Below are 56,096 nucleotides of genomic sequence, written 5' to 3'. Positions count from 1 at the left end.
CAGCACGTCCACCTCGCGCGGGGTCAGCGCCACGGCCGGCTGATCGGCCTGCACGCCGGCCGCCGAAAGCCTCGTGCACACCGAGAGGATCGTCTCGCGCAGCGCCGGGTCCCCGATGAGCGGGGCGAGCGCGCGCAGTTCGCCGTGCGCCTCGCGCACCTTCTCCCACGAGACGGAGTCCACGTCCGGCTCCCGCACCTTCGTCAGCAACTGTCGCACCTCGTCCCGGACCACCAACGCCTGCTCCACGTCGCGCGCCGCGGCCACCGCCGCGTCGAAGATCCGGTCACCGAGCGGGACCGGCTGCCGCATCGCGCCGTACAGCACCCCGCGCACCCGCCGGCGCACGACGACGGGCACCGCCAGCACCGAGCAGAGCCCCTCCGCCGTCACGGCCGCGTCGTACTCGTGGCTGATGTGGCGCGCCTTGCGGTAGTCCGTCACGCCGCAGGGCCGGGAGAGCGCGATGGACTTCCCGCCCAAGCCGTTGCCAGCCGAGATGCCGAGGCCCTGGAGGGCGCTCGTACGCGCCCCGCTGACCTGCGCGATGCGCAATCGATGGGGGTCGTGCAGCAATCCGCCGAACACCACGGACACTCCGGTGTTCCTGCGCAGCCGCACCAGCGCCGCCTGCATCTCCGCCACCTCGGCCGAATCGGACATGGCCCTGCTTTCCTCGTGGCTCGTCCCTGCCCGACCACCCCCGATCGGGGGTGGTGAGACCTACATCACTGATTACACGATGCTACTGAGTGGTGCGGCAAGGAGGAGGTCACATGGTGACAAGCGGCGTGACACAGGAGTTCCGGGAGGCCCGGGACTTCCTGCTGCGGCACCGGGACGACTACCAGAGCGCGTACGACGGCTTCGCCTGGCCGCGTCCCGCGCACTTCAACTGGGCGCTGGACTGGTTCGACCAGATCGCGGCGGGCAACGACCGGCCCGCCCTCCACATCGTCGACGAGGACGGCACCGACACGCTGCTGACCTTTGCCGAACTGTCGCAGCGCTCGAACCGGGTGGCGAACTGGCTGCGTGCGAAGGGCGTGCGCGCCGGCGACCGCATGGTCGTGATGTTGGGAAATCAGTACGAGTTGTGGGAGACGGCGCTCGCGGCGATGAAGTTGCGCGCCGTCGTCATCCCCGCCACGCCACTGCTCGGCCCCGTCGACCTGCGGGACCGCGTCGAGCGGGGTCGGGCTACGCATGTCCTCGTACGCTCCGTGGACGCCCCCAAGTTCGCTGACGTACCCGGCGACTACACCAGGATCGCGGTCGGCGAGCCGGTCGAGGGCTGGCTCCCGTACGGCGCGGCGGACGCCGAGGGCGCGTCGGAGTTCCAACCGGACGGTCCTACCCGTTCGGACGACCCCCTGATGCTCTACTTCACCTCCGGCACCACCGCTCACCCCAAACTCGTGGAGCACACCCACACCTCGTACCCCGTCGGCCATTTGGCGACGATGTACTGGATCGGGCTCAAGCCCGGGGACGTCCATCTGAACATCTCCTCGCCGGGGTGGGCCAAGCACGCCTGGTCGAACCTCTTCGCGCCGTGGAACGCCGAGGCGACCGTCTTCGTCCACAACTACGCCCGCTTCGACGCGGTCCGGCTGATGGCCGAGATGGACCGCGCCGGCGTCACCAGCTTCTGCGCACCGCCCACGGTGTGGCGGATGCTGATCCAAGCCGACCTCGGCCTGTTGCAGAGCCCGCCGCGCGAGGCCGTCGCCGCCGGCGAGCCGCTGAACCCCGAGGTCATCGAGACGGTGCGGCGCGAGTGGGGCGTCACCATCCGCGACGGCTTCGGCCAGACCGAGACCGCGGTCCAGGTCTCCAACAGCCCCGAACAGCTCCTGAAGGCGGGCTCGATGGGCCGCCCCAGCCCGGGGTACGTGGTGGAGCTGCTGGACCCGGTGACGGGCCGCCCCGGTGCGCGGGAGGGCGAGATCGCGCTGGACCTCTCCACCCGTCCGGTGGGCCTGATGGCCGGCTACCACGGCGAGGAGGAGCGCACCGCAGCGGTGATGGCCGGCGGCTACTACCGCACCGGCGACATCGGCACCCGCGACGTCGACGGTTACATCACCTACATCGGCCGCTCCGACGACGTCTTCAAGGCGTCCGACTACAAGATCTCGCCGTTCGAGCTGGAGAGCGCGCTGCTGGAGCACCGGGCCGTCGCCGAAGCCGCCGTCGTCCCCGCCCCGGACCCGGTGCGCCTCGCCGTGCCGAAGGCGTACGTCGTGCTCGCCGACGGCTGGGAGGCCGGCCCGGACACCGCGAAGCTGCTCTTCGACCACTCGCGCTCGGTCCTCTCCCCGTACAAGCGCATCCGGCGCATCGAGTTCGGGGAGCTGCCCAAGACCGTCTCCGGCAAGATCCGCCGGATCGAACTGCGCGAACGCACCGCGAACGGCACCGGCAGCACCGAGTACGACGAGGGGGACCTGCGATGACCACCGCGACGACCGTGACGACGACCGCGACCGCACCCGCCCGCTCCGCCTCCTACGAGCACGGCACCGGCACCCGCGGCCTCCTCGGCGACACCATCGGCGAGAACCTGGCCCGGGTCGTCGCCGCCCACCCCGACCGGGAGGCGCTGGTCGACGCGGAGTCCGGCGCGCGCTGGACGTACGCCGAGTTCGCCGCCGACGTCGAGCGACTGGCGCGCGCCTTCCTCGGCGTCGGCGTCGCCAAGGGCGACCGCGTCGGCATCTGGGCCGTCAACTGCCCCGAGTGGGTCCTGGTGCAGTACGCCACCGCCCGCATAGGCGCCGTCATGGTCAACATCAACCCCGCCTACCGCGCGCACGAGGTGGAGTACGTGCTGCGCAAGTCCGGCACCACCGTGCTGTGCGCCACCGAGCGGCACAAGTCCAGCGACTACCGCGCCATGGTCGAGCAGGTCCGCCCCGCCTGCCCGGAGCTGCGCCGGGTCTGCTACTTCGAACACGGCTCGTGGGACGAGTTGCTGGCCGCCGCCGACGGGGTGCCCGCCGCCGCGGTGGCGGCCCGCGAGCAGGAGCTGTCCTGCGACGACCCCGTCAACATCCAGTACACCTCCGGCACCACCGGCTTCCCCAAGGGCGCCACACTCTCCCACCACAACATCCTGAACAACGGCTACTTCGTGGGGGAGACCATCAACTACACGGAGCGGGACCGGATATGCATACCGGTGCCGTTCTACCACTGCTTCGGGATGGTGATGGGCAATCTCGCCGCCACCTCCCACGGGGCCTGCATGGTCATCCCGGCCCGCTCCTTCGACCCCGAGGCCACCCTGCGCGCCGTCGCCGAGGAGCGCTGCACCTCCCTGTACGGCGTGCCGACGATGTTCATCGCCGAGCTGAACCACCCCCGCTTCGCCTCGTACGACCTCTCCTCGCTGCGCACCGGCATCATGGCCGGCTCGCCCTGTCCGGTGGAGGTGATGCGCCGGGTGGTCACCGAGATGCACATGGCCGAGGTCTCCATCTGCTACGGCATGACCGAGACCTCGCCCGTCTCCACCCAGACCCGCCGCGAGGACGACCTGGAGCTGCGCACCGGCACGGTGGGCCGGGTCCTGCCGCACGTCGAGGTGAAGGTCACCGACCCGGTCAGCGGCGTGACGCTGCCCCGCGGCCAGGCCGGCGAACTGTGCACCCGCGGCTACAGCGTGATGCTGGGGTACTGGGGCGAACCGGAGCGGACGGCCGAAGTCATCGACCCCGGGCGGTGGATGCACACCGGCGACCTCGCGGTGATGCGCTCCGACGGCTGCGTGCAGATCGTGGGCCGGATCAAGGACGTGATCATCAGGGGCGGCGAGAACGTCTACCCGCGGGAGGTCGAGGAGTTCCTCTACGGACACCCCAAGATCGCGGACGTGCAGGTCGTCGGGGTGCCCGACGCGCGGTACGGCGAAGAGATCCTGGCCTGCGTCATACCCCGCGACCCCGCCGACCCGCCCACCCTCGACTCCGTCACCTCCTACTGCCGGGAACGGCTCGCGCACTACAAGATCCCGCGCCGGCTGGAGATCCTGGCCGACTTCCCGATGACGGTCAGCGGCAAGGTCCGCAAGGTGGAACTGCGCGAGCGCTACGCCCCCGGCTGAGCCGGGTCAGCTCGTGTCCGCGGGCGCACCCGCTGCCACCAGGCCCGCCGCCGCTTCGTTCACCGGCTGGGGCGTGCCCGTCAGATCGAGTACGAACAGCGGGATGCCCAGCCGGTCGGCGCGGGCGCGGGCTTCGTCGGTGTACCCCGCGAGGGAGAAGTACACCGTGGTCACGGCGGAGCTGAGGCCGTTCAGCCACAGGCACTCCACCTCGCGCAGCGTCGCCCGCCGGACGGACGGCTCGACCTGTGCGAAGACGCCCGGGCCCCGCAGGTCGACGCCGGACGAGCCCGGGCCGTCGCGGTGGCCGCGGGCGTCCGGCCGGTGGACCACCTGCTGCACCACGTCGCGGAAGCCGAGCCACGTCAGATACAGGGCGGCGGCGTTCACCGCGTCCCGCGCCGTGCGGATGGTCAGCGGACGGAACCCGGGCCGCGGCGTCGCAGCGGTCCGCGGCAGCGGGACGTGCCCGGCCGGCCGGACGGCGGGTGGCGCGTCGGGCGGGACGTCGGACGGCGCATCGGGCGGGGCCGCGGGCCAGTCCGGCGGCGGACCGTCCGGCTCCGGCGCCCGGTCCGGCTCCTCCTCGGCGTCCAGGGCCCGTACCGGCATGCGCAACAACGCGCCGCAGGGGCAACCCAGCTCGGGCTGGGGCCAGTCGTCCACCCGGGCGCACTCCGGACAGCGCACGCTCACCCAGTCCTCCCGCCAGGTCCGCCGCAGCAGCGGGGCGGGCGGTACGGTGCGCGCCAGCGGCGGCGACACGGGCGCGCCGCAGGGGCACGGGAACACGGGCGCCGCGTACCGGTGCTCCCGCAGACAGGACGGACAGCGCACGGTCACCGCGTCGGCCATCGAACTCTCCTGTCACGCTCCGTCGTGTCCAGCCGAGGACATGGTTGCGCACTTCCTCCCTCCGCGGGAGGGCGTGGCGGCGCGTGATGGCGCACGACGCGGTGGCCGTGCCTCGACGGCGTCGGTGACAGCGGTGGCGTGCCGCCGCCCCGGTCCTTCCCAGCAGGCGTGGGGACCGCGGCGCTCCCGAATCGGTCACCTCGTCGTGCACCTGCGGGGCGGGAGGGTTGAGGGGCGCGGGGGACTGCGCGACGAGCCGCAGACGGCCCGCAGGGCCAACGCACCGGTGGGGATGCGGTGGTCGCGTCAATGGGGTCGGGGACTTGGCAAGCCCACGCCCCTCCGCGGCTCGCCCCGCGTTAAGTTGGGCCCGTGCGATTGAGAGTGGAGTTCACGACCGAGCCGTTCGACCTCGACGAGGCGCCGGCGCACGCCGTCGTCGCGCGGGAAGTGATCCAGGCCGCCGACCTGGACGCCGTGGACGTGGGGCCCTTCGGCAACACCGCGGAGGGCCGCGCCGACGCCGTGCTCGCCGCCGTCGACGCGCTGCTGCGCGACTCGCTCGGCGCCGGGGCGACGCGGATCTCGCTCCAGGTCAACGTGGTCGCGGAGGGCGACAGGTGACCGCGCCGCCCGAAGGGGACGCGCATCCGCTCGCCCGCGCCGTCCGGCCGCTGGTGGACGCGATGGGCGCGGAGATCCTCCGCCCCGACCGCGCCGGCCCGGACGATGTCGTCCTCGCCTGGGAGGGGCGGGACGTCCTCGCCGTACGGCTGCCGCAGCTCTCGGATTCGCTGGACCGCATCCTCGCCGCGCTGGAGCGCAGCCACGGCAGACCGCTGGCCGAGTTGGACCGCAGGACGAAGCAGTCGGTGGTGCGGAACCTGGAAGCGCGGGGCGCCTTCTCCGTGCGGCACGGGGTGGAGACCGTCGCCAGCGCCCTCGGCGTCAGCCGCTTCACCGTCTACAACTACCTGAACAGGGAGAACGCCACGAAGGGCGAGTGAGGGCGAGCAAGCCGGCTGCCGATTTTTCAACAAAGTGTTGACGGCGCTGTCGTGCGGGGCGTTAGCTATGCGCAGCCCGTTTCGACGCACCGCGAAAGCAGCCACGGAGGTTCCCGTGACGCCGAGTTCACCGCGCCTTCCGGGAGTACCGGGTGTACGGGGAGATCCCGTCGAGCCGTCCACCGCCCCCGCAGTCCCCTCCACCCCCACCGCCCTCGCCCGCTTCAACGCCCTGCCGGAGCCGACTGCGAGCGCCGAGCTGCGCGAGGTCTGCGCCAGCGCCGCCTGGGGCGCCCGACTCCTCGCCCGCCGGCCGTACGCCACCGCCGAAGCCCTCCTCGCCGCCAGTGACTCGGCCGTCGCCGAGCTGACCGCCGGCGACCTCGCCGAGGCGCTGGCGGGTCACCCCCCGATCGGCCGGCCGAAGGCCGGGGACCGGGTGTCCGCCCGCGAACAGAGCGGGATGTCCGAAGCGTCCGACGCACTCAAGAGGGACGTGCTGGAGCTGAACCTCGCGTACCAGGAGCGGTTTGGGCACGTCTTCCTCATCTGCGCGACCGGTCGGACCGGGGAGCAGATGCGTGACGCGATCCGGGCCCGGCTCGGCAACGCGCCGGAGCAGGAGCGCACGATCGTCCGCACCGAGCTGGGCAAGATCAACCGCATTCGGCTGGCCCGGCTCGTACCGTCCGCACGCCGGGCGTGACCCCGCAGTTCCGGGTCAGCGCAGACCAATGCAGGTCAACGCAGGAGAAGTCACGCGCATGAGCACGCAATCCACCGCGTCGGTGACCACGCACGTCCTCGACACCAGTACCGGCCGCCCCGCCGCCGGCATCCCCGTCCACCTCTCGGCCCGCACCGGGCCCGCGGGCACGTGGACGGCGCTCGGCGGCTCCACGACCGACGCCGACGGGCGCTGCAAGGACCTCCCGACCCCACCGCGGGGCACCACCCACGTACGCCTCGACTTCCGGACCGAGGAGTACCTCCCGACCCGAGGAACCGGCGCCGCCGAAGCGTTCTTCCCCGAGGTGGCGGTCACCTTCGCCGTCGCCGCCGGCGAGCACTTCCACGTACCCCTGCTGCTCAACCCGTTCGGCTACTCCGTATACCGAGGGAGCTAGCGAAGCATGCCCACGATTCTCGGCCAGAACCAGTACGGAAAAGCAGAGAACCGCGTGGTGCGGATCGTCCGGGACGGCGCGACGCACCACATCAAGGACCTCAACGTCTCCGTCTCGCTCAGCGGCGACCTGGACGAAGTCCACTACTCGGGCTCCAACGCCAACGTCCTGCCCACCGACACCACCAAGAACACGGTGTTCGCCTTCGCCAAGGAACACGGCATCGACTCCGCCGAGCAGTTCGGCATCCACCTCGCCCGGCACTTCGTGACCTCGCAGGAGGCGATCCGCCGCGCCCGCATCAGGATCGAAGAGTACGCCTGGGAGCGCATCGACGGCAGCGCCGCCGACGGCTCGCGCCGGACCGCCGCCGACGCCAAGCACTCGTTCGTCCGCAAGGGCCAGGAGACCCGGCTCAGTCAGGTCAGCTACGACGGCGAGCGCTGGCAGGTGATCTCCGGGCTCAAGGACCTCACCGTGCTGAACTCGACGGACTCCGAGTTCTGGGGGTACGTCAAGGACGGGTACACCACCTTGAAGGAGGCGTACGACCGGATACTGGCGACCGACGTCTCCGCCCGCTGGCGCTTCAACTGGACCGACGACGGGCAGCCCGCACCGTTCTGGGAGGAGTCCTACGAACAGGTGCGCGCCCGAATGCTGCACGCCTTCGCCGCGACGTACTCGCTCTCCCTGCAACAGACCCTGTACCAGATGGGGTCCAGCGTCATCGACGGCCGCAGCGAGATCGACGAGATCCGCTTCTCGCTGCCGAACAACCACCACTTCCTGGTCGACCTCGAACCCTTCGGCCTCAAGAACGACAACGAGGTGTACTTCGCGGCCGACCGGCCCTACGGCCTGATCGAGGCCACGGTCCTCAGGGACGGGGCGCAGCCGCAGATCCCCGTCGACCTCACCAACCTCTGAAGCCGCTGAGGTCTCCGAAGCCTCTGAACCGGCCGGCACCAGCACGAAGGCACCGCACCACGACGCAGCGACCCGCGAAGAATCGAGGAACCGCCATGGCGCCTTCGCGCACCGTCATCGAAAACTGCGCCATCGCAACGGTGGACGCCCACGACACCGAACACGCCTCGGGGCACCTGGTCGTCGCCGGCGACCGGATCGAATCCGTCGGTGCGGGACCGGCGCCCGAAGGACTCGCCGACGTCGTCCGGCGGATCGACGCCACCGGCCACCTCGCCACCCCCGGCCTGGTCAACACCCACCACCACTTCTACCAGTGGCTCACCCGCGGACTCGCCACCGACCACAACCTCTTCGACTGGCTCGTCGCGCTCTACCCCACCTGGGCGCGGATCGACGAACCCATGGTGCGCGCCGCCGCTCAGGGCTCCCTCGCGATGATGGCGCGCGGCGGCGTCACCACCGCGATGGACCACCACTACGTCTACCCCAGCGGCTGCGGCGACCTGACCGGGGCCATCGTGGGCGCGGCCCGGGAGACCGGCGTCCGCTTCACCCTGGCCCGCGGGTCCATGGACCGCGGGCAGTCCGCCGGCGGACTGCCGCCGGACTTCGCCGTGGAGGCGCTGGACGACGCGCTCGCCGCCACCGAAGCGGCCGTCGACGCCCACCACGACGCGTCCTTCGCCGCCATGACGCAGATCGCGGTGGCGCCCTGCTCGCCCTTCTCCGTCTCCACCGAACTGCTGACGCAGGGCGCCGAACTCGCCCGCCGCAAGGGCGTGCGGCTGCACACCCACGGCTCGGAGACGGTGGAGGAGGAGCAGTTCTGCAAGGAGCGCTTCGGCCTCGGCCCCACCGACTACCTCGCCTCCACCGGCTGGCTCGGCGACGACGTGTGGATGGCCCACTGCGTCCACATGAACGACGCGGACATCGCCACCTTCGCCCGCACCGGGACCGGCGTCGCCCACTGCCCCTCCTCCAACGCCCGGCTCGCCGCCGGCATCGCACGCGTCCCCGACCTGCTCGCCGCCGGCGTCCCGGTCGGCCTCGGCGTGGACGGCACCGCGTCCAACGAGTCCGGCGAACTCCACACCGAACTGCGCAACGCCCTGCTCGTCAACCGCCTCGGCGCACACCGCGAGGCCGCCTTGACGGCCCGTCAGGCGCTGCGGCTCGGCACGTACGGCGGGGCCCAAGTGCTCGGCCGACAGACGCAGATCGGGTCCCTGGAGGTCGGCAAGCTCGCCGACCTGGTGCTGTGGCGGATGGACACCCTCGCCCACTCCACCATCGCAGACCCGGTGGCCGCACTGGTCCTCGGCGCACCCGCGCCCGTCACCCTCTCGCTCGTCGGCGGCACCGCGGTCGTCGAGGACGGGCGGCTGACCACCGTCGACGAGGACGCCGTCGCCCGCAGCGCGCGGGTCGAGGCCCGGCGCCTCGCCGCGGCCGCTCGCCCCTGACACGGCCTGCGCCCGACCGCTCCGGGACCGCAGCCGCTGCCGTCGACAGGGCGCGCGCTCCACCCGTAGGTGCCGCGGGTGAGGTGCGCCCCCTGAGGCAGCCGCGTACGGACCCCTACGAACCCGCCCCGCAAGTCGGACCCTCCTACGGCACCGCACCGCAGCGCCGCACCACCTCCCTGACACCCACGTCTCCGCCGACGTGCAACCGACCGGAGGAACCGCCGTGGCCGCCGATCCCACGTCGCACAGCGACAGCAGTGACACCGACGACCCTTCAGAGTTGCCGACCCGCACCGTCGGTGCTTCGGGCAAGCACCCCGTCGACCAGACGCTCCCGCCCGTCAAGCTCCTCACCAGCGGACTCCAGCACGTCGCCGCGATGTACGCGGGCGTGGTCGCCCCGCCGATGATCGTGGGGCCCGCCGTCGGCCTCAGCGCCCAGGACACCGCCTTCCTCATGGGCGCGAGCCTGTTCACCGCGGGCATCGCCACCCTCCTCCAGACCCTCGGCATCTGGAAGATCGGCGCCCGACTGCCGTTCGTCAACGGCGTCTCCTTCGCCGGGGTCACCCCCATGATCGCCATCGGCAAGGACCGCGGCAGCGAGGGCATCGCCGTCATCTTCGGCGCGATCGTCGTCGCCGGCCTCGTCGGCTTCCTGCTCACCCCGTACTTCTGCAGGCTGGTGCGTTTCTTCCCGCCCGTCGTCACCGGCACCGTGATCACCCTGATAGGGCTCTCCCTGCTGCCCGTCGCCTTCCGCTGGGCCCAGGGCGGCGACGTCGCGGCCGACGACTACGGCTCGATGCGCAACGTCGGCCTGGCCGCACTGACGCTCGGCGTCGTGCTGGCGCTGCGCAAACTGCTGCGCGGCTTCCTGCAACAGATCGCCGTCCTGCTCGGCCTGGTCGTCGGCACCCTCGTCGCCGTCCCCCTCGGCATGACCGACTTCGGCGCCATCCAGGACGCGGACGTCGTCGGCTTCCCCGCGCCGTTCCACTTCGGCGCGCCCCAGTTCGAGATCGCCGCGATCATCTCCATGTGCATCGTGATGCTGGTCTGCATGACCGAGTCCACGGCCGACATGCTCGCCCTCGGCAAGATCGTGGACAAGCCGGCCGACGAGCGCACCATCGAGGGCGGGCTGCGCGCCGACACCCTGGGCAGCGCCCTGAGCCCCCTCTTCAACGGCTTCATGGCCAGTGCCTTCGCCCAGAACGTCGGACTGGTGGCGATGACGAAGGTCCGCAGCCGCTTCGTGGTCGCCGCCGCCGGCGGCATCCTCGTCCTGCTCGGCCTCTTCCCCGTCGCCGCGTCCGTGATCGCCCTCGTGCCGTTGCCGGTGCTCGGCGGCGCGGGCGTCGTGCTGTTCGGCACGGTCGCCGCCAGCGGCATCCAGACCCTGGCCGCCGCGGCGCTGGAGAAGGGCGAGAACGCGCTGATCGTGGCCGCGGCGGTGGGCATCGGCACGATCCCCATCGCCGCGCCCGACTTCTACCGCGCCTTCCCCGACGACCTGTTGGTCGTGTTGGACTCCGGCATCTCGACCGGCTGCGTCGTGGCGATCGTGCTCAACCTCGCCTTCAACCACTGGGGGCGTCGGCCCGTCGCGCCGGAGCCCCCGGCGGGCGAACAGGCGCCGACCGCGCCCGTTCCCCGTCCGGCGCCGACCGCCTGACGAAGCCCGCGCCCGTGCCCACCCGGGTGCCCAACGGCCGTCACACCGGCTTCGTCCAGGTCAGCGAGTAGCGGCGGAGCAGGTGTCGGCGGTAGCGCACCCCGGGCAGCAGCCGGCGGGCCTCCGCCCGCACCTGCCCGTAGCCCAACTGCGCATCGGTCGCCGGCATCCCCTCCGGGTCGCAGGCGCGACGCACCAGCTTGGTGACCCTGACGACGGGCGCGGCGGCGAGGAACGCGGCCCACTCCGTCGGATTCGTCTCCCGGGCCAGGCCGACCACCACCAACGTGCCACCCGGCCGGAGGAGTTCGCGCAGGCGCACCAGCGCCGCGGTGAAGTCCATGTGGTGGACCGCGGACACCGAGCAGACGAAGTCGTATCCGCCGACGGGCAGGTCCGCGGTGAGGACGTCCCCGGCGAGGAACGTCAGGTCCGTGCGGTCCGACCAGAGCCCGCGGGCGCGGTCGACCATGGCCGGTGCCGCGTCGATCCCGGTGACCCGCCTGGACCGCGCGGTCAGCTTCCGCGCCAGCAGTCCGTCCCCGCAGCCGACGTCCAGCGCCTGCGCACAGCCGGGCGGGACCGCGCGGAGGATGCCCGGATGGCGGGCGACGTTGGTGTTCCAGTACGGCTTCAACTCGTCGCGCTGAGGCATCGGGCCATCTTAGGAGGGCCGTTCGGACCGTTCGGCGGGGACGGTCCGCGGGGGTCGGTGTCAGACCCTCGTGGCATGCTCCGGGTATGGATCTTGACGGGGTTTTCGCGGAGCTGGACGGCGTGTGCTGGGGGGATCTGGAGCACGCCTACGGGGAAGCGGACGACGTGCCCGCGATGCTGCGCGGCCTCGTGGGGGACGAGGGCGAGGCGTCCGAGGCGCTCGGGGAGCTCTGGGGGAGCATCGTCCATCAGGGGACGGTGTACGAGGCGACCGCGGCCGCGGTGCCGTTCCTCGCGCGGCTCGCCGCGGGCGGGGTGCGCACCGCCGATCTGCTCGTGCTGCTCGGGGGCATAGCCGAGAGCACCGACGAGTACGGCGTGCCGCAGCCCGGGGCGTGCCGGGGCGCCGTGGCGGCGCAGTTGCCGCTGGTGCTGCCGCTGTGCGAGGCGGTCGACGAGGAGGTGCGCCGGGCCGCGGTGTGGGCCGCGGGGCGGACGCGGGACGCCGCGGCGCTGGCGGTGCTGCGCGAGCGGTGGGCGCTGGAGAAGGAGGCGGGGGTGCGGGCCGAAGTGCTGGCGGCCCTGGCGCACGTGGACCCGGCCGGCTCGACGGCGCTGGCGCGCGGTGCGCTGGCGGTGGACGTGCCGGGCGAGGTGCGGCTGGCGGCCGTGATGGCGTGCGTGGACGCGGGGCTGCCGTGGGAAGCGGCGCACCAGGACACCCTGCTGTCGCTGCTGCCCGCCGATCCGCTGGTCTCCGGCCGCTTCGACGAGGGCCGCAGCGAGCCGCTCCACTACGTCGTCGACGCGCTCCTGCTGCGGGACTCGCCCGCCGACCGGGAGGCCGCGTACGGGCTGGTGGAGGCGGCGCTCGCGCTGTCCGACGCCGAGGCGCGGGCGGAGGCGCTGTGGGCCGCCGAGCACGCGTGCCTGATCTCCCGCGGCGCGCCCCCGCGGCTCGCCCCGGTGGTGGTCCCCCTGCTCACGGACCCCGCCTTCCCGCACACCGCTTCCGTGCTGCCCGTCCTGGAGAAGATGGGCGACCACGCCGCAGCGGGCGCGCCCGCGCTGGGCGTGCTGGCCGACGGCGGCGGCGAGTTGGCGGACCGGGCGCTGGAGATCCTGGCCCGGCTCGCGCCCGAGCAGGCCGCCCGGCTCCTCGCGCGGGACCTGGGCGGCAGGTCCGGGGCGGTCGGCGCCATCGCCCAGGGCGTCCCCCTGCCGTACGCCCCCGAGTTGCTGAACGCGATCCGGATCGAGCTGACCGCGACCGCGGAGACGCTGGGAGCGTCCGGCGAGGCCCGGGCCGAGGAGCTGCGGCGGCGCAGGCTCACCGGGCTGCTGACGGCCTGGGGCCCGCAGGCGTCCGCTGCCCTGCCCGAGTTGACGGTCCTCTTCCGCCGGGCGCCGGCGCAGTTCGCCGGGGCGCTCGCCGCCGTCTGCCCGCCCGAGCAGCGGACGGAGACGGCCGAGTTGCTGCGCATCGCCGCCGGCGCCGGCCCGGTGGACGACCGGTACGCGGCCGCCGAGGCGCTGTACGGGCTCACCGGTGAGAGCGCGTTGTTGGTCGCCGCGCTCCGGGACGCGCTGGCCGTCGGCGCGCAGCCGCGCGAGTTGGCCGTCGTCGAGACCGCGGGCCGCCTCGGCGGTGCCGGCGCCGACCTCGTGCCGTACCTCCGGTCCGCCCTGACCCCCGCCGGTACGCACCGCGTCGCGCACGAGTTGGACGTGGACGTCGCGGTGGCGCTCGCCCTGTGGCGGCTGACGGGCCAGCCGCAGGAGCCGCTGACCGTCCTGGGCGGGGTCCTCGCGGAGGCCCGGGACCGGGAGTTCATGGTCGCATCCGTACGCCGCTGCGCCCGGGCGGCAGCCGAACTGGGCGCGGCGGCAAGCCCGTTGGCGCCGGCCCTGACGTCCTGCCTCACCGAGCCGCAGTACGCCCCCGCCGCGGTCCTCGCGCTCGACGCGATGGGTGCCGCGCCCGCGGACGCCGCCGCACTGGTGCTGAGCTGCGTCGAGCGGGGCGTTGATCCGGTGACGGCGCTGGAGGCGCTGGAGGCCCTGGGGTGCGGGGCGCGGACGCCGGAGGACACCGCCCGGCTCGCGGCGCTGGCCGAGCGGGACCTGCGGATATGGGTCACCGGCGTGGAGAGCCGGATCGTCGCCGCCGACGAGCGACTGCGCGAGCGGGCGGCCCGGCTGCTCAGCGGGGCCAGCTCGGGCGGCGGCCGCTGAGGCCGACGACCTGGTCCAGCAGGGGAGCGCCGGTGGGGACCGGGACGATCGGGCCGAAGATGACGCCCCGCATCGGGTCGTCGTCGCCGGTCTCCGCGAGCAGTGCGTACGACACGTGCAGTGCGTCCTCGGGCGGGTTGTACGCCTGCCCGGTGGCGCGCGCGAGGTCCCAGCCGTGGACGACGAGTTCGTTCAGGGCCACCATCCCGGCGACGGGCGCCGGCAGGGTGACGCCCCCGGCCCGGGTCGTGCCCTCCCATGCGGCCGGCTGCGACCACGCGTCGGCGATCTCGTCGAGCCGGCGCGGCAGCAGGGCCCGCCAATCGGGGTCGAGGACGGGCCGGGCGCTGTTCGGGTCGGTGTCCGTGGTCGGGCCGAGGTCCTTGCGGGCGCAGTCCCGGAAGGCGGCGGTCAGCATGACCAGGTGCCCCAGCAGTTCGCGCACCGAGTAGTCGGGGCAGGGGGTGGGTGCCCCCAACTGGTCGTCCGCCACGGCGGGGAGCAGCCGGGCGACGGCCCCGGCGACGGGGCGGAAGTCGGGCGGGGGCGCGCCGTTCATGTCGTTCACTCCCTGAGGGTCTTGCTCGTGGTCCATGGAGGGGGGACCGCCGTCGCGGCGGAAACTCATCGATCGCCGCGGGGCGATGGGGGGCGGGCGGCTGGACGGAGCCGCGGACGGGACACAGCCCGCCGGACGGCGAATCCGTGCCCGTCAACGGGTGTGAGGCTGACCGCGATTCGCGCCGAGGGCTTGTCGCGGAAGCCCTCCGGCGGCCATATTGGACGCGTATTGGTCTGGACCATTATTGGGCGAACTCCCCCCACCGTCGCCGTTTCCCCCTCAGCGGAGGCTCGATCGTGCACCGTCCCCCCACCCTCGTCGCGCTGGTCTGCGCGGCGGTCCTCCTCCCCGTGACCCTGACCGCCTGCGGCGACGACGGGAAGAAGAAGGACACCGAAGCCCCCACCACCCCCGCCGGCGTCACCGCGCAGGCGGGTAGCGCCACCTCCGTCCACGTCATGTGGAAACCGGCCACCGACGACGCGGCCGTCACCGGCTACGAGGTCCACCAGCAGGGCCGCAAGGTCAAGTCCCTGCCCGGCAGCACGACGATGGTCGACGTCGAGGGCCTCAAACCCGGCACCGCCTACGACTTCACCGTCCGCGCCCGCGACGCCGCCGGCAACTTCTCGCAGCCGAGCGGCGCAGTCTCCGCCACCACCCCCGCCGCCAAGCCCGAGGACAAGAAGCCCCCCACCACGCCGGCCGGGCTGCGCGGCACCGTCGACGGGGAGCGCGCGGTCACCCTCACCTGGCGGGCCGCCACCGACGACGCCCGGGTGACGTCGTACGACGTGTACCAGGAGGACACCCGGATCCACAGCGTCGCCGGCACCGAGACCACCACCCGCGTCCCCCACCTGCGGCCGGGCACGGTCTACACCTTCACCGTCCGCGCCCGCGACGCGGCGGAGAACTCCTCGCCCGACAGCAACGCCGTCGACCTGACGACCCCGGCCGCACCCGGCGCCGGACCGAACACCGCCCCCACCGACCTGGTGGCCACCGCCGCCGAGGGGAACATCGAGCTGACCTGGACCCCGCCGAAGACGGACGGGGCCGTCAAGTCCCACGAGCTCTACCTCAACGGCAAGATGGCCACCACGATCGTGTGGGGCGCCGAACCGCCCGCGGGGCGCGCCTCGTACACCATGACGATCAGCGACCCGCCGGGCACCCGCTACAGCGTCAAGCTGCGCGCGAAGCTCCCCGACGGCAAGTGGGGCGACTTCTCCGCCCAGCGCACGGTGGTGACCCGCTGAGGGGCCACCACCGCAGCGGACGGCCGCGGCCTACCGGCGCGAGGTGCGCTGCCGGCGGGTCGCCGCCAGCAGCACGCCGCCGGTGAGCACCACCGCGCCGGCCAGCCCGCCGACGCCGATGAGCGCCAGCGCGCCCGAGCCCGTGTCGGCCAGTGCGGCGCTCTTCGGCGAGCCGGTCGCGGTGGCCTTCGCCGCCGCGCGGATCTGATCGGCGACGACCTCCGGGTGCGACATCATCGACACGTGCGAGGAGTCGACCTCCACCGTCGTCGACTTCGCCCGCTCGGCCTGGAAGCGCTCCAGGTTCGGAGCGATCGCCTTGTCGTGCTGGGAGACCACGAACCACGACGGGACCGTCCGCCACGCCGCCCCGGGCGCGGCCTCCTCGAAGCAGGCCGCGGCGATGGGCCGTTGCTCGACCGCCATCAGCCGCGTCTGCGAGCGCGGCAGGTCCGCCGCGAAGACGTCGTGGAACTTGTCCGTCTTGATGTACAGGTCGGAGCCCTGCGCCCGGCCGTCCGAGTACGGGACCGGGTTCAGCGCCGGCTGCAACTCGCTGCCCTGGAACTTCGTCGAGAGCGCCCCCAGCGTCTCCCCCTTGTCCGGCATGAACGCCGAGACGTACACCAGAGCCCTGACGTTCGGGTTCCCCGCCGCTGCGCTGCCGATCACCGCTCCGCCGTAGGAGTGGCCGGCGAGGACGATCGGACCGTCCACGCTCTTGAGGACGCTGGCGACGTACGCGGCGTCCGAGGTCAGGCTGCGCAGCGGGTTCGCCGGGGCCAGCACCGGGTAGCCGTCGTTCAGCAGCCGCTCGGCGACCGCGTTCCAGCCGGAGGCGTCCGCGAACGCCCCGTGCACCAGGACGACCGTCGGCTTGCCGCCCTTACCGCCGCCTCCGCCCCCGTCACCGCCCTTGTCGGCGTCGGCGGCTGCCGTGCTCGCGAGCGCCGGTGCGGCGGTCAGCGCCGTGGTGCACAGCGCCAGCGCGACGGCGCCCGCCCGGGATATGCCGCGGCGGCGGGAGCGGCGCGGCGGCTGGGACTCGGATGAGGGGGGAGTGGGGGAGGGGGACGCAGCCATGGTCGGTGCTCGATTCTTGGGGAGGGGAAGGGCTGTCGCTCCCCAGCGTTTTCGCCCGGCCCCGTGCCCGCACTCCGCGCGTGGCGCGAGAGTGACGCCCCGGACCGTCCGGGTGACCGCGCGGCAAGCCGCGCCCGCCAGGCCCTGTGCGCTTCCCTGTGCGTGTGGACGTAGCCGCCGTTTCCCTGCGGGAGCGTTGGCCTCTGCGGCCCGGTGGTGGGTTGTTCGCGCAGTTCCGCCCCCTACGCCCGAAGGGCTTGGTGGTACCCCCAGCGCCCCTGTCTCGCTGCCCCCGCCTTTTGTCTGCGGGCTGGAGGCGAGGGTTTTAGGGGCGCGGGGAACTGCGCGAACAACCCGCCACCGGCCGGTGGAGACCCATGCTCCCGCAGGGAAACGGCGGCTACGTCCACACGCACAGGACCTTGCGGACGCGACCGGGGTCCTTGCCTGCGTTCGCGCCGCCTGTCAGTCGGGTAGTCGGCGCCCGCCGAACGCGCCCGTCGCGTCCGCCCGCTGCCACCACGCCGCCAGGGCGGGCCCGTCGAGGCTCGGCCAATCGGGGGTCGAGGTCACCAGGGCGGCGCCGAGTCGGCGCCCCAGGTCCACCATGGTGCGCCCCAGCGCGGCCCGGGCGGAGTCGTAGCGGGCGAGCGCCGCCGCGGGGTCGGGCGCACCGCTCAGCGCGGCCTCCAGCAGCGCCGCGTCCTGGAGCGCCTTCACGGCGCCGGCCCCGGTGTGCGGACGGGCGATCGTGGCGGCGTCGCCCAGCAGCGCCAGCCGGCCGGTGACGCCCGGCTCGGCCGTGACGTCGTACATCGGCTGGACGAAGAGCTCTTCCGGCTCGGTCACTTCGATCAACCGTCCCCAGAAGGACGGCAGGTGGTCGTGCGCCAGCCGGGCGATGTGGGTGCGAAGCGCGGTGCTGAGGGTGCCGGGCGGCAGGCTGGTGGGCGTGGTGAGCGGGAGGTCGAGACCGGGCGGCGGCGCGGCGTACAGCACCCAATTGACGCGGCGGCCGCCCGCGCCGTCGGGGATCCGGTAGATCACCGCGTGCCCGCCGGGGAACACCACGTACGCCGCCGCGTCCCGCGGCCAGCGCTCCCCGTCCGGCAGCCGCTCCTCGGGGTACGCGCCGCGCCACGCCAGATAGCCGGCGTAGCCGGGGCGTGCCCGCGGGCACACCGCGTCCCGCACCGTCGAGCGGTAGCCGTCGGCGCCGATCACCAGGTCGTGGCGGGCGGTGCGGCCGTCCGCGGTGCGGACCTCGGCGCCGACGGGGGTGTCCTCGACGGCCAGGACCGCGCTGCCCTGGTGGAAGGCGACGGGGCCGGGGACGCGGGCGCGCAACTCCCGCCACAGCGGCCCCCAGGCGTACGTCCGGAAGGGGAAGGAGTCCGTCCTGATCCGCCGCCCCAGGCCCGGGCCCGGGCCCGGGCCGTCGCGTACGTACCACCGGCGCTCGACGAGTGCGACGTGCGCCATCCCCGCGTCCAGGAAGCCCGCCGCCGCCAACTCCTCATACCGGGCGCCGTGGACGCCGATGCCGACGCCGCGGTCCGCGAGGTCGCCGTCGGTGCGCTCGTGGACGGTGACGGATCCGAAGCCCGCGCGGTGCAGCGCCAGCGCCGCGGCACAACCGCCGATGCTGCCGCCGACGACCGCAGCGGAGGCTTCCGCCCTCGACTTCATGGGCTCATGATGACAGCCCGCCGCCCTCGTCGGCGGCGCCGGGCCGTCGGCGTGCGCCGGTCCGTCAGCCGGTGAGCTGCTCGTACGCGGGCAGGGTCAGGAAGTCCGCGTAGCTCTCGTCCAGTGCCACCTGCAACAGCAGGTCGTGCGCCTGCTGCCAGTGGCCGGCGGTGAACGCTTCGTCGCCCAACTCGGCGCGAATCGATGCGAGTTCGTCGGCCGCCACCTTGCGGGCCAGTTCGCGGGTGGCGCGCTCGCCGTTCTCGAAGACCACGCCCGCGTTGATCCACTGCCAGATCTGCGAGCGGGAGATCTCGGCCGTGGCCGCGTCCTCCATCAGATTGAAGATCGCGACGGCGCCCAGGCCGCGCAGCCACGCCTCGATGTAGCGGATGCCGACCTGGACGGCGTTGCGCAGCCCCTCGTACGTCGGCCGGGCGGCCAGCGAGTCGACGGCGATGAGGTCGCCCGCCGCGACCGAGACGTCCTCGCGCAGCCGGTCCTTCTGGTGCGGCCGGGCGCCGAGCACGGCGTCGAAGGAGGCCGTGGCGATCGGCACCAGGTCGGGGTGGGCGACCCACGAGCCGTCGAAGCCGTCCGCCGCCTCGCGGTCCTTGTCCGCCTGCACCTTCTCGAAGGCGACCGCGTTGACCTCGGGGTCGCGTCGGGAGGGGATGAAGGCCGCCATGCCGCCGATGGCGTGGGCACCGCGGCGGTGGCAGGTGCGAACGAGGAGTTCGGTGTACGCGCGCATGAAGGGCGCCGTCATCGTCACCGCGTTGCGGTCGGGCAGTACGAACTTCGCGCCGCCGTCACGGAAGTTCTTCACGATGGAGAAGAGGTAGTCCCAGCGGCCGGCGTTCAGCCCGGACGCGTGGTCGCGCAGCTCGTAGAGGATCTCGTCCATCTCGTACGCGGCGGTGATCGTCTCGATGAGGACGGTGGCCCGGACGGTGCCCTGCGGGATGCCGACGTACTCCTGGGCGAAGACGAACACCTCGTTCCACAGCCGGGCCTCCAGGTGGGACTCCGTCTTCGGGAGGTAGAAGTACGGGCCCTTGCCGAGGGCGATCAGCCGCTCGGCGTTGTGGAAGAAGTAGAGGCCGAAGTCGACGAGGGCGCCGGGCACCGCGCTGCCGTCGGCGGCGCGCAGATGGCGTTCGTCCAGGTGCCAGCCGCGCGGTCGCATCACGACCGTCGCCAACTCCTCGTCCGGTTTCAGCGCGTACGACTTGCCGGAGCGGTCGTCCGTGAAGTCGATGCGGCGGGCGAACGCGTCCCTCATGTTGAGCTGCCCGACCACGACGTTCTCCCAGGTGGGGGAGGAGGCGTCCTCGAAGTCGGCGAGCCAGACGCGCGCGCCCGAATTCAGCGCGTTCACGGTCATCTTCCGGTCCGTGGGGCCGGTGATCTCGACGCGGCGGTCCTCCAGCGCCGCGGGCGCGGGGGCGACCCGCCAGGAGTCGTCCGCGCGGATCGAGGCCGTCTGCGGGAGGAAGTCGAGCGTGCCGGTCCTGGCGATCTCGGCCCGACGCTCGGCGCGCCGGGCCAGCAACTCGTCCCGGCGCGGCGTGAACCGCCGGTGGAGCGCCGCGACGAACGCGAGGGCGGCCTCGCTCAGCACCTCCTCCTGGCGGTCCAGCGGGGCGGCGTCGACGACGGCGAGCGGGGACGGCGCTGGTGCGGACACGGGCGGTCACTTCCTTCGGCGAAAGGCGCGTGTGAGATGCATCGAGCGATGAAAACGGATACTAGTTTTCTCATCGTGGAAGTACAAGGCTCGATGCTCCCGGTGCCTTCGGTGCCTTCGGTGCCTTCGGTGGCTCCGGCGCGGGCCGCGGCGCTGGTCCGCGCGGCCCGGCCCGTACCACCGCCGGCTCAGCCCAGTTGCCACAAGAGCTGCGGCAACTGGGCCGTCCTGTTCTGGTCGCCGGGCCGCAGGCCGGTCTCGGCGGAGTTCGGCCACTCCATCCGGACCACGGGCGCGGCGCCCTCGCCGACCTCGACGCGCGCTCCGTCGAACTTCTCCCCCGCCGCCGTCTTGGGGCGCAGGGCCTTCGCCACGGTGTCTGCCGCTGCGGCGGACTGCGTCACGGCGCACAGGCGCTCCTTGGACCCGCCGTCGTCCGTCGCGCTGGCGCCGATGGCGAAGAGCGTGAGCCCCGGCAGTTGGATCTTGCGGTTCTTGCCGTAGAACGTGGCGAGGAAGACGTCGTCGCCGAGGCAGTCGAGCACCGCCCGGTACGCCGGATCGGTCACCACCGACTTCTCGGGCGCGGACAGCGGCGGGAGCGGCACCGCTTCGTCGAGCGAGTTGGCGCGGACGGTGGCGGACACGGTGACCCGCGCTTCCTCGTCGGTGAACAGCGGCGCACCGTCCGCCTTCGACTCGGTCCAGCCGCCCTGCGTCATCGCCGCGGTGACGGCGTCGACGTCGAAACGCCCCGTGAGCCGGGTGCTGTCCGCTCCGACCTGCACGGACGTGTCCACCGTCGTCTCGTCGAAGCCGAACGTCTTGCGCACCGGTTCGCCCTGGTAACTCGCCTGTCCCGCCTCGGCTATGCCGTACGTGGACAGCGACGCGTACCGCTCGCGGTCCTCCGCAACGAGGCGGCGCGCCTCGGGGACGTTCCAGTAGGTGAGCACCTCACCGACCTGGTCCACGGGAATGCCGCCGAGCGCGGCCGACACCCCGATGTCGACCTTCTTCTCCTTGGAGCCGCTGGCGGAACTGCTGCCGGAGCCGCCGGATTCGTCTCCGCAGGCCGCCGTGCCCACGGCGAGGGCCGCCGCAAGCACCGTAGCCGTGACCGTCCGCTGCATCCTGCGGCCGTACGCGCTCATCCTGATCCCCATTTCGCACCCGTGCTGCTGCTGATGACCGGTGCAGTCTTCCAGCCCGCGGGCGGAACGGGTGCGTCGATCGCCCGACCGGACGAACCCGGCCGGCCAGCGACCACGACGGCGGCACCGGACCGAGCGGGCTTGTCCTCAACCCTTCTTGAGGTTCTACGTTGCGGAGGAGATGTCGACCGAGACGTGAGGAGCGGTGGTCCCGATGCGTGCGATCCGGGTGGGGGAGTTCGGTGGACCCGAGGTGCTGACGGTGGCGGAGGTCGCGGACCCGGTGGCGGGTCCGGGACAGGTCGTGGTGGGGATGGCCGCGGCCGACGTGATCTACCTGGACACCCTGCTGCGGGCCGGCTGGGGCGGTGACTACTTCCCGCTGGAGCCGCCGTACGTGCCGGGGGGCGGCGGCGCCGGACGGGTGCTCTCGGTCGGGGACGGCGTGGACCCCGGCTGGGTCGGACGGCACGTCCTGGCCCGGGGCGCCGGCGGCTACGCCGAGCAGATGGTGGCCGAGGCGGCGGAGTCGGTGGAGGTCCCCGAAGGCGTCGCGTCCGCGGATGCGGCCGCCCTGCTCCACGACGGCGTGACCGCGCAGATGCTGCTGGCGACGGGGGAGGTCCAGCGGGGCGAGTGGATCCTGGTCGCGGCGGCGGCCGGCGGCGCCGGCTCGCTGGTGGTGCAGTTGGCCAAGGAAGCCGGTGCCCGGGTCGTCGCGGCGGCACGCGGCGAGCGCAAGCTCGCGCTGGCAAAGGAGTTGGGCGCGGACGTCACGGTCGACTACTCCAAGCCCGGCTGGCAGCAGCGGGTCATCGAGGCGACCGGCGGCACGGGGGTCGACCTGGCCTACGACGGAGCCGGCGGCCAACTCGGCCGGGACGCCTTCGACGCGGTGCGCAAGGGCGGCCGTTTCATCACCTACGGCACCGCCAGCGGCGGCCTCGCCGACATCGACCCCGACCGGGCCGGACAGCGGAACGTCACCGTCACCAACGCCCTGGAAGCGGGCTCCCCGGGCGCGGAACAGGTGCGGGCACTGTTGGGGGAGGCCCTGCGCCGAGTGGCCGACGGCACCCTCACCCCGACCATCGGCGCGACGTACCCCCTCGCGGAGGCGTCCCGCGCCCACGAGGCCCTGGCCGAACGCACCACGGTGGGCAAGTCCCTGCTGCTGATCTGAGGTGCGGCACGGAGGCGAGGGGTGCGGGAGCGCCCTCGTGCGGCCTGCGCGCACCCCTCACCCCTCCAAGCGCCACAGGTCCCCCGCGGTGTCGACGTCGTACGCATCGGCCACGTCCCCGCACTCCACCAGCACCAACTCCGCCCGATGCGCATGCAGATAGCCCCTCGCCCCCTGGTCCCCCCGCGCCCCACGCACCACGTCCGGCCAGCGGGCGGCGCCCAGGAGCACCGGGTGGCCGCGCTCGCCCCCGTACGCCGCCGCGGCCAGCGCGTGCCGCGGGGCGCCCGCTGCCGTGCGCACCCGGGCCACCGCCTGCGCGTCGACGCCCGGTTGGTCCACCAGTACGATCAGCGCCGCGCTGGCCGGAGTGCCGGACAGGGACGCGAGCCCCGCGCGGAGGGACGAGCCCATGCCGTCCGTCCAGTCCGGGTTGTCGACGACCGTGCACCCCGTCAGATCCGCCTCAGCGCGCACCCGGTCGGCCGCCGCGCCCAGCACCACGTGCACGGGGTCGCAGCCGCCCGCCCGAAGGGCGCGTACCGCGTGTTCCACCAGCGGTCGGCCCCGGTGGCGCAGCAGCGCCTTGGGGCGCCCGCCCAACCGGCTTCCGCCACCGGCCGCGAGCAGCAGCCCCGCGACGGCGCCGGCGTGCTCGGGGCGGGTCGGTTCGTCAGCTCCGTACGTCATGGAGCACTGCCTACCCCACTCGCGCCGCCCGCGCTCCGTTCGCCCCCGCCATCTGCATGGAGCCGTCCGGGGGACCTCGGATAAGGTGCACCCTCCGGTGCGCGGGCCCGAGTCGCGGGCCGCCGTGTGGAGTTGGCCATGGGGGACCCAGGAACATGAGTGGACGAGCATCACAAGGGCAGCACGGGTCACAGGGGTCCCCGGGGCGCCAGGGGCAGCCGAAGGCGGTCTTCCAGCCGCTCGGCGACGGGGACCCGCAGCACGTCGCCGGATACCGCATCGCCGCCCGCCTCGGCGCCGGCGGCATGGGCAAGGTCTATCTCTCCTACACGCCCGGCGGGCGGCCCGTCGCCATCAAGGTGATCCGGCCCGACTTCGCCCAGGACGCGGAGTTCCGCCGCCGCTTCGCCCAGGAGGTGCACGCGGCGCAGCGCGTCCAGGGGCTGTTCACCGCACCCGTCATCGATGCCGACCCGGACGCCGAACAGCCCTGGCTGGCCACGGCGTACGTCCCCGGGCCGTCCCTCGCCGACGCCGTCGTCCAGCACGGCAAGCTCCCCGTGGAGACGGTGCTGCTGCTGGTCGCCGGCGTCGCGGAGGCGCTCCAGGTCATCCACGGCGCGGGCATCGTGCACCGCGACCTCAAGCCGGCGAACGTGCTGCTCGCCGCCGACGGGCCGCGCGTCATCGACTTCGGCATCGCCCGGGCCGCCGACGCGACCTCGCTCACCAGCAGCGGCGTCACCATCGGGACGCCGTCCTTCATGGCCCCGGAGCAGGCCGCGGGCAGCACCGTCACCCCGGCCACCGACATCTTCGCGCTCGGCCAGGTCGCGGCGTACGCGTCGACCGGCCGCGCCGCCTTCGGCGAGGGCACCTCGCACGGGGTGCTGTACCGGATCGTGCACGAACGGCCCGACCTCACCGGCGTGCCGGAGCAACTGCTCGACCTGGTGACCCGCTGCCTGGCGAAGGAGCCGGAGGCGCGGCCCTCGGTCGCCGAACTGCTCACGCTCTGTCAGAGCGCCAGTGGGGAAACGGTCCTGCGCAGGCCGGAGGAGTGGCTGCCGAGCGTGGTCGCCGCCGAGATCGGCACCCGAAAGGCCGCCCCCGCACCCCCGGTGAGCCCGCCGCAGGCCGCGGCCGCGAGCCCTGCGCCGGCCCAGGTGCCCGCACCGCCCGCCACGCCGCCCGTCACCCCGCCCACACCACCGGCGCAGGCGCCGACGGCCCCTCCGCCGCAGCCGGCCGCGCCCCCGCCGCCCGCCGACGTACCGCAGCCGGCGGCGCACGAGCCCACCGCCGCTTCGACGTCGACCGCACCGCCGCCCGGCTTCGGGCCTGCGCCGGCGTCCGCTTACGGCTATCCGCAGCCCCAGACGGCCGGCCACCCGCAGACGGACGCCCCCACGGTCTCCGGCACCCCCTACGCCGGGGCACCCGGCCAGCCGTACAACACGGGCACGGGTACGGGGGCCAACGCCCCCGTACCGCCGAAGAAGAAGCGCGGCAAGACCGTCGCCCTCGCCGTCGCGGCGACGCTCGTCGTGGGCGCGCTCGCCGGCGGCGGCGCGTACCTCGCGCTCGCCGACCGCGACGACAAGGGCGGCGACAAGGCCAACGCGCAGGACGCCGACCCGGCCGACGCCGTCGACTCCTCGGACTCCACGCCCGCTGCCGAACCCCCGTCCGCCTCCGGCGGCCCCGGCGAGGCGATCGACGACCAGTCCCCGCCGGCGACCTCCGAAGAGCCGGTCGCCGACCCCGAACCCACGGACCACAACGCCATCAACCTCGTCACCGAGTACCACCTCACCTTCGGCGACGAACCGCTCAGGCCCGTCAACGACGACTCCACCTCCGACCTCTCCTACGACTGGGACCTGGGCGATCTGAAGGTCAACAACGGGAAGCTGGTCCTGCTGCGCCCCGGGCAGAAGGCCGAACTGGCCACCTGTCGGAGTGAAACCCGCTATGCCCAGGACCTTGACCTGGAAGTGCTTCCCAAGGGCTCCAAGTTCTGCGTCCTGACGGACACCGGACACGTCGGCATAGTCACCTACCAGGGGAAATCCCCCGAGTCGGACCCGAGCAAGTACGTCACGGTCGACGTCCGGGTGTGGCTCAACGCCGTGGAAGTCGCCCAGCCGACGTCCTGAATTCGGTCCGATTTCGGTCCGCGGAGTGGCGCGCCCGCCCCTGGATGGCGTTAACTTGCCCGCAACTCTGGGTGGTTGAGTATCGACTGAGAGTCGTCGAGACACCCGGAGGGCGGGTGAGGGGGATGAGTCTGTTGCGAAGCGTGGGGCAGACGCAGGTGACGGACAGCGGCGAGGACCCGAGGGTGTTGGGTCTCCAGGCGGCCGTGTCACGACTGCGCCGGGAGTTGGCGGCGCACCCCAAGCAGTTCTCCGACCGGGAGGTGGCCGAGGACGAACTGGCAGTGCTGGCTGCGATGGCGGAGTGCGGTGATCCGGAGATTCCCCGGATGCGGCGCGCCCTGCTGTTGATCGCCGGCGCGATCGGCTCGCTGAGCGCCCTCGCGCCCGCGCTCCTCCAGGTGCGCAACGCGGTCGACATGTTCGGCGAGCTACCGCGCCAGCGGTAGCGCGCGTGCCGTGACGTCCGCGCGGTGACCTGCGCGGACGTCACGGCGTACGACGCGGTGCGACGCCGTGCCCCGAGCCGGGCGGGGTGGGCTGCGCCGGGGTGCGCCTGCGGTGGCGGTTCGGTGTGCCCGGTTCTAGCGTGCAGTGGCAGGGGGTGCCACTGACACGCAGGCGAACCGAAGGTGTGGGACATGACCGACAAGCCGACAATCGTGCTCGTACACGGCTTCTGGGGCGGCGCCGCGCACTGGGGCAAGGCGATCCTCGAACTGAAGGGGCGCGGTTACGACCGGCTGCACGCCGTGGAGAACCCGCTGACCTCGCTCGCCGAGGACGCCGAGCGCACCCGGAAGATGGTCAAGCAGGTCGACGGCCCGGTGGTGCTGGTGGGCCACTCGTACGGCGGTGCGGTCATCACCGAGGCGGGCGACCTGCCGAACGTCACCGGGCTGGTCTACATCGCCGCGTTCGCGCCGGACGCCGGTGAGAGCCCGGGGCAGATCAGCCAGGAGCACCCGCCCGCCGCGTTCGAGAACATCGCCCCCGACTCCGACGGCTACCTGTGGATCAAACAGGACAAGTTCCACTGGAGCTTCGGGCAGGACCTGTCGGAGGACGACGCGCTCGTCATGGCGGTCACCCAGAAGGCCCCGCTCGCCTCGACCTTCGGCGACAACGTCACCGCGCCCGCATGGCGCAACAAGCCGGTCTGGTACCAGGTGTCCACCGCTGACCGCATGATCGACCCGGACAACGAACGCCGGATGGCCGCGCGGATGAACCCCCGCAAGACCATCGAACTCGACGCCAGCCACGCGTCCCTGGCGTCCCAGCCGAAGGCGGTCGTGGACCTCATCGAGGAAGCGGCCAACAGCGCCTGACCCCCGGCCCCGGACTACCCAGGCCCAGGATTGCCCAGGCCCCGGATTGTCCGGACCCGGAACTGCCGCGCCGCCGACTCCCCGGGGCGCGGCAGCCGGCCGGTCACGCCCCGCCCGAACCGGTGTCCGCCAGCGCCGCCGACAGGTCCCGCGCCACCTCCTGGAGGATCGGCACGATCCGCTCGGTCGCCTCCTCCGTCACCCGCCCGGCCGGCCCGGAGATCGAGATCGCCGCCGCCGTGGGGGATTTCGGCACGGACACCGCGAGGCAGCGGACCCCGATCTCCTGTTCGTTGTCGTCGACGGCGTAGCCCGCGCTCCGCACGACCTCCAGGGCGCTCAGGAACCCCTCGGGCGTGGTGATCGTCTTCTCGGTGGCGGCCGGCATCCCCGTCCGTGCCAGCAGCGCCCGGACCTCCTCCGGCGGGAAGCCCGCGAGGAGCGCCTTGCCCACGCCCGTGGAGTGGGGCAGCACCCGCCGCCCCACCTCGGTGAACATCCGCATCGAGTGCTTGGACGGCACCTGCGCCACGTACACGATCTCGTCGCCGTCCAACAGCGCCATGTTCGCCGTCTCGCCGGTCTCTTCGACCAGTCGCGCCAGGTGCGGGCGGGCCCAGGTGCCCAGCAGCCGGGCGGACGACTCGCCGAGGCGGATCAGCCGGGGGCCCAGTGCATAGCGGCGGTTGGGCTGCTGGCGCACGTAGCCGCAGGCCACCAGGGTGCGCATCAGCCGATGGATGGTGGGCAGGGGGAGCCCGCTGCTGCCGGACAGCTCGCTCAGTCCGACCTCGCCCCCGGCGTCGGCCATTCTTTCGAGCAGGTCGAAGGCGCGCTCCAGGGACTGCACGCCACCGCTGTGCGCTGGCTTGGCGGCGTCGGTGGAACTGGCGCTGGGCGTCGGCACGGGCGGCGGTCCTTTCGGGCGGACGGGCGAGTGTGCAGCCTACCGGGCTGCCGCTGTCCGCACATCGCCGCTGGCCTTGGATCCTCGCCGGTCAGGGGGTGGTCCAGGGGGCGGTCAACGGGCCCTTGGAGGTGCGCCGGGCGCCCCCGTCGTCCCCGGCCGCCTTCTGTTGGTCGGAAGTGGAATTCCAGCGAGCGGAAGTGCTGACCTCTTGACGCGTCTCGGTCGAGGTGGCGAAGATTCGTTCGACGGTTCTTCAACAGTTCGTTGAATCCTCGGACGGGGTGGCGATGGGCGACGTGGACCCGAACGGCCCGCACCGAGCGCGGCGCCTGGCGCTCCGCTCCACGCGGGTGGCCCTCCCGGGCGGCAGCCGGCCCGCGCTCGTCACCGTCACGGACGGCCGGATCGACGCGGTGCTTCCCCACGGTGCACCCGTACCGGAAGGCGCCCTCCTGACGGACTTCGGTGACGACGCGCTGCTGCCCGGCCTCGTCGACACCCACGTCCACGTCAATGACCCGGGGCGCAGCCATTGGGAGGGCTTTCGCACCGCCACCCGCGCCGCCGCGGCCGGCGGCGTCACCACCCTGCTCGACATGCCGCTGAACTCGCTGCCGCCCACCACGACCGTGCCGCACCTGCGCACCAAGCAGGACGTCGCACGGGCCGCGGTCCACGTCGACACCGGCTTCTGGGGCGGTGCCGTCCCCGACAACACCGCCCAACTGCGACCGCTGCACGACGCCGGCGTCTTCGGCTTCAAATGCTTCCTCTCGCCCTCGGGCGTCGAAGAGTTCCCCGCACTCGACGACGCCGCGCTCGCCCGTGCGATGGCCCGCACGGCCGCCTTCGACGGACTGCTGATCGTGCACGCCGAGGACCCGGACGAGCTGACGGAGCAGCAGCCCGGACCCCGCTACGCCGACTTCCTCGCCTCCCGGCCGCGGGCAGCCGAGTACACCGCCGTCGCCCGGCTGATCGCCCACGCCCGCCGACTGGACGCGCGAGTCCACGTACTGCACCTGTCGTCCGCCGACGCCCTGCCGCTGATCGCCCGGGCCAAGGCCGACGGCGTACGGATCACCGCGGAGACCTGCCCGCACTTCCTCACCCTCACCGCCGAGGAGGTCCCCGACGGCGCGACCGAGTTCAAGTGCTGCCCGCCGATCCGCGAGGCCGAGAACCAGGACGCCCTGTGGGCCGGGCTCGCGGACGGCACCGTCGACTGCATCGTCTCCGACCACTCGCCCTGCACGGGCGAGTTGAAGACCGCCGACTTCGCCTCCGCCTGGGGCGGCATCTCCTCGCTCCAACTCGGCCTGCCCGCCGTGTGGACCGAGGCACGCAAGCGCGGACACGCCCTGGACGACGTCGTGCGGTGGATGTCCACGGGCCCCGCCCGCCTCGCCGGGCTGACCCGCAAGGGCGCCGTCGAGCCGGGCCGGGACGCGGACTTCGCCGTGCTCGCGCCCGAGGAGACCTTCACCGTCGACCCGGCCCGACTGCACCACCGCAACCCCGTCACGGCGTACGCGGGCCGCACCCTGCACGGCGTCGTCCGCTCCAGTTGGCTGCGGGGTGAACGCATCGCGGCCGACGGGACGGTGGCCGGGCCGACCGGCCGACTACTCGAAAGGACCGACTGACCACATGACCGAATCGCGCGCCGCGTCCTCGCACCCCGCCTTCGCCGGCGCCGCCCGTCCCTACCGGGGCGGCGACCCCTACGCCGACTACCGCACCGCCGACTTCCCCTTCGCCCACCTCGCCGACCTCGCCGACCGGCGCCTGGGCGCCGGGGTCGTCGCGGCCAACGACGAGTTCTTCGCCCACCGCGAGAACCTGCTCAAGCCGGGCCCCGCGGAGTTCGACCCCGCGCACTTCGGGCACAAGGGCAAGGTCATGGACGGTTGGGAGACCCGGCGTCGGCGCGGCACCGGCGACGGGCAGCCCCACCCCGCGGACTCCGACCACGACTGGGCCCTGGTGCGCCTCGGCGCGCCCGGAGTGATCCGCGGCGTCGTCGTCGACACCGCCCACTTCCGCGGCAACCACCCCCAGTCGGTGTCGATCGAGGCGGCCTCCGTCGCGGGCTCGCCCTCGCCCGCACAGTTGCTCGCCGACGACGTCCAGTGGACCGTGCTCGTCCCCCGCACCCCCGTCGGCGGCCACGCGGCCAACGGCTTCGCCGTCACGGCCGAGCAGCGCTTCACCCACCTACGGGTCAACCAGCACCCCGACGGCGGCATCGCCCGGCTGCGGGTGTACGGAGAGGTCGCACCCGACCCCGCCTGGCTCGCCGCCCTCAACACCTTCGACCTCGCCGCGCTGGAGAACGGCGGCCGGGTCGAGGACGCGTCCGACCGCTTCTACTCGCCGGCCACCAACACCATCCGGCCCGGGCGCTCGCAGAAGATGGACGACGGCTGGGAGACCCGCCGCCGGCGCGACCGGGGCAACGACTGGATCAGGTACCGACTCGTCGAACAGGCCGAGATACGCGCCGTCGAGATCGACACCGCGTACCTGCTGGGCAACAGCGCCGGCTGGGCGTCGCTCTCCATGCGCGACGGCGACGCCGACGGCGACGGGCTCGGCGGGGACCGGCCGGGGTGGACCGAAGTGTTGCCGCGCACCCGTCTCCAGCCCGACACCAACCACCGCTTCGTCCTCGCCGCCCCCGTCGTCGCCAGCGACGTGCGCATCGACATCTACCCCGACGGCGGCATCTCCCGGCTCCGGCTCTTCGGCGGCCTCACCGCCCACGGCGCGGCCCGACTCGTCGCCCGGCACCGGGAGTTGGGCAGCTAGTGCTGTGACCGGAAGGGTTCACCGGCTCGTGGCGCCCGGCACGGCACTCCCCCTGTGCCCTGCGGGCACGGTGGTGCCCCCACGCTGCGTTGTCGCATCACCCGTGTACGTCCAGTACGCGGGAGATCCTCCCCCTTGCGATGCACCGCACCGGACACCGCGAGCCACCCGGCAAACCCTTCCGGTCACAGCACTAGCCCGTACCTCCCGGCCTACCGGCTTCGACTCTCCGCGATCATCACCGTCACGAAGCCGACGACCGCGATCGCGGCATTCGTCAGGGCCGCGTGGTCGTGGAGGAAGGCGACGTTCTCCGTGAGCAGCCGGGTGGCACCGAGGAAGGAGATCGACCACCCCGTCAGCTCCCGCAGGACGCCGACGGCGCCGAAGAGCAGCAACAGGCCGCCGACGGTTTCGAGGAGTTTCTTCATGGCACCGATGGTGATCCCGGCCGCCGCCGGCCCGCGTCGGTCCTCCGGTTGCGGCGGAGCGTCGAAAGTCTTCGCTTGCGCGACTTTGGTAGCCGTCCCGGGCCGACAGCGGGTGGACCGGCTCTGACCTGCGTAACTTTGTGCCATGACGCGTACGGAATACCCCTGGCTGCTCCCTTCGGCCATCGCTGCGGACCGGGAGTTCCACGATCCGCAGCTCGCGGGGGAGCGGCGCGTGCGCACGACCGCCAAGGGCCGGCCGCGGCGCACCGTGCGCGACTGGGTCGTGGACCTGGTCGCGTTCCTGTTCGCGGCGCTGATCGCGATGGTCGTCATCGACGCCAGCGAGCGCATCAACGGCAGCGGCGCCGGCGCCGTCCGCTTCGACGAGGTCGTCGGCTTCCTGAGCTGCTTCGCGATCTGGGCGCGGCGGCGCTGGCCCGTGCAGCTCGCGACCGCGCTGTGCGTCGTCTCGGTGGCCTCGCCGGCCGTCGCGGGCGCCCTGCTGGTCTCCCTGTTCAGCCTCGCCGTGCACCGCCCCTTCAAGCCCGTCGCGCTCGTCGGAGCGCTGGGGATCGCGCTCGGCGCCGTCCAGCCGTTCGTCCGCCCCGACCCGGAGACCCCGACCGCCACCTCGATCGTCGCCGGCACCCTCGTCGTCCTGCTGGCGCTCGGCTGGGGCCTGCTCGTACGCTCCCAACGGCAGTTGTACGTCGCCCTGCGCGAGCGCGCCCGGCGGGCCGAGACCGAGGCCGAGTTGCGCGCCGAGCAGGCGCAGCGGCTGGCCCGGGAGGCCATCGCCCGCGAAATGCACGACGTGCTCGCCCATCGGTTGACCCTGCTGAGCGTGCACGCGGGCGCCCTGGAATTCCGCCCCGACGCACCGCCCGCGGAGGTCGCCCGGGCGGCCGGTGTGATCCGGGACAGCGCGCACGAGGCGCTCCAGGACCTGCGGGAGATCATCGGCGTGCTGCGCGCCCCGGGCGAGGGGGAGTACGGCGACCGCCCGCAGCCGACGCTCGCCACGCTGGACGCGCTGGTGGACGAGTCCCGCGAGGCCGGCATGGACGTCGTCCTCGACAACCGCGTCCAGGAGCCGGCCCGGATGCCCGCCGCGATCGGGCGCACCGTGTACCGGATCGCCCAGGAGGGCCTGACCAACGCCCGCAAGCACGCCCCCGGCGCCGAGGTCACCGTCGCCGTCCGGGGCGGACCGGGGGACGGCGTGGTCGTCAGCGTCGACAATCCGGCGCCCGCGGGCGACGTCGACGCGGTGCCCGGTTCCGGACAGGGTCTGATCGGGCTGCGGGAGCGGGCCACGCTCGCCGGCGGCAGCCTGGAGCACGGGGCGACGGGGGACGGCGGATTCCACGTGCGCGCCTGGCTACCGTGGGCGGCATGACTATCCGGCTGCTCGTCGTCGACGACGACCCCCTCGTCCGTGCTGGGCTCTCCTTCATGCTCGGCGGCGCCGAAGACTTGGAGATCGTGGGGGAGGGGTCCGACGGTTCCGACGTGCCCGCCCTGGTGGCGCGGCTCGCACCCGACGTGGTGCTGATGGACATCCGGATGCCGAAGGTCGACGGGCTCACCGCCACGGAGGAGCTGCGGCGCCGCCCGGACGCCCCCGAGGTCGTCGTCCTCACCACCTTCCACGCCGACGAGCAGGTGCTGCGCGCGCTGCGGGCGGGTGCGGCCGGCTTCGTGCTGAAGGACACCCCGCCCGCGGAGATCGTGACCGCGGTGCGCCGAGTGGCCGCCGGCGACCCGGTGCTGTCGCCCGCGGTGACCCGGCAGTTGATGAGCCACGTCGCCGACGGGGCGGGCGCCGCGACCGGGTCGCGCTTCCCGCGCCGCGCGGCGGCGGCCGGCAAGGTCGCTGGCCTCGCGGAGCGGGAGCGGGAGGTCGCGGTGGCGGTCGGCCGCGGCCACTCGAACGCGGAGATCGCCGCCGCCCTCTACATGAGCGTCCCCACCGTGAAGACCCACGTCTCCCGCATCCTGGCCAAGCTCGGCTTCAACAACCGCGTCCAGATCGCCCTCCTCGTCCACGACGCCGGCCTCCTGGACGAGGACCCGCCGAGCTGACGGCCCACGGGGCGTAACTGACGAGGAGTCATATGCGACTGACGGAGGCTCATAAACCCGGCCACCAGGGGTCGGGCACCGCCCGGCCCCGCTTCCGGCCGTCACCCCCGCGACGTAGCCTGACCCGATGAACTCCACCCTCGACCTGTCGGAGCTGCCGGGCTTCCGCGAAGACCCCTACCCCCACTACGCACGGCTGCGCGAGCAAGGGCCCGTGCACCGCGTGCGCGACTGCTTACGCGCCGTCGGCGACCCCAACGGTCACTTCTGGCTCGTCGTCGGCCACGAAGAGGCCCGCGCCGCCCTCGTCGACCCCCGACTCATCAAGAACCCCCAGGCGGTGGGGTTCTCCTCGCCGGACATCGACATCGTCGGGCCGCACCTCCTGCACCGGGACCCGCCCCACCACGCCCGGCTGCGGAAGCTGGTGTCCCGGGAGTTCACCGCGCGGCGCATGCAACAACTGGAGCCCCGCATCCAGGAGATCACCGACGGACTCCTCGACGCCGTCGTCCCGGCCGGCCGCGCCGACCTCGTGACGGACTTCGCCTTCCCGCTGCCCATCACGGTGATATGCGAACTGCTCGGCGTGCCGATGACCGACCGCGACGCCTTCCGCGAACTGACCAACGAACTCGTCGCGCCCACCGACCTCAGCAAACGCCCCGACGGCCTCCGCCGCATCGGCGACTACCTCGACGACCTCATCGCTGACAAGAGGTCCAACGGCGGCAGCGACGACCTGCTCTCCGTGCTGATCCGCACCCGGGACGAGGGCGACGACCACCTCACCGGACCCGAACTGCGCGCCTTCGCCTACCTGCTGCTGATCGCCGGGCACGAAACGACGGTCAACCTCATCGTCAACGGAGTGCGCGCCCTCCTGGCCCACCCCGAGCAACTCGCCGCGCTGCGCGCCGACTTCTCCCTCCTCGACGGTGCAGTGGAAGAGATGCTGCGCTACGACGGCCCGGTGGAGACCGCGACGTACCGCTTCACGGCCGAGCCGGTCGAGATCGCCGGCACGGCGATCCCCGCCGGCGAGATGGTCCTGGTGGGCCTCGGGCCGGCCGACCGGGACCCGGCCCGCTTCCCCGACCCGGACCGCTTCGACATCCGCCGTGACGCCCGCGGCCACATCGCCTTCGGACACGGCATCCACTTCTGCATCGGCGCCCCGCTGGCCCGGCTGGAGGCCCGCATCGCCCTGAAGACCCTGCTCACCCGCTGTCCCGAACTGGCCGCCGACCCCTCGGCGGGCCCGCTCGACTGGCTACCGGGCCTGCTGATCCGGGGCGTACGCAGCCTGCCGGTGCGCTTCTGAATTTCGGCGGCGCGGTCTCGCCGTGCGGCGGGCTGCGCCATTGCGTCCGCGGCCCGTCCGTAGCTTGTCGCGCGGTTCCGCCCCCTACGCCCCCGGGCGTAGGGGGGAGCGACCTGCCATGGGTGACCCGCAGGTGACCGCCGGGGGCAGCGAATCAGGGGCGCGGGGAACTGCGCGAGCAGCTCTCCACCGGCCGGTGGAGGGCAACGCGCCCGCAGGGCGACGATGGGTGCCTCCAGAGGCGTAGGGCCGCGCGGGGCCGTACGGGCGCGCCCTAGTCGTCCGTGGCGATCTCGGTGAGGCGCACCGCACGGCGCTCCCGGCGGGAGAGCTCGCACGCCTCGGCGATCCGCAGCGCGGCCAGCGCCTCCCGGCCGTCGCACGGGTTCGCCCGCTCGCCCCGCGCCAACTGCACGAAGGCGTCGAGCTCCGCTTCGTACGCCGGGGCGAACCGTTCCAGGAAGCCGGGCCAGGGGCGCGGGGCGCGCGGCGGGCCCTTGGGCTCGGTGGAGGTCAGCGGGGTGCGCTCGTCGAGCCCCACCGCGACCTGGTCCAGTTCCCCGGACAGCTCCATCCGAACGTCGTACCCGGCGCCGTTGCACCGGGTGGCGGTCGCCGTCGCCAGCGTCCCGTCGTCCAGGGTGAGCAGCACCGCTGCCGTGTCCACGTCGCCCGCCTCGCGGAACATCGCGGGACCGGCGTCCGACCCGACCGCGTACACCTCCACCACCTCGCGGCCGGTGACCCAGCGCAGCACGTCGAAGTCGTGGACCAGGCAGTCCCGGTACAGCCCGCCCGACAGCGGAAGGTACGCGGCGGGCGGCGGCGCCGGGTCGGAGGTGATCGCCCGTACGGTGTGCAGCCGGCCGAGCCGACCCGAGCGCACCGCCTCCCGCGCGGCGCCGTACCCCGCGTCGAAGCGGCGCATGAAGCCGAGCTGCAACTCGGTGCCCGCCTCCTCGACCGCCCGCAGCGCCTCCAGCGTCCCCGGCAGGTCCAGTGCGATCGGCTTCTCGCAGAAGGTCGGCAGGCCCGCGCGGGCCGCGCGGCCGATCAGCTCGGCGTGGGAGGCGGTCGCCGACGCGATCACCACCGCGTCCACGCCCCAGCTGAAGACCTCGTGGACGCCGGGCGCCGCGGTCGCCCCGACCTGCTCCGCCACCGCCGCCGCCCGGGCGGCGTCCGCGTCCGCGACGACCAGCGAGCCGACCTCCCGGTGACGGCTGAGCACGTCCGCGTGGAAGGTGCCGATGCGTCCCGTACCGATCAATCCGATGCGCATGCGCCCAAAATGGAGCCCGGCCGCCACCGCTGTCAAGACTTTGTCATGACAACCGGACTTCACGACTTCCCGTCAACATGAGAGCGCACTACGCTCGCCACGTGTCCAAGCAGCCCAAACCCGATACGGACCCGTCGGACCCGTCGGTGTCGCTCCAGCTCAGCGTGGACCGCACCAGCCCGGTCCCGCTCTACTACCAGCTGTCGAAGCAGTTGGAGGCGGCCATCGAGCGGGGCGCACTGACCCCCGGCAGCCTGCTCGGCAACGAGATCGAACTCGCCGGGCGGCTCGGCCTGTCCCGCCCCACCGTGCGCCAGGCCATCCAGTCCCTGGTCGACAAGGGCCTCCTGGTGCGGCGCCGCGGCGTGGGCACCCAGGTGGTGCACAGCCAGGTCAAACGCCCGCTGGAGCTCAGCAGCCTCTACGACGACCTGGAGGCGGCCGGCCAGCGCCCCGCCACCGTCGTGCTGCGCAACGCCGTCGAGCCGGCCGGCGCCCGCGTCGCCGCGGCCCTCGGCGTCGCGGAGGGCACCGGGGTGCAGGCCGTCGAGCGGCTGCGGTACGCCCACGGGGAACCCATGGCGCTGCTCGCCAACCACCTCCCCGCCGACCTGCTGGCGTACGACACGGAGCGCCTGGAGGTCACCGGCCTCTACCGGCTGATGCGGGCCGCCGGCATCACCCTGCACAGCGCCCGGCAGTCCGTCGGCGCCCGCGCCGCCACCGCGGCCGAAGCGGAACTCCTCGGCGAGGCGTCCGGCGCGCCCGTGCTCACCATGGAGCGCACCACCTTCGACGACACCGGCCGGGCCGTCGAGTACGGCTCCCACATCTACCGCGCCTCGCGCTACGCCTTCGAGTTCCAACTCCTGGTGCGCCCCTGACGACGCTCCCCGGCGGTCTCGCACGGGTGAAATGTCAGGCGCGTAAGAATGTTCGGACAAAGTATTGACGGGGCCGTGTCACCGCCGTAGAAACTCACCAGCCGCAACCGGGCGGCCGGGAGGGAAGGCGGACCCACCATGCGTACCCACCGCACGGCAACAGCCCTGCTCGCCGCGGGCGCCCTGGTCCTCGCCGCCGGGTGCAGCAGCTCCGGCGGCAAGGAGGCCGAGGAGTCCAAGGAGCGGGGCGGCGGGGGCGTCGTGGCCGACACGCCCCGGATGAAGGTCGCCATGGTCACCCACTCCGGCGAGGGCGACACCTTCTGGGACATCGTCCAAAAGGGCGCCAAGGTCGCGGCGAAGAAGGACAACGTCGAGTTCCTGTACGCCGCCAACAAGGAGGGCAAGGAACAGGCCCAGCTCGTGCAGACCTACATCGACCAGAAGGTCGACGGGATCGTCGTCACCCTCGCCAAGCCGGAAGCCGTCCGGGACGTCGTCAAGAAGGCCGTGGCCGCCGGCATACCCGTCGTCACCATCAACTCCGGCGGAGAGTTCTCCCGGGCATTCGGCGCCCTCACCCACATCGGCCAGGACGAGTCCGTTGCCGGCGAGGCAGTCGGCGAAGAGCTGAACGCGCGGGGGAAGAAGAAGGCCGTCTGCGTCATCCACGAGCAGGGCAACGTCTCCCTGGAAGCCCGCTGTGCCGGAGTGAAGAAGACCTTCAAGGGCTCCGTGGAGAACCTCAACGTGGAGGGCACCAACATGCCCGCCTCCACCTCCACCATCCAGGCGAAGCTCCAGGCCACCGGCGACGTCGACGCCGTCGTCACCCTCGGCGCCCCGTTCGCCGCCGCGTCCGTGCAGGCCAAGAAGGGGGCGAAGGCATCGGCGGAGATCAACACCTTCGACCTCAACGCCGACGTCGTCAAACAGCTCAAGGCCGGCGAGGTCGGCTTCGCCGTCGACCAGCAGCCCTACCTCCAGGGCTACCTCGCAGTCGACGAACTCTGGCTCAACAAGGTCAACCGCAACGTCATCGGCGGCGGCAAGCCCGTGCTGACCGGGCCCGCCCTGATCCGCCAGAAGGACGCGGAAGCCCTGGCGGAGCTGACCGCCGACGGCACCCGATGACCGCGCCAGGGGCACCCCCGGTGACCTCCCCGGCGTACCCGATGCCCACCCTCCCACCTGCCGTGACCCATACTTGGGCGGCTGGGGCGCATCATCTGGCCCCCGGACCGCGCCACCGGGCGCGGTCCAGCGCAGGGCGAGCAGCGGTACGGCAAGAAGGGCACGGCGTCGTGGCAAGGGCAAGGACAGGGGTACGCGCGCTGGGCGCGATGCTGGCGGCGGTGCTCGGAGTCTCCCTGGTGGGGTGCAGCAGCACCGGCGGCAAGCGCGCCGAGGACGCCCGCAAGGCCGCCGCCTCCGGTGGGAAGAGCACCGTCACCACGCCCCGCTGGACCTTCGCCATGGTCACCCACTCCGGCGACGGCGACACCTTCTGGGACATCGTCCAAAAGGGCGCCCAGGAAGCCGCCGCCAAGGACAACATCAACTTCCTGTACTCCAAGAACGACGAGGGCCAGCAGCAGGCCCAGCTCGTCCAGGCGGCCATCGACAAGAAGGTGGACGGTCTGATCGTCACCCTCGCCAAGCCGGACGCCATGAAGGACGTCGTCAAGAAGGCGGCCGCCGCCGGCATCCCGGTGATCACCATCAACTCCGGATCCGCCCAGTCCAAGGAGTACGGCGCGCTGACCCACATTGGCCAGGACGAGACCGTCGCCGGCGAGGCCGTCGGCGACGAGTTGGACGCCCGCGGCAAGAAGAAGGCCCTGTGCATCCTGCACGAGCAGGGCAACGTCGGCCACGAGCAGCGCTGCGCTGGCGCCAAGGAGACCTTCGACGGCGAGATGCAGAACCTGTACGTCGACGGCACCAACATGCCCGACGTCCAGGCGTCCATCGAGGCCAAGCTCCAGACCGACCCGTCGATCGACGCCGTCGTCACCCTCGGCGCGCCCTTCGCGGACACCGCCGTGCGCGCCAAGGAGACCGCCCGCAGCAAGGCCGAGATCGACACCTTCGACCTGAACCCCAAGGTCGCGGCGGCGCTCAAGGCCGGCACGCTCGGCTTCGCCGTCGACCAGCAGCCGTACCTCCAGGGGTACGAGGCGGTCGACCTGCTCTGGCTCTACCGGTACAACGCCGACGTGCTCGGCGGCGGCAAGCCCGTGCTCACCGGACCGCAGATCCTCACCAAGGACGACGCGGCGCAGTTGGAGGACTACACCAAGCGGGGGACCCGATGAAGTCGACCTCACCACCACCGGTGGGCCTGGACGAGGGGGCCGCCGGCGACGAGCGGCTGCTGCACACCTCGGCACTGCGCAAGCTGCTGGGCCGCCCGGAGCTGGGCTCCGTCGTCGGCGCCGTCGCGGTGTTCCTCTTCTTCTCGATCGTCGCGGACTCCTTCCTCCAGGCGTCCAGCTTCTCGACCGTGCTGTACGCGGCCTCCACCATCGGGATCATGGCCGTCCCGGTCGCCCTGCTGATGATCGGCGGGGAGTTCGACCTCTCCGCGGGCGTCCTGGTGACCACCTCGGCGCTGTTCTCGTCGATGTTCAGCTACCAGATGACGGCGAACGTCTGGGTGGGCGTCTTCGTCTCCCTGCTGGTCACCCTGGCGGTCGGCGTCTTCAACGGCGTCCTGCTCACCCGTACCAAGCTCCCCAGCTTCATCATCACGCTCGGTACGTTCCTGATGCTCACCGGCCTCAACCTCGGCTTCACCAAGCTGATCACCGGGCGGGTCTCCACCGACTCCATCAGCGACATGGAGGGCTTCGCCGCGGCGAAGAAGGTCTTCGCGTCCGAGCTGGTCATCGGGGACGTGACCTTGAAGGTCACCATCTTGTGGTGGCTGGGCCTCGTCGCGCTCGCCACCTGGGTCCTGCTGCGCACCCGCTTCGGGAACTGGATCTACGCCGTCGGCGGCAACGCGGACGCCGCCCGCGCGGTCGGCGTCCCGGTCGCCAGGACCAAGATCGGCCTCTACATGGGGGTCGCCTTCGCGGCCTGGGTCTCCGGACAGCACCTGCTCTTCTCCTTCGACGTGGTGCAGTCCGGCGAGGGCGTCGGCAACGAGCTGATCTACATCATCGCCGCGGTCATCGGCGGCTGTCTGATCACCGGCGGCTACGGCTCCGCGATCGGCTCCGCGGTCGGCGCGTTCATCTTCGGCATGACCAGCAAGGGCATCGTGTACGCGGAGTGGAACCCGGACTGGTTCAAGTTCTTCCTCGGCGCGATGCTGCTACTCGCGACCCTGCTCAACGCATGGGTGCGCAAGCGGGCGGAGGCGACGCGATGACCGAGCACACCGAGCACACCGAGCACACCGAGCCCACCGAGAACAACGCCGAGCGGGCGCCCCTGGTCGACCTGGACGAGGTCAGCAAGTACTACGGCAACATCCGCGCCCTGGAAGGCGTCTCCCTCCAGGTGCACGCCGGCGAGATCACCTGCGTGCTCGGCGACAACGGCGCCGGCAAGTCCACCCTGATCAAGATCATCGCGGGGCTGCACCAGCACGACGCCGGCACCTTCTCCATCGAGGGCGAAGAGACCCGCCTCGCCTCCCCGCGCGCGGCCCTGGACCGGGGCATCGCCACCGTCTACCAGGACCTGGCCGTGGTGCCCCTGATGCCGGTGTGGCGGAACTTCTTCCTCGGCTCCGAGCCGGTGAAGGGCGTCGGGCCGCTGCGCCGCCTCGACGTGCGCACCATGCGCGAGACCACCCGCTCGGCGCTGCTGCGGATGGGCATCGACCTGCGGGACGTGGACCAGCCGATCGGCACCCTGTCCGGCGGCGAGCGCCAGTGCGTGGCGATCGCCCGCGCGGTCCACTTCGGCGCGAAGGTCCTCGTCCTGGACGAGCCCACCGCCGCGCTGGGCGTCAAGCAGTCCGGCGTGGTGCTGAAGTACGTGGCAGCGGCGCGCGACGCCGGCCTCGGCGTCGTCCTGATCACCCACAACCCGCACCACGCGTACCTGGTCGGCGACCGCTTCGTGCTGCTGAAGCGGGGCACCATGACCGCGAGCCACACCAAAGACTCGGTGACGCTGGACGAGCTGACCCGGCAGATGGCGGGCGGCAGCGAGCTGGACGACCTCCGCCACGAGCTCGAACGCTCCGGGGCCACGCCCGACGAGTGACGACGCCGGCCCGGGCCCCGCCTGGTCGCCCCGGGCCACTCCGTCCCGCGACCGAACCCCCACCCCACCCACACACCGCAAGTGGCAGAATCGGGTCCGGCGGGCCCACCCGTCACGCAAGGCCCACCGCCCCCGAGACCCCGCAGGTACATGAGCACCTACCGCGACTTCGCGCACCGCGGCTCCGCCCGCGCCACCGTCCTGCGTACCGTCGGGACCCGAGAGCGCCGGTCGCACCTGACCGCACCGCGCGTGCCCACCGTCGGCATCGACATCGGCGGCACGAAGGTCATGGCCGGGGTCGTCGACGCGGACGGCGTCATCCTGGAGAAGGTCCGCACCGAGACCCCGGACAAGTCGAAGAGCCCCAAGGTCGTCGAGGACACCATCTGCGAACTCGTCCTCGACCTCTCCGACCGCCACGACGTGCACGCCGTCGGCATCGGCGCGGCCGGCTGGGTCGACGCCGACCGCTCCAAGGTCCTCTTCGCCCCCCACCTGGCCTGGCGCAACGAACCCCTGCGGGACGCCCTCTCCGCCCGCCTCGCCGTGCCCGTCCTCGTCGACAACGACGCCAACACCGCCGCGTGGGCGGAGTGGCGGTTCGGCGCCGGCCGGGGCGAGGACCATCTGGTGATGATCACCCTCGGCACCGGCATCGGCGGCGCGATCCTGGAGGACGGGCAGGTCAAGCGGGGCAAGTACGGGGTGGCCGGCGAGTTCGGCCACATGCAGGTCGTCCCCGGCGGCCACCGCTGCCCGTGCGGCAACCGCGGCTGCTGGGAGCAGTACAGCTCGGGCAACGCGCTGGTGCGCGAGGCCCGCGAGCTGGCCGCCGCCGACTCCCCGGTCGCCCACGGCCTCATCGACCGCGTCGGCGGCAACATCGGCGACGTCACCGGACCGCTCATCACCGAGCTGGCCCGGGACGGCGACGCGATGTGCGTGGAGCTGTTCCAGGACATCGGCCAGTGGCTGGGCGTCGGCATCGCGAACCTCGCCGCTGCGCTCGACCCGTCCTGCTTCGTGATCGGCGGCGGCGTCAGCGCCGCCGACGACCTGCTGATCGCCCCCGCGCGGGACGCCTTCCGCCGCCACCTCACCGGCCGCGGCTACCGTCCCGAGGCGCGCATCGTCCGCGCCCAGCTCGGTCCCGAGGCCGGCATGGTCGGCGCCGCGGACCTCGCCAGGCTGGTCGCCCGCCGCTTCCGCCGCGCCAACCGCCGACGGCTCGAACGCCACGAGCGGTACGAGCGCTACGCCCAGGCCCTGCGCAACCCGGGCGCCGCCCGCTCCCCCCGGGAGACCTGACCGCACCCCGCCCGCACCTCGCCCCGGCCCGCCTCCGGAGCGCGTTCGCGCCGGTGAACCGTAGACTTCAGTTCCGCCGACCCACCAGGAACCGCAGTCATGAGCGTCGTACCCCGCCAGTCCGCACCCGTGGACGACACCGGCTTCCGGCCGCCCGAGGACCGCCGGCACATGATCATCCGCCGTTGGCTGACGGCGATCGTCATCGTGCTGCTGATCGGGATCCCCGCCGGTTATCTGGTCGTGTCCGCAGAGCAGAGCCGGGACAGCGGCCGGGACAAGGCCGCCGAGTCCTCGGCCACGGGCCTGCGGGAGAGCTGGCCCTCGCAGATGAAGCGACGCATCTTCGAGGTGCCGATCCCCTCGGAGTCGGAGCGGGTCGCCTACTTCGAGACCAGCAACTGGAAGACCAGCCGGCTGTACGTCCAGTTCACCACCAGCTCCGCCGGCCTCGACCACTTCCTGGAGTCGATGGGCACCAGCCGCGCCGCCCTCCAGCCGGGCCTGATCACCATCGGCACCAAGGAGGCGACGACCGTGGGCTGGACCTTCACCCCGGGCGAGCGCGCCTGGACCGGGCTGACCAACCCCCAGGACGAGCCGCGGCCCACCCAGCACGTAGTCGTCGACCTGACGAAGCCGGAACGCCCCAGGGTGTACGTGGTCTCCACCACGACCCCGTAGCGCGTTCCCCTGCCGCAGCGATCGAACGGTGGCCTCGACGCCACGGTGACAAGGTCGCCGTCGATGTCTATCTTGGGACGGGCAGCCGCGTCCGGTGGGGACGTCGGTGCAGCGGCGCGTAGGCGAGCCCCGTGGTGGGGGTGTGGCAGTGGGCGCCGGGCAGCCGTTGTACACGTGGGTTGCCGGCCCTGTCGGTCGGAGCGCGATCGACGGGATCGGACGGGACCGACGGGTCACGATCGGGGAAGTGACCGGCGCGCAACGGGTGGGTGGGGCCTCCACGGGCTGATCCCTTCCTCGTCGCGAACGCTCTGACGCGGTGATCGCATGACCCCTGCACCACCGACACCCATCCCTTGACCTGCACTCATGGGCCGACCTTAGAGCTCCGACGCGACTCAGCGGGCTGGACGGCCACCTGCCGCCCTGACAGACTGATCACGATCAATCGGTTGGCCCCGCTTCCCCGAGCGCCTGTGGCTTCGCCGCTAACCCTCGGGTCTGACTGCCGTCGTACGTCTCTACGGTCGCCGTCGAGCGGCCTCACCCGCGGCTGCTCGTCCGCACCTGACAACACGGGGCAACCACGAAGTTCGTGCGCAATCGGCTTGTTTGCCGGAGTCACCAGCTCGACGTACTGAACCGGATTGATGGAGGACCGATGACGCTGGACACCACCGCCGAGGCACCGGTGCCCGAGGAGGTGGGGCGGCTCTACGACCGCTTCGTCACCCTCACCACCGAGGCTCCCAGTTCCAACATGCACTACGGCTATTGGGAAGGGCCGCACGACACCGCTCCCTTGGAAGTGGCGACCGACCAACTCACCGATCTGCTGGTACGCCAGCTCGAACTGGGGCCCGGCCGGCGGGTACTTGACCTCGGGTGCGGGCTCGGGATTCCGACCATCCGGCTGGCCCGGACGACGGGCGCAGAGGTGGTCGGGATCACGAACAGCCATGAGCAGGCGAGGGTTGCCCGGGCGCTGGTGGAGAAGGAAGGGATGGCGCACCTCGTGACGATCGCTCATGGCGACGCCACCGAACTCGCCGCCCACCCCTCGGGCTCGTTCGACGCGGTCATGGCGCTGGAGTCGATCGGGCACATGCCGGACCGTGAGACGGTGTTGAAGAGCGCTGCCCGGGTCCTGCGGCCCGGTGGCCGGATCGCCCTGACCGACTTCTTCGAGCGGGCCCCCCTGCCGGCCGACAAACAGGAGGCGCTCGACGCCTACTTCACGAAGTTCATGATGACCTGGGTCGGTCAGATCGACGCCTATCCCGGCATCGTGCGCGCTGCCGGACTGCGCCTGAGCTCGCTCACCGACATCAGCGAGCAAACCATTCGGAGGACCTTCCAGCAGGTGCCCCGCAGCGTGGTGGACAACTTGCCGAAGCCGGCGGACGTCTCTCAATTGCCGGAGATGGACCAGTTCGGTGCCGTTGCCATTGGGCTGGTCGACGTCTGGGAACTCGGTTACCTCATGTTGGTCGCAGAACTTCCCGGCGATTAGTCAAAAGAGGGGCATTCGGCCAGGGCGCTAGGGCCATCCCGACGGTTCGCACCACTCGGCCAGTGAGCGTGCTCGATGCTTCACGCCGTGATTATCGGCCCGATCAACGGCCGCGGCCCGTCCGGCAAGCAGTGGCGTCAGCTTGGGTATTCCCGATCGAGTGCCGCTCATCTGTCAGATTCTGGCCCATTTTCACTCCCGTTCCCACGGTTCTGGAGAAGATGCTGACCTCGGCTTGGTTCTCGTCATGCCCGGACTATTGGTTGGTGTGCTGAATGTGAGCCTGACAGCTTGCGCGAACCAATGGTTGACAAGACTTGACGTGAACTGGAAGATCCTCATCGTTGCCCGATCCGGATGCAGTCCGACGGAGGTGGTGGTATCAGCATGGGTGGAAATGGCCCCTTAGCGTCCCGCCGTGAATGGCAGTTGCGGCCGATGGAGGGTGAAGGCGGCGAAGCGCTGCATTCGTTCGCGGTCGGCGGTGGAGGGAGAGGTCGGTGTAGTGATGTCCAGCGAATCGGCGTAACTGTTGCCGAAACCGTTGCTTATCCCATCAAGACAGTTGACAACGTTGGCGGATCGACAGGCAGTGCGGCGCCGCGCGGGTGGGTGACATGCCGACCCTTCGGTGGCTGATCGACACGGCTGAGCGCACGCTGTCCGCCGCCGTGGTGCCCGATCCGCGTGGCGACGCCACGGCGTTGGCCGCACACGTGCTCGGGAGCGAGGTGGCGCACCTCGCCGCCGACGCCGAGGTCCCGGCGGCGCGGGCCGAGTTGTTCGCAGAGCTGGTGGCCAAGCGGGCGGAGCGGGTTCCGCTCGGCCACCTCACCGGTCGCATGTTCCTCGGCGGTATCGAAGTGGCCGTTGCGCCGGGGGTCTTCGTGCCTCGCGTGCACAGCGAGCTGGTGCTCGCCCACGGGGCGGACGTGCTGCGGGCGGTTGCCGCCCCCCTGATCGTCGACCTGTGCACGGGGTCGGGCGCCATCGCCCTCGCCATGGCGCACCGCAGACCCGACGCCCGGGTGCACGCGGTCGAGCTGGACCCGTTGGCCCTCGACTGGGCCCGGTTCAACGCCGCCCGCCGTGCCGAGGCCGGCGACACCCCGATCCGGCTGCACGCGGGAGATGTGACCGACCCTGAACTGCTCGCCGAACTCGACGGGCACGTTGACCTCATCACCGTCAATCCACCATTTGTGCCCGATGGCGTTCAACTGCTTCCGGAATATGGAAAGTTCCATCCCAAGCAGGCGATCTTCAGCGGTTCTGACGGCCTTGATGTGATTCGTGGCGTGCTACCCGTGGCCGGTCGACTGCTCCGGGACGGTGGGACCTTGGTCATTGAACACGGCCGTTTCCACCAGGAGACCGTGCCCGGCCTCCTGCGCGCCGGCGGACAGTTCGCAGAGATCGCCGACTACTGCGACCATGATCGGCAGCCGCTCTACACGGCGGCTCGCCGGGCGCGCTGATTCACCAGTTCTTCGTCGAACGTTCCGGCCTCCGCCCATGAATGCCCACTGATTGCATCAGGCGGTCGACCGACCGCGGTAAGGGGAAGCGTCCATGACGGAAGAGCACCATGAGGGTTCGCGTGACTCCCACGCGCTAGAGGCACTTCGTGCAGAATTAGACGCGGTTGATGAGCGCCTGCGCGATGCCCTGCGGGAGCGCATCGAAATTTGTGTCCGGATCGCCGAACACAAGAAAGAGAATGCAGTTCCGATGATGCAGCCCCACCGGATCGGAATCGTACAGGAGCGGGCCGCACGATTCGCCGCCGAGCATCAAATCGACCACGCGTTCATCAAGCGCTTCTATGACCTCATCATCGAAGAGACCTGCCGCGTCGAGGACCTAGTGATTGCGGGCAAGGGAAGGGCTTAGGGACAGATGCTGCCGCTGAACTAGGAGTTCGCCCCATGAGAACACTCATAATCGATAATTATGACTCCTTCACCTACAATCTCTACCAGCTTCTCGGTGAAGTGAACGGGCAGCAGCCAACCGTCCTGACCAACGATGTCGACTGGTCAGAAATCCGATTCGATGACTTCGACAACATCGTCATCTCGCCGGGACCCGGGACGCCGCACCGTGAGGCCGACCTCGGGCTCAGCGCGCGCATCATTCGGGAGAGCGGATTGCCCGTCCTCGGCGTCTGCCTCGGACATCAGGCCATCTGCCACCTGTTCGGTGGCGAGGTCGAGCACGCTCCGGAACCCATGCACGGCCGGATCTCCGCGGTGAACCACGAGGGACGGGACATCTTCGAAGGCATCCCGTCCCCCTTCGACATCGTTCGCTACCACTCGCTCGCCGTGACCGAGCTGTCCCCGGAACTGGAGGCCCTCGCCTGGACCGAGGACGGCCTCCTCATGGGCGTACGACACCGCAGTGCGCCGCTGTGGGGCGTCCAGTTCCACCCCGAGTCGATCTCCAGCGAGTACGGCCGTGAACTGCTGACCAACTTCCGGGACCTCTCCCGCGACCACTCCCGCGACCGTTCCCGCGATCAGGTGCGCTCGCGCACCTCGGAGGCGTCCGACTCCCGATACCGGCTGAAGGTCCGCAAGGTGGAGGGGCTCCCCGATGCGGAGCGCACCTATCGATCCCTCTTCGCCGACGCGCCGCACAGCTTCTGGCTGGACAGCAGCGCGGTGATCGAGGGAGTGTCACGCTTCTCCTTCATGGGCGACGGTCGGGGACCGCTCGCCGAGTACGTGACCTACAGCGTGACCGCCGGCCACGTCACGGTGAAGCGCCCGGGACAAGTCGCCGAGCTGATCCGTCAGCCGTTCTTCGACTACCTCGACGAGCAACTGAGCCGGCGCTCGATGCCACTGCCCAAGGACCTGCCCTTCCAGTTCAACCTCGGCTACGTCGGCGCCCTCGGGTACGAGCTGAAGGCGGAAACCGGTGGCCATCCGGCCTACCACGCCGAAACCCCGGACGCGGCACTGCTCTTCGCCGACCGCGCCGTCGTCCTCGACCACGTCGAAGGCGCCTGCTATCTGCTCGCCCTCGAAGTCGACGAGCACATGAGCGAGGAATGGCTCGACGCCACCGCCGAAGCCCTCAACGCCATACCGGAGGCCGCCACCGGCGCCCCTCCGGCGCCCTCCCGGCACACGGAGTCCGTCCCGGCCGACGCGCTCTTCCACGGCCAGGAGGAGTACCTCAAGCTCATCGGCGCCTGCCTCGACGCGATCCGTGACGGTGAGACCTACGAGGTGTGCCTCACCAACACCGCCTCCGTGCCCGCGCCCGCCGACCCGGTGGCGACGTACGGCCGACTGCGCGACATCAGTCCCGTCCCGTACGGCGCACTGCTCAACTTCCCCGGCACGGCGGTGCTCAGCGCGTCCCCCGAGCGATTCCTGAGGGTCGATGCCGAAGGCGTCGTCGAGTCGAAGCCCATCAAGGGCACCCGACCACGCGGCGCGAACGCGGTCGAGGACGCCGAACTACGTGCGGACCTGCTCGGCAACGAGAAGGACCGGGCGGAGAACCTGATGATCGTGGACCTCGTTCGCAACGACCTCAACAAGGTCTGCGAAATCGGGTCCGTCCGGGTGCCGAGCCTCTTCGCGGTGGAGAGCTTCGCCCAGGTGCACCAACTGGTGTCCACCATTCGCGGCACCTTGCGTGCGGACCGCTCCGCCGTGGACTGCGTCCGGGCGTCGTTCCCCGGCGGATCGATGACCGGAGCACCCAAGATCCGGACCATGGCGATCATCGACGAGTTGGAACAACGCCCCCGTGGACTGTACTCCGGCGCGCTGGGCTGGTTCTCACTCGGCGGCGCCGCCGACCTGAGCATCGTCATCCGCACCCTCGTCGTCCACGGCGGCCGGGCGTCCATCGGGGTCGGCGGAGCCATCGTCGCCCTGTCCGACCCGGCGGATGAGTTCGAGGAGACCATGGTGAAGTCGCGGGCGGTGGTCGCCGCCCTCACCACGGCAGGGAAGGAGTCAACGCCTTGAGGGAACACGAAGGACAGTTGAGATGCGTCGTGGTCGGCGGAGCGGGTGCAGTGGGGGAGATGTTCGCCGAACTCCTGACCGCATCGGGCAACCGGGTCCGCACCGTGGACCCGGCTCACCGGCGCACCGGCGGCCGCCATCTGCGGGGCGACGTCCTGGAACCCGACGAAGCCGTGCGGAGCGAGCTGAGAGCGGCGGACGTGGTACTGCTCGCCGTGCCCCAGAACGTCGCGCTTGCCGCACTCCCCGTCGTCGCAGGCACCGTCAGGCCGGACGCCCTGCTCGTCGAGACGCTCTCCGTGAAGCACGCCTTCAACGAGGCGGTACGACGAACTTCACCGGAACTGCAAGCCGTTGGACTCAACCCCATGTTCGCGCCCTCGCTCGGACTGCCGGGGCGGCCGGTCGCCACCGTCGTACACCACGACGGTCCCCTCGTGCACCGACTCCTTGAGCTGGTACGTGGGGGCGGCGGACGCGTCGTGCCCGTGGCGGCGGCCGAGCACGACCGCATCGCGGCAGCGTCCCAGGCACTGACCCATGCGACGGTCCTCGGATTCGGCTCCGCCCTCGCCGAACTGGACGTGGACGTCGAGACGCTGTTCGCGCTCGCCCCGCCTCCCCACGCCGTCATGCTGGCCCTGCTGGCCCGCATCGTCTCCGGCACGCCCGAGGTGTACTGGGACGTCCAGGCGGGCAACCCCCAAGCGCCCGAGGCCCGCAAGGCGCTGGCCGCCGGAGTGCACCAGCTCGACGCGCTGACCGCACCGGGCTCCGCACCCACGGCGGAGACGGACTTCGAGGCGGCACTGCAACGCATCAGAGCAGCGCTCGGCGGGCGGCTGGACGACTGCGCGCAGCTGTGCGCCGGTCTGTTCGCCCACCTACCGCAGACGCTCGAACCGCCCACCGGTGGAACCCCCTCCTGAGAGCCGTGCCGCCGGCACCTGGGAGACGGCTCCGGGCTCACCGCGAACGGCGAGCGCCGTCAGCACCAGTACGACCTGAACTCACGGGACAACCCTTAAGGCTATGGCTATGGTGACAAGCTCGCACGCCCCACTCCTCGCCTCCCGCGCCAGCAGCGTCGACGCATCGCCGGTCCGTGAGATCCTCGCGCTGACCGAGCAGCCCGACGTCATCTCCTTCGCAGGTGGACTGCCGGCGCCGGAACTCTTCGACGTCGAGGGCATGAGCGCTGCCTTCGCCGGCGTCCTGACCGAGACTCCCCGGCAGGCACTCCAGTACTCGACCACCGAGGGAGATCCGTCCCTGCGGGAGGCGGTCGCGGCGCGCCTCGGCAGCCAGGGGCTCCCGACCGGGCCGGACGACCTCCTGATCACCACCGGCTCGCAGCAGGCGCTCTCGCTCGTCGTGGCGGCGACCCTGGACCCCGGGGACACCGTCCTCGTCGAGGACCCCACCTATCTCGCCGCGCTGCAGTGCCTCAAGGCCGCGGGCGCCCGGGTGCTTCCCGTGCCGTGCGACGCCGGCGGCGTCGACCCGTCCGCACTGGCCGACCTGGTGGCCCGGGAGCGCCCCAAATTGCTCTACGTCATCCCCAACTTCCAGAACCCGACGGGACGCACCCTCTCCGCCGCCCGCCGGGCGGCGATCGCACACGTCGTGGCCCGCAGCCGCATGTGGGTGGTCGAGGACGATCCCTACGGCGAGCTGCGCTTCGAGGGCGACCCGGTGCCCTGGCTCAGCGGCTTCGACGACGCGGCCCCGCACGCCGTGCTGATCGGCAGCTTCTCCAAGATCATGGCTCCTGGGCTACGGCTGGGTTGGCTCAGGGCCCCCCGAGCGCTGCGCCGGGCCTGCGTGATAGCCAAGCAGACCGTCGATCTGCACACCTCGACGCTCGACCAGGCGGCAGCGGCGCGCTACCTCCGGGACGCGGATCTGGACGCCCATCTCGCACGTGTTCGTCACTCGTATCGGGAGCGGCGGGACACGCTGCTGCGGGGGCTGCCGCACGCCTTGCCCCGGGGCTCCACCTGGACCACCCCGGACGGGGGCATGTTCGTCTGGGCCCGGCTCCCGGAGGGCTTCGACGCATCGGCCCTCTTGCACGACGCGGTCGCGCAACGGGTCGCCTATGTGCCCGGTGCGCCGTTCTTCGTGGGAGCGGCGGACGAGGGCACCCTGCGCCTCTCCTTCACGACCCACACCCCACAAGAGATCGAAACCGGGCTGCGTCGCCTGCGCACCGTCTTCAAGGGGGCCGGCGAGAGCGGAACCGACCGGGACGTGTGAACCGGACACAGGAACTGGGGGTGCTCGGGTCACCGTCGCCACGACGGTGACCCGAGCACCCCCAGTTCCTGTTCGGCCGACGCGGTGGACGGGCGCACGGAGCTGCACCGGCTCCGCCACCCCGTCCACCTGCTCACGATCCGTACAGCGCCCACTTGCTGCCGTCGACCGACTCCGAGCCCGGCAACGCGATCAGTTCCGGCTTGAAGAGCGGGGGAGAGTCCATGGACGGCTCCCAGGTGGCCAGTGACTCGTCCTGCGGTACCTCGACGCGCCGTCCGCAACTCAGGTCGTTGACCACTCGACGCAGCAGATGGACCCCCAACGGGGAGAGGTGCTCGCGCCACAGGCTCTGCGGGGTCGAGCCCGGTGGCACGAGCACGTGCTCCTGCGCGGCGATGGGGCCGCCGTCCGTGCGTTCGGTCAAGTGGTAGACCGTGCCGCCGGCCACCTTGTCGCGGTCGCGAATGGTCCAGCGTATGGCGTCCCGCCCGCGGTGAATCGGCAGCAGACTGGGGTGGTAGCCGATGGTGGCCACGCGGGCCCGGGCCCGCGTCTTGCGCCCGATGAAGGCGTGCGAATGCGCTGCCACGATCACGTCGACCCCGTCTGGAATGTGCGGCGCTCGCAGGTACTGCGAATCCACCCAGGGGGTCTCAGACATGGCAGCCCAAGCACGGAGCCGGTCCCAGGACAGGGGACTGTCGTCGATGCCCCTCTTGCGCTGCGGTGGGGAGGCGGCCCCCACTAGTTCGTGCCCGTCCTCCGAGAGTGCCTCCGCCACCTGCACAGCGAACACACCGCTTCCGGAGATGTAGATGTTCACAAATGCTCCCGGTGAGCCGATGCTTGTCTAGCCTGCCTGGAAGGTACGAGTAGCCGGCATTCACATCTCTTGGATCTCGGGCAGCGCCTTTTCCGCGATCAAGTGCGCCATCCGGGGATCCGCCTGGTACATCCCGGACGGACGCGGCCAGTGGATCACCAGGTCGGTGATCCCGATCGCAGCGTAGGACCGCGCGTACTCCAGGAACGCCGACGGAGACCGCGACTCCTGCGGCAGATCGGTGACCACGAAGGTCTTGCCCAACTCGGCCGGATCCCGGCCGATCTGGTCACACGCCTTCGTCAGCCCGTCGAGCTGGCTGCGAACCATGTGCAGGGTCTCCTCCGGCGTGCACTTCCTGGAGTGCACCGCAGCTCCGAAGGTGACCCATGCCGAACCGTGGCGGGCAGCGAGCTCCAAGCCGCGCGGACCGGTGGCCGCGACGGCGACCGGAAGCGACGGACGGCGACGGGAGCTCGCGACGTTGCGCGACTCGAACGCGGAGAAGAAGCGCCCTTCGTAGGTGACCAGGGGTTCCCGAAGCATCAGGTCGGTCAGCTCGACGAACTCGGCGAAGCGCGCCGTCCGGTCGCGGAGCGAGAGCCGGGTCGGGTCGACGACCCGGTCGTCACCGGCCGTGGTGGAGCCCGCGCCGATGCCCAGGACGAACCGCCCCTGCGAAATGTCGTCGACCGTGATCGCGTCCTTCACCGTCGTCACGGGGTGCCGGAAGTTGGGCGAAGTGACGAGCGTGCCGAGCTGGATTCGGTGCGTGGAATTGGCGGCTGCTGCCAACACGGGATACGGGGAGAACCAGGGGCTGTCTTCCAGCGGCCCCCAGGACATGTGGTCGTACGTCCAGGCGGAGTCAAAGCCGAGCTCCTCCGCCGCACGCCAGTCCTTTCCCGCCTCGTCCCAGTGACGGTCGGGAAGAATCATCACGCCGACGCGCAAGGTACTACCTCCGAGAGATGAATCATGATCCGATGACTTCGTTCGTGCGTGTGGAACCGTGCGACGGCCGGCCTACGTCACCTGCAAGGATCTGGTTCGACCCGTCCGGTCAGCGCGATCAGTTCAGACAGGTCTTGAACCAGTGAATGCTTGCGTTCGACGACCTCATGGGTGCTGAGCTCCTCCGGTTCCTCCCGCTCCCCGAGGCCGAGCAACGGATCCAGGCCATTCGTATTGATGTCCAGCACCACCGCATGGATCCGGCGCATCAACTGCCGGACGACGGCCTCATACGGCACGGACATTCGATGAGTCAGGAACACGTTGTCATAGAGACAGCACAATGCCTTGCGGGGCATTTGCCACAGACCGTGACCAACACCGTTCTCCTGCATCAGTGAGACTCCGGACGGCACCAACTTCAACGCGATTCCCTGATGAACCTGCTCGACGAGCAGACATTCACTCTCCAGGGTCTTCGCCTGCGTGCCGGACCCGAGGTCGACACGGCCACGCAGAAGCGGTCGGATCGGCCCGAAGTCACGCGCCCAGGCGCCGCTCATGCTCACGTGCTGTCTGGCCAGTGGTGCCCGGATGACTCGATCGTAGATCTCCCGCGTGGGCGATCCGGTGTACAACAGCATTCCGGTGTAGCCGGTCACCAGCAGCCGGGCGTCGCGGGCGATTCGCTCGTGATCGGCTTCCGGGTCGGTCGCTGCGTCAACCACCCCGGCGAGAAGCTGCCAGATCGCGAACGTGACCTGATGACCGGTCACCCAGCGGAACCAGAACAACCGGTCGAGTTCGGAGTCTCCACCGTTCGGCCGAGGTAATGAAGGGTCGCTGTCTTCAGCGGACAGGTGGCGCAACCGCTCCTGCATCGCCATGATCGGGGCCGGGTCGTCCAGCGTGCGGCGCGAGGGCCATCTGGCAGGAAGGGCCAGCGGCTCCAGGGCGTACGGGTGCCCCCCGTACTCCCAACGATTCGTCGGCGGGATCCGGTCAACGACAACGCCCGTGTCCAGGGCGCTCATTGAGTCCCCCTTTGGGCCGCCGCTCCATTGGAATGAGTCAGGATACTCACTGGGGCTCCGGGAAGTAGCTGAACTCGAATTCACACCCATTGGGGTCGTACGCATAGAAGCTGCGCATGCCGTCGGCATCCACATCGATTTCACTGGCCGGCTCCGGCCTGGCGAATCGATAGCGCCCCGACTCGAACAACGTGAACCAGTGGTCCCGCCACCGGCTCAGTTCTTCGGGAGACGAGACCGCAAGACAGATGTGCTGCAATCGGTTCGCGGTGGCAGGCGGGGGCTCGTTCGCCCCGCCTTGGCAAGTCATGATGTGCAACCGGACGTCGGCCACGACGAGTTCGGTCAGCTTGCTGATGCCCGGCAGCCGACTGTGGCTCAATGCCGAGAATCCACCGTCCATCGTCCAGGTCGCCTTGCAACCGAAGAATTCGCCGTACCACGCAATGGACGACTCCATGTCGGCTGTCTGAATTCCGACGTGGTGTATGCCGCCACTGAGCCGTGGCCGCCATGTGCCCTCGTTCTCTGGGGAGCTCTGTCCGTTCGCTTCCGCGCGCAACATCTCTGCGTCTCCTTAGGTCCTGCTTCCGGTCTGTCTATCGGCCCATTGCGTACGCCTGTCGTCCGCGGGGGCCGGCGGCGGCCACGATGAAGCCGTCATCGTCGGTGAAGCCCGTTGCGCAGATCTTCCCCAGCGTGAATTCCGGTACTTCGGCCACGTCGTGCCCGCGCTGCCGCAGATCCGACACGACCTCAGGGCTGAATGAACGTTCCACGGTCACACCGCGGGGGCGGTACTCCCTGGGGGCGAAACTGGCGGGCAGTGCGTCCGTGTGGAACATGGGGAGCTCCGTCGCCTGCTGTAGGTCCCGTTGGAAATGGGTGACCGCGAGGAAGAAGAGCAGCGTCCATTGATCCTGCCTGTCGCCGCCGGGCGTGCCGAAGGCCAGGCCGGGCCGTCCCTCGCGCAACACGATGGTCGGGCTGAGCGTGGTGCGCGGACGACGACGGGGGGCCAGTGAGTTCGGGTGCCCTTCCACGAGCCACATCGACTGGCCTCGGGTGCCGAGCGGGAAGCCGAGTTCGGCAATGGCAGGCGAGCTCTTGAGCCAACCGCCGCTGGGGGTGGCGGCGACCAGGTTGCCTTCGCGGTCGGCGACGGTGACGCAACAGGTGTCGTCACGTGCGGCCGTCGTGCGCGCCAGGTTGGGCACGCCGTGGCGGATCTGCGCCATCCAGTCTTCTTCGACCGGCGGCTGCTCGACGGGTTGGGGCAGCGGTATCCACGAGGTCTGCCCGTTCGGCGAGCCGGGTCGGGGCTCCGTCGACGCCTCCTGCCCGATGAGCTTTCGGCGTTCGTCGGTGTAACCGGGGTCGAGGAGTCCTTCCAGCGGGAGCTCGCTGTGGAGCGGATCCCCGTACCAGGCTTCCCGATCGGCCATGGCCAGCTTCGCGCACTCGACCACCGTGTGTACGTACTCCGCACTGGAGGCGTCGACGCTCGCGAAGTCGAAGCCGTCGAGGAGCGCGAGCTGCTGGAGGAAGACGGGGCCCTGCGACCAGATGCCCGGCTTGCAGACCCGCTGACCGCGGTAGTCGAGGTGCGTGGCATCCTCCACCGTCGGCTCCCACGTCGCCAGGTCGTCGCCGCGGAGGAAGGCGCCGTGGCGACGGCCGGTGGAGTCCAGGACGGAGGCGGTCCGCGCGAAGCGGTCGATCGCCTCGGCGACGAAGCCTTGGTAGAACGCGTCGTGCGCGGCCTGGATCTGGGCCTCCCGCGAGGCGGCGCCCGCTCCGGCCAGGATGAGCCGGCGGTAGGTCTCGGCGAGGGCGGGATTCGTGAAGCGGGTCCTCGTGGTGGGGGCCAGCCCGCCGGGAAGGTACGTGGCGGCGGAGCCCGTCCAATCCGCGGTGTACAGGGGGGCCAGCGCCGCGATCGCCCGAGTCGTCTCCGGTAGCAGGGAGAAGCCGCCGGCGGCGTATCCAATGGCGTAGTCAAGGACGTCGGCGAGCTTCATGGACCCGAACTCGGCGAGCAGCCGCAACCAGGCGCCGACTGCTCCGGGAACCGTTGCGGGCAGGAGCCCCGAACCGGGGACCTCACTCAGTCCGAGGTCTCGGAAGGCATGCAGAGTCGCGGTTGCGGGCATGGGGCCCTGTCCGCAGATCGACCGGGTGGTCTCCGCGGAGGCGCCGTGCACGAGGATGGTCACGTCGCCTGCCGGACCGTTGTTCTGCGGTTCCACGACCTGGAGGACGAACGCTGCGGCGACAGCGGCGTCGAACGCATTGCCACCGCGCTCCAGAACGGCCATACCGGTCGCTGAAGCAAGGGGGTGCGTCGACGACACGGCGCCGAAGTCGCCTTTGATTTCCGGCCTCATCGCAATGGGCACTGCTTGTTTCCCTCCGTGGATGGCAACGTTGGCGGCTGCCGCGGCCTGCACCTTTCGCTGCGGCAACTGGTTGGGCACGCCCGCAGGTGAGCGCTGCGGATCGAGTGAGGGCCTGATCCGTGAAGACAGGCCCTAGTCGGCCCAGTCACCGGCCAACAGGTCCTCTAGGTCGTCGACATCCCGCTGGGAGATGCCCGTTGCTGCAAGGTCGGAGGGGGTGTGGTGGGTGGTGTGGGTGTGGGTGTGGTGGGTGGTGAGGGTGGTGAGGGTGTTGGTCCAGAGGGTGTTGAGGGTGTGG

The 56,096-nt window shown here is 71.5% G+C and carries 50 protein-coding genes (1 of these 50 running past the window's edge); 33 read left to right on the top strand and 17 right to left on the bottom strand.

What is annotated here, in order from left to right:
• Positions 1-663, bottom strand: the 5' portion of a protein-coding gene (locus ACH4E8_RS29880; RefSeq protein ID WP_398454061.1) for a response regulator transcription factor. It extends 162 nt beyond the left edge of the window; the window shows 663 of its 825 coding nt (coding positions 1-663); it begins with the start codon at positions 661-663; the stop codon falls past the left edge of the window.
• A 113-nt stretch (positions 664-776) separates the two neighbouring features.
• On the opposite strand from ACH4E8_RS29880, the gene ACH4E8_RS29875 reads away from it, so the two are divergent.
• Together ACH4E8_RS29875 and ACH4E8_RS29870 are read left to right on the top strand one after the other, a co-directional pair.
• The gene (locus ACH4E8_RS29875) at positions 777-2,459 is read left to right on the top strand and encodes an AMP-binding protein (RefSeq protein ID WP_398454058.1); all 1,683 of its coding nucleotides are present in this window, start codon (positions 777-779) and stop codon (positions 2,457-2,459) included.
• Entirely contained in the window at positions 2,456-4,108 is a 1,653-nt protein-coding gene (locus ACH4E8_RS29870) for an AMP-binding protein (protein WP_398454055.1), read from the top strand. The genes ACH4E8_RS29875 and ACH4E8_RS29870 overlap by 4 nt, the downstream gene beginning before the upstream one ends.
• Before the next feature lie 6 nt (positions 4,109-4,114).
• On the opposite strand, the gene ACH4E8_RS29865 is transcribed toward ACH4E8_RS29870, so the two are convergent.
• Entirely contained in the window at positions 4,115-4,963 is an 849-nt protein-coding gene (locus tag ACH4E8_RS29865; RefSeq protein WP_398454052.1) for a hypothetical protein, read from the bottom strand.
• Positions 4,964-5,335: 372 nt separating this feature from the next.
• On the opposite strand from ACH4E8_RS29865, the gene ACH4E8_RS29860 reads away from it, so the two are divergent.
• From ACH4E8_RS29860 to ACH4E8_RS29830, 7 genes are all read left to right on the top strand, one after another.
• Complete coding sequence (locus ACH4E8_RS29860; RefSeq protein WP_398454049.1) at positions 5,336-5,587, top strand: hypothetical protein; 252 nt, start codon at positions 5,336-5,338, stop codon at positions 5,585-5,587.
• Positions 5,588-5,649: 62 nt separating this feature from the next.
• Positions 5,650-5,970, top strand: a complete 321-nt coding sequence (locus tag ACH4E8_RS29855; RefSeq protein WP_398454387.1) for a helix-turn-helix domain-containing protein — start codon at positions 5,650-5,652, stop codon at positions 5,968-5,970.
• A 232-nt stretch (positions 5,971-6,202) separates the two neighbouring features.
• Complete coding sequence (uraD, locus tag ACH4E8_RS29850) at positions 6,203-6,676, top strand: 2-oxo-4-hydroxy-4-carboxy-5-ureidoimidazoline decarboxylase (RefSeq protein WP_398454384.1); 474 nt, start codon at positions 6,203-6,205, stop codon at positions 6,674-6,676.
• A gap of 58 nt (positions 6,677-6,734) precedes the next feature.
• Positions 6,735-7,097: a hydroxyisourate hydrolase gene (gene uraH, locus ACH4E8_RS29845; protein ID WP_398454046.1), complete on the top strand. Its 363-nt coding sequence runs from the start codon at positions 6,735-6,737 to the stop codon at positions 7,095-7,097.
• A gap of 6 nt (positions 7,098-7,103) precedes the next feature.
• Positions 7,104-8,027 (top strand): factor-independent urate hydroxylase, encoded by a 924-nt coding sequence (gene pucL / locus ACH4E8_RS29840; protein ID WP_398454043.1) that lies wholly within the window; start codon positions 7,104-7,106, stop codon positions 8,025-8,027.
• A 95-nt stretch (positions 8,028-8,122) separates the two neighbouring features.
• Positions 8,123-9,496, top strand: a complete 1,374-nt coding sequence (locus ACH4E8_RS29835) for an 8-oxoguanine deaminase (protein WP_398454040.1) — start codon at positions 8,123-8,125, stop codon at positions 9,494-9,496.
• A gap of 283 nt (positions 9,497-9,779) precedes the next feature.
• Positions 9,780-11,177 carry a nucleobase:cation symporter-2 family protein gene (locus ACH4E8_RS29830; RefSeq protein ID WP_398454382.1) on the top strand — a complete coding sequence of 466 codons (1,398 nt, stop codon included), beginning with the start codon at positions 9,780-9,782 and terminating at the stop codon, positions 11,175-11,177.
• 40 nt (positions 11,178-11,217) lie between these two features.
• On the opposite strand, the gene ACH4E8_RS29825 is transcribed toward ACH4E8_RS29830, so the two are convergent.
• Complete coding sequence (locus tag ACH4E8_RS29825; RefSeq protein ID WP_398454037.1) at positions 11,218-11,832, bottom strand: class I SAM-dependent methyltransferase; 615 nt, start codon at positions 11,830-11,832, stop codon at positions 11,218-11,220.
• A gap of 86 nt (positions 11,833-11,918) precedes the next feature.
• On the opposite strand from ACH4E8_RS29825, the gene ACH4E8_RS29820 reads away from it, so the two are divergent.
• Positions 11,919-14,069 (top strand): HEAT repeat domain-containing protein, encoded by a 2,151-nt coding sequence (locus ACH4E8_RS29820; RefSeq protein WP_398454035.1) that lies wholly within the window; start codon positions 11,919-11,921, stop codon positions 14,067-14,069.
• On the opposite strand, the gene ACH4E8_RS29815 is transcribed toward ACH4E8_RS29820, so the two are convergent.
• Positions 14,038-14,628, bottom strand: a complete 591-nt coding sequence (locus ACH4E8_RS29815; RefSeq protein ID WP_398454380.1) for a TIGR03086 family metal-binding protein — start codon at positions 14,626-14,628, stop codon at positions 14,038-14,040. The genes ACH4E8_RS29820 and ACH4E8_RS29815 overlap by 32 nt on opposite strands.
• Positions 14,629-14,927: 299 nt before the next feature.
• Here ACH4E8_RS29815 and ACH4E8_RS29810 point away from each other — a divergent pair, with 299 nt between their 5' ends.
• Positions 14,928-15,893, top strand: a complete 966-nt coding sequence (locus tag ACH4E8_RS29810; protein WP_398454032.1) for a fibronectin type III domain-containing protein — start codon at positions 14,928-14,930, stop codon at positions 15,891-15,893.
• 30 nt (positions 15,894-15,923) lie between these two features.
• Here ACH4E8_RS29810 and ACH4E8_RS29805 read toward each other — a convergent pair whose 3' ends face one another.
• The 4 genes from ACH4E8_RS29805 to ACH4E8_RS29790 form a co-directional block, all read right to left on the bottom strand.
• Positions 15,924-16,976 (bottom strand): alpha/beta fold hydrolase, encoded by a 1,053-nt coding sequence (locus ACH4E8_RS29805; RefSeq protein ID WP_398454029.1) that lies wholly within the window; start codon positions 16,974-16,976, stop codon positions 15,924-15,926.
• Between the two features lie 465 nt (positions 16,977-17,441).
• Positions 17,442-18,665, bottom strand: coding sequence for an FAD-dependent monooxygenase (locus ACH4E8_RS29800; RefSeq protein ID WP_398454026.1), 1,224 nt, complete (start codon positions 18,663-18,665; stop codon positions 17,442-17,444).
• 64 nt (positions 18,666-18,729) lie between these two features.
• Entirely contained in the window at positions 18,730-20,355 is a 1,626-nt protein-coding gene (gene aceB, locus ACH4E8_RS29795) for a malate synthase A (RefSeq protein ID WP_398454023.1), read from the bottom strand.
• 188 nt (positions 20,356-20,543) lie between these two features.
• Positions 20,544-21,509: a hypothetical protein gene (locus ACH4E8_RS29790; protein ID WP_398454020.1), complete on the bottom strand. Its 966-nt coding sequence runs from the start codon at positions 21,507-21,509 to the stop codon at positions 20,544-20,546.
• A gap of 214 nt (positions 21,510-21,723) precedes the next feature.
• On the opposite strand from ACH4E8_RS29790, the gene ACH4E8_RS29785 reads away from it, so the two are divergent.
• A complete protein-coding gene (locus tag ACH4E8_RS29785) occupies positions 21,724-22,692 on the top strand; it encodes a zinc-binding dehydrogenase (RefSeq protein WP_398454017.1) in 969 nt (322 codons plus the stop codon).
• Between the two features lie 57 nt (positions 22,693-22,749).
• Here ACH4E8_RS29785 and ACH4E8_RS29780 read toward each other — a convergent pair whose 3' ends face one another.
• Positions 22,750-23,382 (bottom strand): NTP transferase domain-containing protein, encoded by a 633-nt coding sequence (locus tag ACH4E8_RS29780; RefSeq protein ID WP_398454015.1) that lies wholly within the window; start codon positions 23,380-23,382, stop codon positions 22,750-22,752.
• A 155-nt stretch (positions 23,383-23,537) separates the two neighbouring features.
• Between ACH4E8_RS29780 and ACH4E8_RS29775 the strand changes: the two genes are divergently transcribed.
• The 3 genes from ACH4E8_RS29775 to ACH4E8_RS29765 all read left to right on the top strand — a co-directional run bounded on the left by ACH4E8_RS29775 (position 23,538) and on the right by ACH4E8_RS29765 (position 26,872).
• The gene (locus tag ACH4E8_RS29775) at positions 23,538-25,541 is read left to right on the top strand and encodes a protein kinase (protein ID WP_398454012.1); all 2,004 of its coding nucleotides are present in this window, start codon (positions 23,538-23,540) and stop codon (positions 25,539-25,541) included.
• Positions 25,542-25,672: 131 nt separating this feature from the next.
• The gene (locus ACH4E8_RS29770) at positions 25,673-25,990 is read left to right on the top strand and encodes a DUF5955 family protein (protein WP_361965124.1); all 318 of its coding nucleotides are present in this window, start codon (positions 25,673-25,675) and stop codon (positions 25,988-25,990) included.
• Positions 25,991-26,182: 192 nt separating this feature from the next.
• Positions 26,183-26,872, top strand: coding sequence for an alpha/beta hydrolase (locus ACH4E8_RS29765; protein ID WP_398454009.1), 690 nt, complete (start codon positions 26,183-26,185; stop codon positions 26,870-26,872).
• A gap of 103 nt (positions 26,873-26,975) precedes the next feature.
• Here the strand turns inward: ACH4E8_RS29765 and ACH4E8_RS29760 are convergent, their stop codons facing one another.
• A complete protein-coding gene (locus ACH4E8_RS29760) occupies positions 26,976-27,779 on the bottom strand; it encodes an IclR family transcriptional regulator (RefSeq protein WP_398454006.1) in 804 nt (267 codons plus the stop codon).
• A 290-nt stretch (positions 27,780-28,069) separates the two neighbouring features.
• Here ACH4E8_RS29760 and allB point away from each other — a divergent pair, with 290 nt between their 5' ends.
• Complete coding sequence (gene allB, locus ACH4E8_RS29755; RefSeq protein WP_398454003.1) at positions 28,070-29,428, top strand: allantoinase AllB; 1,359 nt, start codon at positions 28,070-28,072, stop codon at positions 29,426-29,428.
• Positions 29,429-29,432: 4 nt separating this feature from the next.
• Complete coding sequence (gene alc / locus ACH4E8_RS29750; protein ID WP_398454000.1) at positions 29,433-30,593, top strand: allantoicase; 1,161 nt, start codon at positions 29,433-29,435, stop codon at positions 30,591-30,593.
• A gap of 212 nt (positions 30,594-30,805) precedes the next feature.
• Here alc and ACH4E8_RS29745 read toward each other — a convergent pair whose 3' ends face one another.
• Positions 30,806-31,024 (bottom strand): hypothetical protein, encoded by a 219-nt coding sequence (locus tag ACH4E8_RS29745; protein WP_398453998.1) that lies wholly within the window; start codon positions 31,022-31,024, stop codon positions 30,806-30,808.
• A gap of 145 nt (positions 31,025-31,169) precedes the next feature.
• Between ACH4E8_RS29745 and ACH4E8_RS29740 the strand changes: the two genes are divergently transcribed.
• The 3 genes from ACH4E8_RS29740 to ACH4E8_RS29730 all read left to right on the top strand — a co-directional run bounded on the left by ACH4E8_RS29740 (position 31,170) and on the right by ACH4E8_RS29730 (position 34,436).
• A complete protein-coding gene (locus ACH4E8_RS29740; protein ID WP_398453996.1) occupies positions 31,170-32,426 on the top strand; it encodes a sensor histidine kinase in 1,257 nt (418 codons plus the stop codon).
• The gene (locus tag ACH4E8_RS29735; RefSeq protein ID WP_398453994.1) at positions 32,423-33,112 is read left to right on the top strand and encodes a response regulator; all 690 of its coding nucleotides are present in this window, start codon (positions 32,423-32,425) and stop codon (positions 33,110-33,112) included. Before ACH4E8_RS29740 ends, ACH4E8_RS29735 begins: the two co-directional genes overlap by 4 nt.
• A gap of 127 nt (positions 33,113-33,239) precedes the next feature.
• Entirely contained in the window at positions 33,240-34,436 is a 1,197-nt protein-coding gene (locus ACH4E8_RS29730; RefSeq protein WP_398453992.1) for a cytochrome P450, read from the top strand.
• Between the two features lie 274 nt (positions 34,437-34,710).
• On the opposite strand, the gene ACH4E8_RS29725 is transcribed toward ACH4E8_RS29730, so the two are convergent.
• Positions 34,711-35,718 carry a Gfo/Idh/MocA family oxidoreductase gene (locus ACH4E8_RS29725; protein WP_398453989.1) on the bottom strand — a complete coding sequence of 336 codons (1,008 nt, stop codon included), beginning with the start codon at positions 35,716-35,718 and terminating at the stop codon, positions 34,711-34,713.
• 164 nt (positions 35,719-35,882) lie between these two features.
• On the opposite strand from ACH4E8_RS29725, the gene ACH4E8_RS29720 reads away from it, so the two are divergent.
• The 13 genes from ACH4E8_RS29720 to ACH4E8_RS29660 all read left to right on the top strand — a co-directional run bounded on the left by ACH4E8_RS29720 (position 35,883) and on the right by ACH4E8_RS29660 (position 50,585).
• Positions 35,883-36,602, top strand: coding sequence for a GntR family transcriptional regulator (locus ACH4E8_RS29720; RefSeq protein WP_398454377.1), 720 nt, complete (start codon positions 35,883-35,885; stop codon positions 36,600-36,602).
• A 138-nt stretch (positions 36,603-36,740) separates the two neighbouring features.
• Positions 36,741-37,736 carry a sugar ABC transporter substrate-binding protein gene (locus tag ACH4E8_RS29715; RefSeq protein ID WP_398453987.1) on the top strand — a complete coding sequence of 332 codons (996 nt, stop codon included), beginning with the start codon at positions 36,741-36,743 and terminating at the stop codon, positions 37,734-37,736.
• A 209-nt stretch (positions 37,737-37,945) separates the two neighbouring features.
• Positions 37,946-38,920, top strand: coding sequence for a sugar ABC transporter substrate-binding protein (locus ACH4E8_RS29710; protein WP_398454375.1), 975 nt, complete (start codon positions 37,946-37,948; stop codon positions 38,918-38,920).
• Complete coding sequence (locus ACH4E8_RS29705; RefSeq protein ID WP_398453985.1) at positions 38,917-39,981, top strand: ABC transporter permease; 1,065 nt, start codon at positions 38,917-38,919, stop codon at positions 39,979-39,981. Before ACH4E8_RS29710 ends, ACH4E8_RS29705 begins: the two co-directional genes overlap by 4 nt.
• On the top strand, positions 39,978-40,826 hold the full coding sequence (locus ACH4E8_RS29700; RefSeq protein WP_398453982.1) for an ATP-binding cassette domain-containing protein: 849 nt from the start codon (positions 39,978-39,980) through the stop codon (positions 40,824-40,826). The genes ACH4E8_RS29705 and ACH4E8_RS29700 overlap by 4 nt, the downstream gene beginning before the upstream one ends.
• A 150-nt stretch (positions 40,827-40,976) precedes the next feature.
• Positions 40,977-42,137: an ROK family glucokinase gene (locus ACH4E8_RS29695; protein WP_398453980.1), complete on the top strand. Its 1,161-nt coding sequence runs from the start codon at positions 40,977-40,979 to the stop codon at positions 42,135-42,137.
• Between the two features lie 99 nt (positions 42,138-42,236).
• Positions 42,237-42,821 carry a hypothetical protein gene (locus ACH4E8_RS29690; protein ID WP_398453978.1) on the top strand — a complete coding sequence of 195 codons (585 nt, stop codon included), beginning with the start codon at positions 42,237-42,239 and terminating at the stop codon, positions 42,819-42,821.
• Between the two features lie 661 nt (positions 42,822-43,482).
• Positions 43,483-44,334, top strand: coding sequence for an SAM-dependent methyltransferase (locus ACH4E8_RS29685; RefSeq protein WP_398453976.1), 852 nt, complete (start codon positions 43,483-43,485; stop codon positions 44,332-44,334).
• Positions 44,335-44,951: 617 nt separating this feature from the next.
• Positions 44,952-45,812: a N5-glutamine methyltransferase family protein gene (locus tag ACH4E8_RS29680; RefSeq protein WP_398454372.1), complete on the top strand. Its 861-nt coding sequence runs from the start codon at positions 44,952-44,954 to the stop codon at positions 45,810-45,812.
• A gap of 94 nt (positions 45,813-45,906) precedes the next feature.
• Positions 45,907-46,227, top strand: a complete 321-nt coding sequence (locus ACH4E8_RS29675; protein WP_398453973.1) for a chorismate mutase family protein — start codon at positions 45,907-45,909, stop codon at positions 46,225-46,227.
• A gap of 35 nt (positions 46,228-46,262) precedes the next feature.
• Positions 46,263-48,326: an aminodeoxychorismate synthase component I gene (gene pabB, locus ACH4E8_RS29670; RefSeq protein ID WP_398453971.1), complete on the top strand. Its 2,064-nt coding sequence runs from the start codon at positions 46,263-46,265 to the stop codon at positions 48,324-48,326.
• Positions 48,323-49,255: a prephenate dehydrogenase/arogenate dehydrogenase family protein gene (locus ACH4E8_RS29665; RefSeq protein WP_398453969.1), complete on the top strand. Its 933-nt coding sequence runs from the start codon at positions 48,323-48,325 to the stop codon at positions 49,253-49,255. Before pabB ends, ACH4E8_RS29665 begins: the two co-directional genes overlap by 4 nt.
• Before the next feature lie 103 nt (positions 49,256-49,358).
• Positions 49,359-50,585 carry a PLP-dependent aminotransferase family protein gene (locus tag ACH4E8_RS29660; RefSeq protein WP_398453967.1) on the top strand — a complete coding sequence of 409 codons (1,227 nt, stop codon included), beginning with the start codon at positions 49,359-49,361 and terminating at the stop codon, positions 50,583-50,585.
• 133 nt (positions 50,586-50,718) lie between these two features.
• Here the strand turns inward: ACH4E8_RS29660 and ACH4E8_RS29655 are convergent, their stop codons facing one another.
• From ACH4E8_RS29655 to ACH4E8_RS29635, 5 genes are all read right to left on the bottom strand, one after another.
• Positions 50,719-51,411, bottom strand: a complete 693-nt coding sequence (locus ACH4E8_RS29655) for a formyltransferase family protein (RefSeq protein WP_398453964.1) — start codon at positions 51,409-51,411, stop codon at positions 50,719-50,721.
• Between the two features lie 60 nt (positions 51,412-51,471).
• Positions 51,472-52,350 (bottom strand): LLM class flavin-dependent oxidoreductase, encoded by an 879-nt coding sequence (locus ACH4E8_RS29650; RefSeq protein ID WP_398454369.1) that lies wholly within the window; start codon positions 52,348-52,350, stop codon positions 51,472-51,474.
• Between the two features lie 92 nt (positions 52,351-52,442).
• Complete coding sequence (locus tag ACH4E8_RS29645; protein WP_398453962.1) at positions 52,443-53,399, bottom strand: L-tyrosine 3-hydroxylase; 957 nt, start codon at positions 53,397-53,399, stop codon at positions 52,443-52,445.
• Positions 53,400-53,445: 46 nt separating this feature from the next.
• Positions 53,446-53,964, bottom strand: a complete 519-nt coding sequence (locus ACH4E8_RS29640) for a VOC family protein (RefSeq protein ID WP_398453960.1) — start codon at positions 53,962-53,964, stop codon at positions 53,446-53,448.
• A 34-nt stretch (positions 53,965-53,998) separates the two neighbouring features.
• Positions 53,999-55,717, bottom strand: coding sequence for a gamma-glutamyltransferase family protein (locus tag ACH4E8_RS29635; RefSeq protein WP_398453957.1), 1,719 nt, complete (start codon positions 55,715-55,717; stop codon positions 53,999-54,001).
• Between the last annotated feature and the right edge of the window lie 379 nt (positions 55,718-56,096).

The organism is Streptomyces sp. NPDC017979, assembly GCF_044328175.1.
Lineage (GTDB): Bacteria > Actinomycetota > Actinomycetes > Streptomycetales > Streptomycetaceae > Streptomyces.
This window is presented reverse-complemented; position numbering and strand designations above follow the sequence as displayed.

What these genes read in the sequence shown, in the direction of transcription:
- ACH4E8_RS29745 (WP_398453998.1), bottom strand. Translation starts at nt 31,024, where the DNA reads ATGAAGAAACTCCTCGAAACCGTCGGCGGCCTGTTGCTGCTCTTCGGC.
- ACH4E8_RS29635 (WP_398453957.1), bottom strand. Translation starts at nt 55,717, where the DNA reads ATGGCCGTTCTGGAGCGCGGTGGCAATGCGTTCGACGCCGCTGTCGCC.
- ACH4E8_RS29705 (WP_398453985.1), top strand. Translation starts at nt 38,917, where the DNA reads ATGAAGTCGACCTCACCACCACCGGTGGGCCTGGACGAGGGGGCCGCC.
- ACH4E8_RS29640 (WP_398453960.1), bottom strand. Translation starts at nt 53,964, where the DNA reads ATGTTGCGCGCGGAAGCGAACGGACAGAGCTCCCCAGAGAACGAGGGC.
- ACH4E8_RS29785 (WP_398454017.1), top strand. Translation starts at nt 21,724, where the DNA reads ATGCGTGCGATCCGGGTGGGGGAGTTCGGTGGACCCGAGGTGCTGACG.
- ACH4E8_RS29865 (WP_398454052.1), bottom strand. Translation starts at nt 4,963, where the DNA reads ATGGCCGACGCGGTGACCGTGCGCTGTCCGTCCTGTCTGCGGGAGCAC.
- ACH4E8_RS29740 (WP_398453996.1), top strand. Translation starts at nt 31,170, where the DNA reads ATGACGCGTACGGAATACCCCTGGCTGCTCCCTTCGGCCATCGCTGCG.
- ACH4E8_RS29815 (WP_398454380.1), bottom strand. Translation starts at nt 14,628, where the DNA reads ATGAACGGCGCGCCCCCGCCCGACTTCCGCCCCGTCGCCGGGGCCGTC.
- ACH4E8_RS29835 (WP_398454040.1), top strand. Translation starts at nt 8,123, where the DNA reads ATGGCGCCTTCGCGCACCGTCATCGAAAACTGCGCCATCGCAACGGTG.
- ACH4E8_RS29765 (WP_398454009.1), top strand. Translation starts at nt 26,183, where the DNA reads ATGACCGACAAGCCGACAATCGTGCTCGTACACGGCTTCTGGGGCGGC.
- ACH4E8_RS29735 (WP_398453994.1), top strand. Translation starts at nt 32,423, where the DNA reads ATGACTATCCGGCTGCTCGTCGTCGACGACGACCCCCTCGTCCGTGCT.
- ACH4E8_RS29775 (WP_398454012.1), top strand. Translation starts at nt 23,538, where the DNA reads ATGAGTGGACGAGCATCACAAGGGCAGCACGGGTCACAGGGGTCCCCG.
- ACH4E8_RS29825 (WP_398454037.1), bottom strand. Translation starts at nt 11,832, where the DNA reads ATGCCTCAGCGCGACGAGTTGAAGCCGTACTGGAACACCAACGTCGCC.
- ACH4E8_RS29730 (WP_398453992.1), top strand. Translation starts at nt 33,240, where the DNA reads ATGAACTCCACCCTCGACCTGTCGGAGCTGCCGGGCTTCCGCGAAGAC.
- ACH4E8_RS29700 (WP_398453982.1), top strand. Translation starts at nt 39,978, where the DNA reads ATGACCGAGCACACCGAGCACACCGAGCACACCGAGCCCACCGAGAAC.
- ACH4E8_RS29780 (WP_398454015.1), bottom strand. Translation starts at nt 23,382, where the DNA reads ATGACGTACGGAGCTGACGAACCGACCCGCCCCGAGCACGCCGGCGCC.
- ACH4E8_RS29870 (WP_398454055.1), top strand. Translation starts at nt 2,456, where the DNA reads ATGACCACCGCGACGACCGTGACGACGACCGCGACCGCACCCGCCCGC.
- ACH4E8_RS29710 (WP_398454375.1), top strand. Translation starts at nt 37,946, where the DNA reads ATGCTGGCGGCGGTGCTCGGAGTCTCCCTGGTGGGGTGCAGCAGCACC.
- ACH4E8_RS29695 (WP_398453980.1), top strand. Translation starts at nt 40,977, where the DNA reads ATGAGCACCTACCGCGACTTCGCGCACCGCGGCTCCGCCCGCGCCACC.
- uraH (WP_398454046.1), top strand. Translation starts at nt 6,735, where the DNA reads ATGAGCACGCAATCCACCGCGTCGGTGACCACGCACGTCCTCGACACC.
- ACH4E8_RS29715 (WP_398453987.1), top strand. Translation starts at nt 36,741, where the DNA reads ATGCGTACCCACCGCACGGCAACAGCCCTGCTCGCCGCGGGCGCCCTG.
- ACH4E8_RS29685 (WP_398453976.1), top strand. Translation starts at nt 43,483, where the DNA reads ATGACGCTGGACACCACCGCCGAGGCACCGGTGCCCGAGGAGGTGGGG.
- ACH4E8_RS29650 (WP_398454369.1), bottom strand. Translation starts at nt 52,350, where the DNA reads ATGATTCTTCCCGACCGTCACTGGGACGAGGCGGGAAAGGACTGGCGT.
- allB (WP_398454003.1), top strand. Translation starts at nt 28,070, where the DNA reads ATGGGCGACGTGGACCCGAACGGCCCGCACCGAGCGCGGCGCCTGGCG.
- ACH4E8_RS29800 (WP_398454026.1), bottom strand. Translation starts at nt 18,665, where the DNA reads ATGAAGTCGAGGGCGGAAGCCTCCGCTGCGGTCGTCGGCGGCAGCATC.
- ACH4E8_RS29805 (WP_398454029.1), bottom strand. Translation starts at nt 16,976, where the DNA reads ATGGCTGCGTCCCCCTCCCCCACTCCCCCCTCATCCGAGTCCCAGCCG.
- ACH4E8_RS29675 (WP_398453973.1), top strand. Translation starts at nt 45,907, where the DNA reads ATGACGGAAGAGCACCATGAGGGTTCGCGTGACTCCCACGCGCTAGAG.
- ACH4E8_RS29820 (WP_398454035.1), top strand. Translation starts at nt 11,919, where the DNA reads ATGGATCTTGACGGGGTTTTCGCGGAGCTGGACGGCGTGTGCTGGGGG.
- pucL (WP_398454043.1), top strand. Translation starts at nt 7,104, where the DNA reads ATGCCCACGATTCTCGGCCAGAACCAGTACGGAAAAGCAGAGAACCGC.
- ACH4E8_RS29645 (WP_398453962.1), bottom strand. Translation starts at nt 53,399, where the DNA reads ATGAGCGCCCTGGACACGGGCGTTGTCGTTGACCGGATCCCGCCGACG.
- ACH4E8_RS29855 (WP_398454387.1), top strand. Translation starts at nt 5,650, where the DNA reads ATGGGCGCGGAGATCCTCCGCCCCGACCGCGCCGGCCCGGACGATGTC.
- ACH4E8_RS29660 (WP_398453967.1), top strand. Translation starts at nt 49,359, where the DNA reads ATGGCTATGGTGACAAGCTCGCACGCCCCACTCCTCGCCTCCCGCGCC.
- ACH4E8_RS29680 (WP_398454372.1), top strand. Translation starts at nt 44,952, where the DNA reads ATGCCGACCCTTCGGTGGCTGATCGACACGGCTGAGCGCACGCTGTCC.
- ACH4E8_RS29690 (WP_398453978.1), top strand. Translation starts at nt 42,237, where the DNA reads ATGAGCGTCGTACCCCGCCAGTCCGCACCCGTGGACGACACCGGCTTC.
- ACH4E8_RS29725 (WP_398453989.1), bottom strand. Translation starts at nt 35,718, where the DNA reads ATGCGCATCGGATTGATCGGTACGGGACGCATCGGCACCTTCCACGCG.
- alc (WP_398454000.1), top strand. Translation starts at nt 29,433, where the DNA reads ATGACCGAATCGCGCGCCGCGTCCTCGCACCCCGCCTTCGCCGGCGCC.
- ACH4E8_RS29790 (WP_398454020.1), bottom strand. Translation starts at nt 21,509, where the DNA reads ATGAGCGCGTACGGCCGCAGGATGCAGCGGACGGTCACGGCTACGGTG.
- pabB (WP_398453971.1), top strand. Translation starts at nt 46,263, where the DNA reads ATGAGAACACTCATAATCGATAATTATGACTCCTTCACCTACAATCTC.
- ACH4E8_RS29875 (WP_398454058.1), top strand. Translation starts at nt 777, where the DNA reads ATGGTGACAAGCGGCGTGACACAGGAGTTCCGGGAGGCCCGGGACTTC.